Source organism: Vibrio hepatarius (assembly GCF_011806575.1).
In the GTDB taxonomy this organism is placed as follows: Bacteria; Pseudomonadota; Gammaproteobacteria; order Enterobacterales; family Vibrionaceae; genus Vibrio; species Vibrio hepatarius_A.
Window position 1 is genome coordinate 1 of the sequence record NZ_JAATOO010000022.1, and the last position, 57,671, is coordinate 57,671.

A 57,671-nucleotide genomic window follows, 5' to 3' on the forward strand; every position below is an offset into this window, starting at 1 on the left:
CGTCACGTTGGCAAGCCCTTTTTGCAGTTTTTTTTGATTTTTTTGCCTTTTGGGTATTTTCTATCCAAAAGCATCTGTTTTAGGTACTCTTCTATCACTTGTCAGCCCTAAACTAGCATATATAAGGATAAAAAATGAGCGCTTTACGCAGTTACAAAGGAATCACTCCGCAGATCGGCCAACGAGTTTATATCGATAGTAGCTCAGTCTTGGTGGGCGACATTCAAATTGGCGACGATTCGAGTATTTGGCCACTCGTTGCTGCCCGTGGTGATGTAAACCATATCCATATCGGCGAGCGCAGCAATGTTCAGGACGGTAGCGTATTGCACGTCACTCATAAGAATGCTGAAAATCCTAACGGTTACCCTCTTATTATTGGTAACGATGTCACCATCGGCCACAAAGTAATGCTGCACGGCTGCACTATTCACGACCGAGTACTCGTTGGAATGGGCACGATTGTATTGGATGGTGTCGTGGTTGAAGAAGAAGTGATGATTGGCGCAGGTAGCTTAGTGCCACCAGGAAAGACTTTGGAGAGTGGTTTCTTGTACGTAGGAAGCCCGGTTAAGCAAGCTCGCCCTTTAAGCGATAAAGAACGAGCCTTTTTGCAAAAGTCTGCCGACAACTATGTACAGAATAAAGAAGACTACTTACATCAAGTCGAAGAAATCAGCTAACGACTTCTATCTGACCAGACGCGTCAAACTCTTCCTCTTCTATTAGTTCTTCAGCAAGCTCTTCCAGTTCAAAACGGCACTGGGTAAACACATCAAGAGCTTGCTGCTTATCTTCTATTTTCTGCCCAGAGATTTTTTCCAGTTCGGCTTGACGGATAAAGCACTCAATCAAGGCTCCAGATTGCTGAGCTGGGAACGTCACGGCTTGTTGTTCTTCATCCCAGCTTTGGATATCGGGGAATAGAATCGATTGATTCATTATGCGCCTTCTAAGTTTCTTCTAAGTTCACGTAAGATCTGTTTGGTACCCGGTCTTAAACCACGCCACAACATAAAGCTTTCTGCCGCTTGGCCCACCAACATACCGAGTCCATCGTACGCCGCCGCGACACCATGCTCCATTGCCCATTGATTAAACGCAGTTTTCCCCGTGCCATACATCATGTCATACGCGTAAGTATGTCGGGTAAAGATAATGGGAGATATCGCAGGCAGTTCGCCTGATAAGCTCGCAGACGTGGAGTTAATAACCACGTCGAATGCATGATCGATTTCGTTCATAGCCAGCGCTTTAATCTCGCCATAGGGTGAGAATAGCTCAGCCAGTTGCTCTGCTTTTGATAAGGTGCGGTTGGTAATGATGATTTCTGCTGGTTGCTGGTCGAGCAAGGGTTTAATAACACCACGCGCCGCGCCACCCGCGCCAATTAATAAAATACGAGCCCCCGCTAGCGGGACTTGATATTGCAACAAGTCTTGCACTAGCCCTTCACCGTCAGTGTTATCACCAATGATATCGCCGTCATCCAGCTTTTTCAGCGTATTCACCGCTCCAGCCAATTTGGCGCGTTCGGTCAATCGAGTGGCAAATTGATACGCCTCTTCTTTAAAAGGTACGGTGATGTTACACCCCTTACCGCCCGTAGCGAAAAACTCTTTCGCCGCTGGGACAAAACCATCAACAGGCGCGAGTTCTGCGGTATAGGTTAATGACTGATTCGTCTGGCGAGCAAATAACGTATGAATGAAGGGGGATTTACTGTGTCCAATGGGGTTACCAAAAACGGCGTAACGATCAGTTTGCTGTGTCATATCCTTACCTACAGAAAAAATAAAGGGTCAATGCCTAAACAATGACCCTATCACTATCTATATAAGGAGAAAAGCTTTACCACTCTCTCGGTTTGAGGAAGTGATCGTACAACTCGGCTTCTGGTGAACCCGGCTCAACTTGGTAGCTGTATTCCCAGCGAGCCAAAGGTGGCATCGACATTAAGATGGATTCTGTACGTCCACCACTTTGTAAGCCAAATAAGGTGCCACGGTCAAAGACGAGGTTGAACTCAACATAACGACCACGTCGGTATAGCTGGAACTGACGTTCGCGCTCACCATACTCGGTATCTTTGCGACGCTCTACTATCGGAATATACGCTTGGGTATACCCTTTACCAACCGCTTTGATGTAATCTAAACACTTATCAAACTCCCATTGGTTGAGGTCATCAAAGAATAAACCACCGACACCACGCGTTTCATCGCGATGGGGTAAATAGAAGTATTTGTCACACCAAGCTTTGTGTTCTGCATAAACCTCTTCACCAAACGGTGCACACACTTCTTTGGCTACGTCGTGCCAGTACTGCGCATCCTGTTCGAACGGGTAAAATGGAGTTAAGTCAAAGCCACCACCAAACCACCAGATCGGCTCTTCGCCTTCTTTCTCAGCGATAAAGAAACGGACATTCGCGTGCGAAGTCGGTACATACGGGTTATTCGGGTGCATCACTAATGAAACTCCCATCGCCTCAAAGTGACGCCCTGCCAGTTCCGGACGGTGCGCCGTCGCTGATGCGGGCATCTGTTTGCCCTGAACGTGCGAGAAGTTCACCCCGCCTTGTTCAAAGACCGCACCGTCTTTCATTACGCGCGTGCGGCCACCGCCACCGAGTCGCTCTCCCGGCTCGCGGTGCCAAGCGTCTTCGACAAACGTCGCTTGGCCGTCAACTTGCTCTAGTTGCTGACAAATTGAATCTTGTAGATCCATTAAGAACTGTTTAACCGCTTGTTTATTTATGGCTGACATTCTGTTTCCTGTTAACCCTGTCTTAATACGTGTGAGGTTTTTGCATCGCGAATTTCGCTGGGCTTATCTCGACCCCCTGTTGCACCGACTAAAATCGCCACCAGTTGGTCACCCAACTGTTGCTGTACTTGCTCAGTGGTCATACACGGTGGTTGGCCGGTCAAATTTGCGCTGGTAGAGGTTAACGGCTTTCCAAAGGCATTACACATCTTTTGTACCAAAGGATGATCGCTAACACGCACCGCAATAGAGTTGTGTTCGCCTGAGACCCATTTCGACACTCGCTCGCTCGACGGCATAATCCAAGTCACAGGCCCCGGCCAAGTCTGCTTTACGTCATTGAGCTGCGTTTGAGATAACTGGCTTTCATCGATATAAGGCTGCAACTGTTGATAACTGGCGGCAATCAAGATCAGTCCCTTTTCGACTGGTCGCTGTTTCAGCGCTAACAATTTTTGAATCGCTTCTGGATTGTCGGGATCGCAGCCGACACCAAACACGCCTTCGGTCGGGTAGGCGATCACTTCGCCGTCTTGCAACGCTTTAAGTACCTGGTCAAAGTTGTCCACCATCGATTCCTATTCAATCTCGCTTATTTCTCGCTGTCAGTTTACAAACAATCACCGAGTGAGACTAAAGCTATTTATTTTTAATTTTCATCATCCTATTTCAAACCCTGCGCAAACGTTTGCTTCAAGTAAAAATCCCCGTATAATGCGCACAAACTGATCCTCACCTATATTAGTGCAGCGTTTAAGGAGTTTGAGATGAAAGTCGGTATCATCATGGGTTCAAAATCAGATTGGCCAACCATGAAGCTCGCAGCAGAAATGCTCGACAAGTTCGGTGTTGAGTACGAAACCAAAGTTGTTTCCGCTCACCGTACACCTCAACTACTTGCCGATTACGCGAACAGTGCAAAAGAACGCGGACTCAAAGTAATTATTGCTGGCGCTGGCGGTGCGGCTCACCTACCAGGAATGGCGGCAGCCTTTACCAGCTTGCCTGTTTTGGGCGTACCGGTTCAATCTCGCGCTCTAAAAGGCATGGACTCACTGCTATCCATTGTTCAAATGCCAAAAGGTATCGCAGTAGGCACCTTAGCAATTGGCGAAGCTGGTGCAGCGAACGCAGGCATTCTTGCGGCGCAAATCATAGGCACTCACGATGAAAGCGTGATGGCAAAAGTGGAAGCATTCCGCAATGAACAGACGGAAACCGTTCTAGCTAACCCAAACCCAGCAGAGGACTAATCTGATGCACGTTTTAGTGTTAGGCGCAGGGCAACTGGCTCGCATGATGTCACTCGCAGGTGCGCCGCTAAACATTGAGATTTCCGCGTATGACGTTGGTAGTGAAACTATCGTTCACCCGCTCACTCAAACCGTGCTAGGGAAAGGGTTAGAAAATGCCATCGCTAAAGCCGATGTTATTACTGCCGAGTTTGAACACATTCCTCACGATATCTTGGCGATCTGCGAACAAAGCGGAAAATTCTTACCCTCGGCGCAAGCGATCAAAGCTGGTGGTGACCGCCGCATCGAAAAGGCCTTACTCGACGATGCCGGCGTACGTAACGCGAAATACTACGTGATTCAAACGAGAGAAGACCTTGACCTCGCGATTGAACACGTTGGTATTCCAATGGTACTAAAAAGCGCTTTGGGAGGTTATGACGGCAAAGGCCAATGGCGCCTGAAGCAACTCGACCAAGTTGAGGCGATTTGGGCTGAAATGGCAGCTTGTATTGCAGAAACCGAGACTCAAGCGATTGTCGCCGAAGAGTTTGTTCCGTTTAGCCGTGAAGTGTCCTTGGTCGGCGCGCGTGGCAAAGACGGCTCGGTTGCGGTTTACCCATTGGCAGAAAACGTACACACCGACGGTGTACTCAGCCTATCGACCGCGATCTCAGACTTAGAGTTGCAGCAACAAGCCAACGAAATGTTCACCGCCGTGGCAGAAACACTCAATTATGTCGGCGTACTTGCACTGGAGTTTTTTGACGTAGATGGCGCACTGCTGGTTAACGAGATTGCACCGCGTGTACACAACTCAGGGCACTGGACGCAACAAGGCGCAGAGACGTGTCAGTTTGAAAACCACCTGCGTGCAGTGTGTGGTTTACCGCTAGGCAGCACTAAACTGATTCGTGAAACCTCGATGATTAATATCTTGGGTGAAGACAGCGTACCTAACACCGTATTGGAAATGGCAGGCTGTCACGTTCACTGGTACGGCAAAGAGAAACGTCCTGGACGTAAGATGGGGCATATCAACGTCTGTGGTGACTACTCTGGTGAACTACAGCGCAATCTCTGTGCGCTCGCGGATGTACTGGATAAACAAGCGTTTCCCGCCGTGCATCAATTCGCAGCCAGTGTATTGGCAGACTAATAAACAAAAACGGCGCTCAATGCGCCGTTTTTTATTTCTCTTCTTGAACGTGATGACATTTCCTATCCGCACATTGGTATTTGCTGCCGCTGGCTGACTTCTTTTCTATCAGCAGAGGATAACCACATTTCTCGCACTTTCCTGCGACGGGTGGCTGATTGACAGCAAACTTGCACTTCGGATAGTTATCGCACGCATAAAACAATTTACCAAAGCGGGTCTTTCGCTCCACCAGCTGACCTTTTGCACATTCCGGGCAAGAAATGGACGGCGCTTCTTTGTCGTCTTCGGGTTGGTCAAGCGATTCTATATGATGGCATTGAGGATAGTTGCTACAACCGATAAACATGCCATAGCGACCTTGGCGCAACACCAACTCACTCGCACATTCCGGACAAGGAATGCCAAGCTCTTTGATGATATGGCCATCGTTTTGGTGTAGGGGTTTGATAAAGTCACAAACTGGGTATTGGTCACAGCCCAAAAATGGACCATGCTTGCCATGGCGAAGGTGTAGTTCACCATGGCGTTGTTCTGATTGACACTTAGGGCAGGTTTGGTGCTCTAGTGCATGTTCATGAGCTGAAAACAGCTGATGGTCGATCTTACTGCTCATAACTTATCGCGGTAATTAATGAAGAACACCTTGTTCTTTGGTGTACAACAACTCTTCCATAAGCGTGTAAGCATTTTCGTTGCCTGGTACGTTAAACAGCACCATCAGCACGATCCATTTCAGGTCATCCAGTTCAAACTCATCGGTTTCCAGCCCCATGATACGGTCAATGACCATTTCACGAGTTTCTGTCGTCAGAACATTGATTTGTTCTAAGAACATCAAAAAACCACGACACTCAACGCTTAACCGTTCGCACTCTTTAGGCGTGTAAATACGAGTAGAACCCGAGGTGCTACACACGGAGATAGACGAATGGGCTTCACTTTGTTGGAGTGCCGCCAAATCTTCCAGCCAAACAAGGGCTTTGTAGATATCTTTTTGATGAAAACCAGCGCGAATAAGCTCTTCTTCCAGCTCATCTTGATTGACCTGTAACTCTGCATCGCTATGGATGTAGGTTTCGAACAGATACATTAAAATATCCATCATCATAGCTAGCCCCTCCCCTTTCGAATATAGCCACCAGAAACTGCAACAACGTGCCCTTCGAGCTCAAGCTCCAAAAGCTGCATCATGACGTCTTGTACAGGTATATTGGTCCTGCTTGCAAGAATATCAACGGGTGTAGCCTCACTTCCTACGTTAGCTAACAGCTGAGGAAATGGCAATCGTTCTTTTGTTTCTATTTGCTCAAATAGCTCGGTTTGTACAGGTGGCTTATTTAGATCAGACCAGCGAACGAGGGTATCAATTTCATCCAGAATGTCTGAGACGTTTTGCACCAGACACGCACCCTGTTTAATCAATACGTTACAGCCGCGCCCTTGCGGATGATGGATAGAACTGGGAATCGCAAACACATCTCGACCTTGCTCAGCCGCGTAGCGGGCGGTAATCAAAGAACCGCTCTTTTCTGCCGCTTCCACCACCAATACGCCAGTGGATAAACCGCTGATGATGCGATTGCGACGTGGAAAATGATCGGCTTTCGGTTTAGCCGTCGGATGAAACTCAGAAACCAGCGCGCCACTATCAACAATACGTGAGGCCAAACCTCGGTGACGAGCCGGATAAATTGTGTTCAGTCCACAGCCGAGCACCGCGACCGTCTGCCCTCCACCTTTGAGTGCACCGTCATGGGCATACCCATCAACCCCCAATGCCAGACCACTGGTGATCACCAGTTGATGCTCGACCAATTCCTGAGCGAAGCTGCGCGCGGTATTTAATCCATCAATACTCGCGTTGCGACTTCCTACCATTGCAAGTTGAGGCTTAGCCAAACAAGAAACCTCCCCTTCAACAAACAGCACCGCTGGCGCAGAAAGCGTTTGTTTCAATAGTAGAGGGTAACGGCAATCATTGAGTAACAAGATATGGCGTTGATTGGAGGCGTTTGCCCATTCTAGGCACGCGTCCACATCTCGAGAAGACTGATTTTTGAGGTAATCGACTTGGGCTTGGGAGAACCCCATCGTCAATAGATCAGAAGGAGCTGACTCGACGAAAGTGGCAGGCTCATCGATCGCAGTCAGCTTATGAAACGTTTTAGGGCCAACTCTCGGCGTAAAGTAGAGCGCCAGCCACGCCGATAGCTCGACTTCGCTCATTGAGACTCGTGAGTGAGCGGCGATTTAAGAATAGTTTCTTTCCCTACCGGTTCAGTACTTTCGGTGACGAGCGCCAAGCTAAAGTAAGGGTACGGACGAATGACCATCAAGTTACCAATACGGGTATCCGGCAAACGCGACTCATCGTTGTCATCACTTTCAATCGAGACTTCAACCCCCTGACTGTAAAGTTCAAACATCGAGCCTTGACGCAATTGGTCTTTTTCACCGCGGTCCAAAATCACCACTTGGTTTTGGCCAACGTACTGACTGCCTTCGAGTGAACCAAGGATATTAGCAAAGCTCTCTTTTGGCGTAGGGATTGGGTAGAATGTGGTTGAGAGAGAATGCATCTCCACGTCCACATCTGGTAGGGCAATGTCATCCACCATCACTTCTTGAGACTGAGTGACCACATTCAAGCCGCTAAACTGAGGTTGGGTTTCTTGCAACTCGGCAGTGGCGATTTTCTTCAATGCAATCACGGTACGATCGTCTCTTTGATACTCTTTTAGTGGGCGGTAGATCGTCCAAGTTTTCACTTGGTGCTCGCCAGTGATGTACAACAAGCCTTGATTGGATAGATACTTTTTGCCATCGCTCGCACCGAGCACTCTCGGGCTGGCGTCCAGTTCCGATGCGCTGAGTAAGCGATCCGATTCAATATAAGGCAGCACTAAACCCGCATTCACGGTCGATACCGCCTCTTTTTCTAATACGCGCACTTTCGGGCTGAGTTTTACCATCGGTTTGAGGCTTAACACCGGATGACCGTCACGCCAAATCAGACTCAGGCGATCTCCTGGGTAAATCAGATGGGGGTTGTCGATATCAGGGTTAACTTGCCACAGCCGCGGCCACAACCAAGGGCTATCAAGATACATCGCCGAGATATCCCAAAGCGTATCCCCTTTCACAACCGTGTAAGTCGTTGGTGCGTCTTGTTTTACACTCAACGGTTTTTGCTCGGCAAAGGTGGGAAACGCGAGACTTAATGACAACAAAGCACTTACTGAAACCCCTAATCGACGTGGCATAACAATCATCCTGATACCCAATAAAACAATACAATCTCAGTTCAGCTAAACTGATTAGAAAAGAGTCAAAAACGCAATGATGCTGTCATTTAGGTTATAAAATGTCTAGAATTGAGCCAACAAGGTTTATCCTGATTCGGCACAGTTCAACATTTCGAGTGTATATGTCTGTATTACAAGTATTAACATTCCCAGATGATCGTCTTCGCACCGTGGCAAAACCCGTGGAAGAGGTGACTCCTGAGATTCAAAAATTCGTTGATGACATGATTGAAACCATGTACGACGAAGAAGGTATTGGCCTGGCAGCAACCCAGGTAGATTTCCATCAGCGTATCGTCGTGATCGACATTTCAGATACGCGCGATCAGCCAATGGTTCTGATCAACCCGGAAATCCTTGAGAAACGTGGTGAAGACGGTATCGAAGAAGGCTGTCTTTCTGTTCCTGGCGCACGCGCGTTGGTTCCTCGTGCGGCTGAAGTCACTGTTAAAGCGCTTAACCGCGACGGTGAAGAGTTCACATTCGAAGCAGACGATCTGCTGGCGATTTGTGTACAGCACGAACTTGACCACTTAGAAGGCAAACTTTTTGTTGATTACCTATCGCCTCTAAAACGTAAGCGTATTCAAGAGAAGCTGGCAAAGATTAAGCGTTTCAACGAGAAACAAGCCAACCAAGCCTAATGCCAATAAATTGAAGGAACGTACCTTGAGCAAACCATTAAAAATTGTTTTCGCAGGTACTCCGGACTTCGCCGCCCGTCACTTGGCGGCGTTGTTGTCTTCGGAGCACGATGTTATTGCGGTTTACACCAACCCAGACCGCCCAGCGGGTCGTGGTAAAAAGCTCACAGCGAGTGCAGTAAAGAACGTTGCCCTTGAGCACAATATTCCTGTCTACCAGCCAGAAAACTTTAAGTCAGATGAAGCCAAACAAGAGCTTGCCGACTTAAACGCCGATATCATGGTCGTGGTGGCTTACGGTATGCTATTACCGCAAGCGGTTCTCGACACCCCTAAACTGGGTTGTATCAACGTACACGGCTCGATTCTTCCTCGTTGGCGTGGTGCCGCACCGATTCAGCGCTCTATTTGGGCGGGCGATAAAGAGACTGGCGTGACCATCATGCAGATGGATATTGGTCTAGATACCGGTGACATGCTGAAAGTCGCAACACTCCCTATCGAAGCAAGCGACACCAGTGCATCGATGTATGAAAAACTTGCAGAGCTTGGCCCACAAGCATTAGTCGAATGCCTTGCGGATATCGCATCTGGTCGTGCTGTCGCTGTCAAACAAGACGACGAATTAGCCAACTACGCGAAGAAGTTAAGCAAAGAAGAAGCCCTGATCAACTGGAGCGACGATGCGGAACACATCGAACGCTGCGTTCGTGCTTTCAACCCTTGGCCAATGAGCCACTTTGTTGCTGCAGATAACAGCATCAAGGTATGGCAAAGCCGAGTAGAAAAACAAACCACCGATCAACCTGCGGGCACAATTCTCCAAGCAGACAAAACCGGCATTTATATTGCGACTGGTAATGGTGTATTGGTATTGGAGCAACTTCAGGTTCCGGGTAAAAAGGCGATGCACGTTCAGGATATTCTCAACTCTCGCGCCGACTGGTTTGCGGTGGGAACCCAACTGGTTTAATGATTATCTCTTAACAGAGAAACGTACATTTTGAGGGTGGAGACACCCTCCCTTAATTTAAGGTATTGATAATGAATGTTCGCGCTGCTGCAGCCAACGTCCTATTCCAAGTGGTCGATAAAGGTCACTCTCTTTCCAACGCTCTGCCTGCGGCTCAACAACAGGTAAAACCACGCGACCAAGCGCTACTGCAAGAGATTTGCTACGGTGCACTCCGCTACTTACCTCGTCTGGAATCCATTGCCAATGAACTGATGGATAAACCGCTGAAAGGCAAACAACGCGTATTCCATCACCTGATTTTGGTTGGTATTTACCAACTGAGCTTTATGCGTATTCCCGCGCATGCAGCGGTGGGTGAAACCGTGGAAGGCACCAAAACCCTTAAAGGTCCTCGCTTACGTGGGCTGATCAACGCGGTATTGCGTAACTACCAGCGTAATCAGGAAGAGTTGGACGCGATGGCGATCAGCCACAACGCAGGGAAATACGGCCACCCAAGCTGGTTGCTAAAGCTGTTGCAAGAAAGCTACCCGCAACAATGGGAAAGCATTGTTGAAGCGAACAACAACAAAGCGCCGATGTGGCTGCGCGTAAACCATAAGCACCACACTCGCGATCAATATCTTGAGTTACTCAAAAGTGAAAACATTGATAGCACTGCGCACAGTGAAGCTAAAGACGCTCTAAAATTGGCTTCGCCTTGCGACGTGACTAAATTGCCAGGCTTTGACAAAGGTTGGGTATCAGTACAAGACGCAGCGGCTCAGTTGTCACTCAACTACCTGACACCGAAAGATGGCGAACTGATTCTCGATTGCTGCGCCGCACCAGGTGGTAAAACTGCGCATATCCTTGAGCGTACTCAAGGCAGCCAAGTGGTAGCAATCGACTGTGATGAATCGCGTCTGAAACGCGTGCACGACAACTTACAGCGTCTAAATCTCAAAGCGGAAGTTATTTGCGGTGACGCACGTAATCCACAAGATTGGTGGCAAGGCGAGCAGTTTGATCGCATTCTTCTAGATGCACCTTGTTCTGCAACAGGTGTTATACGTCGACATCCTGATATAAAGTGGTTACGACGTGGCGAAGATATCGCGGCATTGGCTGAGCTTCAAAGTGAAATCCTTGACGCGATGTGGCAACAATTGAAGCCAGGCGGCACGCTCGTCTACGCAACTTGTTCTATCACTCCTCAAGAGAACAAAGAGCAAGTAAAAGCATTCTTAGCCCGTACTCAGGATGCGCAACTTGAAGGCTCCGATGCTAAAAATCCAGGTCGCCAAATTCTACCTGGCGAAGAGGATATGGATGGCTTCTACTACGCCATTCTGCACAAAAACGCGTAATTTAGACGGGCGGTGAAAGCAATTTCATCGCCCTGTTTATACCTACTCCGGCGAGCTGTTCGAGGGCTGGATAGGAACCAATAGTTGAACGAGAATACAGTATGAAAATCATCATTCTTGGTGCTGGTCAGGTTGGCGGCACGCTGGCGGAAAACCTTGTGGGTGAGAACAACGATATTACTATTGTTGACCAAAACAATGACCGCTTGAGAGAGCTGCAGGATAAATACGACTTGCGAGTCGTTCACGGCCACGCCAGCCATCCCGATGCGCTGCGTGAAGCTGGCGCTCAAGACGCAGACATGCTCGTCGCGGTGACCAATACGGACGAAACCAACATGGCAGCTTGTCAGGTGGCCTTTTCTCTGTTCAACACGCCTAACCGCATTGCGCGAATCCGTGCGCCAGAATATCTGGCAGAAAAAGAAGCCCTATTCCAATCGGGGGCGGTTCCGGTCGATCACTTGATCGCGCCGGAAGAATTGGTGACGAGCTACATCGAACGCCTGATCCAATATCCGGGTGCGCTACAGGTAGTGAGCTTTGCCGATCAGAAAGTCAGCTTAGTGGCGGTAAAAGCCTACTATGGCGGTCCACTGGTTGGTAACGCGCTATCAACCTTGCGTGAGCATATGCCGCACATCGATACCCGCGTTGCGGCGATTTTCCGTCAAGGGCGTCCGATTCGTCCACAAGGCACCACGATTATTGAAGCGGACGATGAAGTGTTCTTCGTTGCGGCGAGTAACCATATCCGCTCAGTAATGAGTGAGTTACAACGCCTAGAGAAACCGTATCGCCGCATTATGATCGTTGGTGGTGGTAACATCGGCGCGAGCTTAGCTAAACGCTTAGAGCAAACCTACAGCGTTAAACTGATTGAGCGCGGCTACCAACGTGCAGAAAAGCTCTCCGAAGAGTTAGAAAACACCATTGTATTCTGTGGTGACGCCGCAGACCAAGAACTACTGAGCGAAGAGAACATCGACCAAGTCGATGTGTTTATCGCCCTGACCAACGAAGACGAAACCAACATCATGTCGGCGATGCTCGCCAAGCGCATGGGTGCGAAGAAAGTGATGGTGCTGATCCAGCGCGGTGCTTACGTCGACCTAGTACAAGGCGGCGTGATTGACGTGGCGATCTCACCTCAGCAAGCGACCATTTCCGCGCTACTGACCCACGTGCGTCGTGCAGATATTGTCAACGTATCGTCACTACGCCGAGGCGCGGCTGAAGCGATCGAGGCGATTGCTCACGGCGACGAAACCACGTCTAAAGTGGTCGGCCGCGCAATTGGTGATATCAAACTGCCGCCAGGTACAACCATCGGCGCGATTGTGCGCGGTGAAGAAGTCCTAATTGCCCACGATAGAACCGTGATTGAGCAAGACGACCACGTGGTGATGTTCTTGGTCGACAAGAAATACGTGCCAGACGTCGAAGCCTTGTTCCAACCGAGTCCGTTCTTCCTATAAGGCGAGGTTATGGTCAACTTCCGTCCGGTACTGTTTGTTATAGGGTTGGTGCTGTCAAAGATCGCCCTGTTTATGTATGTCCCAACCCTAGTGGCGTTTTTTAGCGGCACTGCGGGCTTTTTGGAATTCGGACAAGCGGTTCTTATCACCCATATGGTGGCGTTTATTTGCTTAAGCGTCGGTCGAACGACGCGCTTCAAGCTCAGCGTACGGGACATGTTCCTGATCACCAGCTTAGTATGGACCATCGCCAGTGCCTTTGCGGCGCTGCCGTTCGTGTTTATCAACCACATCAGCTTTACTGACGCCTATTTCGAAACCATGTCGGGTATCACCACCACAGGTTCGACGGTATTGAGCGGCTTGGACGGGATGGCGCCGAGTATCCTGCTATGGCGTTCGATATTGCAGTGGCTCGGCGGGATTGGCTTCATCGTCATGGCCGTGGCGGTACTGCCGATGCTCAACGTCGGTGGTATGAAGCTGTTCCACACCGAATCCTCAGACTGGTCAGATAAAAGCAGCCCGCGCGCCAAAACGGTCGCCAAGAACATCGTACTGGTGTATTTGACGTTAACCGGGTTGTGTTTGATTGGCTATATGCTGACGGGGATGAATCTGTTCGAAGCGATCAACCACTCGTTCACGACGCTTTCGACGGGAGGCTACTCAACTTCGGACGGTTCAATGAACCACTTCTCCAATGGCGCACACTGGGTTGCGACCCTATTTATGTTCTTGGGTGGTCTGCCGTTTCTATTGTTTGTCTCGGCACTGCGTAAGCGCCGGCTGGATGAATTATTTAAAGACGCGCAAGTTCGAGGCTTCACCATCTTATTTCTCGCAAGTAGCGTGGTGATCTCGAGCTGGCTGGTGATTCGCGACGGCTACAGCGTGCTAGACGCCATGCGGGTATCGATGTTCAACATCGTCTCAGTAGTGACGACCACCGGATTTGGTCTTGAAGACTTTACCGCTTGGGGCGCACTACCGACAACGCTGTTTGCGTTTTTAATGATGGCTGGAGCCTGTTCTGGCTCGACGTCAGGCGGGATCAAAGTGTTCCGCTTCCAAATCGCGATGACACTGCTGAATAAGCAGATGATGAAGCTTATTCATCCTTCAGGAGTGTTCGTTCAACGCTATAACAACCGTCCGGTCAACGATGACATCGTTCGCTCAATCATCGCATTTGGTCTTACTTTCTTTATCACTATCATCGTGATTGCTGGCGCGCTCAGTGCAATGGGCTTAGACCCTATCACCAGCATTTCTGGCGCGATTACGGCTGTGGCTAACGTAGGCCCGGGGATGGGTGCAGTGATCGGTCCAACCGGAAACTTTGCCCCTCTGCCAGACGCGGCAAAATGGATCTTGAGCCTTGGCATGCTGATGGGGCGCCTAGAGATTTTGACCTTACTGGTGCTATTCTTCCCGGCGTTCTGGCGTCGCTAGATAGGCTCAACGTAGAGATAGATGGCGAAAAAGTGGCAAGCGCAACCCGCTAAAACAAAACCGTGCCAAATGGCATGATTGAAAGGGATGCGTTTCGCCACGTAGAAAATCACCCCAAGCGTGTAAATCACTCCACCAACCGCTAGCAAAGTTAATCCACCGATATCTAGGTTCAGCGCCAATTGATAAATCACCACCAGCGATAACCACCCCATCAACAAATACGTCACCAATGACAAGCGTTTAAAGCGGTAGACGAACGCCAGCTTCATAATGATACCGATCAGCGCGATACTCCAGATCACGATCATCAGACCAATCGCCAAAGGCGTGCGCAGACTGACCAACAAAAACGGCGTATAGCTGCCCGCGATCAGCAAGTAGATCGCGCAGTGGTCGAAGGTTTTTAGGGCTTTCTTAGCTTTTTGGTGCGGTATCGCGTGGTAGAGCGTCGATGCAAGAAACAGCACAATCATGCTGCCACCGTAGACACTCATACTAGTGATGGTTAACGCATCAGCATTGCGGTCAATCGCTTTAACCAAGAGTAAAATCAAGCCAACGATACCCATCACCATACCCAAAGCATGAGTCACTGTGTTGGCGATTTCTTCTTTAACGCTGTATTCGTGTTGTTTGCTAGTAGACATGGATGCGCACACTCCAGAGTCGATCAATCATTCCGGAGTATGGCACATTGAGCTTACACTTGTAAGCTTAAATAATTAAGGTTCGGTTAAGAATGTTCGTCGAGGTACTGCAACACCTGCTGTCCGGCTTCGGCTGGCGAACTATTTAACGGGATTGAGAGCTGGCGTTTCAGCTCACTTCGACCAAGCAGGCTGGCCAACATGCCTCTTGCCCCTTCGCGGTGTCTATCGATTTCGAACCACATTTTCAGCTCGTCTTCACTGCGATAAGCGACGATTTCTAACTCACGCCAGCGACCATGAAACGGCCCGGTCGTCGGCACAAATTCAAACTCTTGGACAAACGGCATCTCGAAACCTTTGACGGCTTCGCACTCAACCTGTCGAATTCGCAATCCCTGGTCTTCTAACGCGGTAAAAATCGCGTCGAGCAACGGGTCTGGTCGCACGGTCAAAATATCTTTATCGCTTGGATCTTTCGCCTTGGCGATATCCAATCCGGTTTCCAGCCATACTTTGGAATCACCGATAGTGACTGGTGTATTCCAAGGCACATCCAACTCCACATCGAAATCACGCTCTTCACCCGGTTGAATAGTAAAGGCATACGGCAGAGTCCACTTCGCTAAAACATAGCTGGTTGGTACACGACGCATACTGCCACCATCATGATGACTTCTTTCATTATTGGCCGGTACTTCCTTGATATAACGGCAATACAGCTTCAAATCGATGTTATCGATCTCTTGCGCCGTCGCGCCGCCATAAACGTGAATGGTGATATTCACTTTCTGGCCGGGATAAAGCACCTCTTGCTTGAGGACAGAGTCCACTTTTGCTGAACCAATCCCAAAGCTAGCAAGGGTTTTCTTGAATAACGACATTCACTCCTCCTTAGCACATTCAATACCAGACGATATGCTTAAAGTAACATACTAATCTGCGATACTGTCTTACTGCTAGTACGTTTCTCACATAATTGTAGCGTGCAACACAATGCAAATACGATTAGATATCGATCAATTGAAATCTTGGTGCTAATCTAGTTATTGATGTGCTTGCATATCGTTATTCCTAGTTAATTATTTGGATTGGCGAAGGCCAAAAAGAGCGAACCTTCAGCAATGAAGCTCAACTCATAATTATCTAGGCCATTACATTGGCAATGGATGTGCCTGGCAGTTAGGTAATTCGATGCGACCAACGACCGTCAGGTTTTCGCACACAAACACAAGTGCGATGCGTCGTCGTAGTGGCTTTGTTGCTGCTCCAACGGCAAAAAAAGCAGCTCCTACAATGACTTTGGTAGAAAAGACAGCGCTGTTAATGTCTTCTCGTGCGAAAGTTGTTCAAGCAGCTTAATTAAAAAGCGCAGATCACTCTGCGCTTTTTTCTTATATTCAATCCGTCAATTTGATACCTTTAATGGCAAATCATTACAAAAACTATGGAGAAAGCGATGAAATGCCATCGAATTGAAGAGTTACTCGAGCTACTCGAGCCAGAGTGGCAACAAGACCAACAGCTAAACCTGTTACAGTTCATCGTGAAGCTAGCCGACGAAGCTGGCTACCAAGGTAAACTGGAAGATCTCACCGACGACGTGTTGATCTATCACCTGAAGATGCGTAATAGCGAAAAAGACGAAATGATCCCGGGTTTGAAAAAAGACCAAGAAGACGACTTTAAAACCGCACTCTTAAGAGCACGTGGCATCATAGACTGAGCGAATCCTGTCGAATGGGCGGCCTGATGGTCGCCCTTTTTATACCCAATTCATATACCAACATCGTACTGTTAGGTCATTTATTTATATAACTGTACTGACCTTTGTTGTTAAAGGTTGATAGCCTTAAAGAAATAGAATTGTTATAGCGTATATAATCGCCGTCTATAAGAATTTACTAAAGTATCGACAAGCAATGTCAAACAAGAGTGTGAACACCATAAATCACACCGCACAGCCTAAGAAGGAAGCGTAATGAGTCAGGATAAAATCGATATCAAAGATGTGACTCCCAAAACATTCAACCCAAAAACTCACAAAACCAACGGTGACCGATTTAACCCGAGTAACCGTATTTACGTACGTGAAAGTAAAGGGACTTTTCAAAAGCTGCGTCGCTACGGTGGCTGGTTCTTGTTGGTCTTATTTGCCGCGATACCTTGGATTCCTTACGGTGACCGCCAAGCGATCCTGCTCGACATTGGTCAGCAACAGTTCAACTTTTTTGGCACCACTCTTTACCCACAAGACTTAACGCTGCTGGCACTGCTGTTTATGATCTCAGCGTTTGGTTTGTTCTTCCTGACGACCTTTTTAGGCCGAGTTTGGTGTGGCTATCTCTGTCCGCAAACCGTCTGGACCTTCATGTACATCTGGTTTGAAGAGAAACTGGAAGGCAGCGCCAACAAACGTCGCAAGCAAGATTCCAACAAACTGACCGCCAACTTGGCGATGCGCAAAGGCTTGAAACATCTGGCTTGGTGGGCAATCGCATTGGCAACAGGCTTTACCTTTGCGGGTTATTTTGTGCCAATTCGCGACCTAGTGGTCGACTTCTTTACCTTTAACGCTGACTTCTGGCCGGTTTTCTGGGTGTTGTTCTTTGCTGCATGTACTTATGGCAACGCGGGCTGGATGCGCTCAATCATGTGTATTCACATGTGCCCATACGCGCGTTTCCAATCGGCAATGTTCGACAAAGACACATTTATCGTCGGTTACGACACCAAACGTGGCGAAACCCGTGGCCCACGCTCACGCAAAGCAGACCCGAAAGCACTTGGCTTAGGTGACTGTATTGACTGTGATTTGTGTGTTCAGGTTTGTCCAACCGGGATCGATATTCGTGACGGCTTGCAGTACGAATGTATCAACTGTGGTGCGTGTATCGACGCGTGTGACAACACTATGGAGCGCATGGGCTATGAAAAAGGCCTGATCAGCTACACCACCGAACACCGCTTGTCCGGTAAACACACTAAGGTGATGCGTCCGAAATTACTCGGCTATGGCGCAGTGTTGCTGGTGATGATTGGCTTATTCTTCGCACAGGTTGCCGCGGTTGACCCTGCTGGCCTGAGCGTCATTCGTGACCGTAGCCAACTGTTCCGCGTCAATACGTCTGGTGAAGTAGAAAACACCTATACGCTGAAGATCATCAACAAAACCCAGCAGACTCAAACTTACAATTTGGGTGTTGAAGGTCTCAGTGATGTGTCTTGGTACGGTAAGCAAACCGTTCAGGTCGCACCGGGTGAGGTACTCAACTTACCAATGAGCTTAGGCGTCAACCCAGACAATCTCACTTCGTCCGTGGCGACTATTCAGTTTATACTGTCGGATAGCGAAGACTTTACTATTGAAGTAGAAAGCCGCTTCATTAAGAAGCTCTGACGATTTCTACCCCATCATGGAAAAAGGCTCAGCAATGAGCCTTTTTTATTTTATGACCCAACAAGCTTTTAACTTTGATGCCTTAACGCCCGATTTTATGTGGTATGCCCTAGAGAGTGTTGGCATTCGTGCTGAGTCTGGGTTCTTGGCGCTCAATAGCTACGAAAACCGCGTCTATCAGTTCACCGACGAAGAGCGTCAACGCTACGTGGTGAAATTTTATCGACCTGAACGCTGGAGTCAGGCGCAAATTCAAGAAGAGCATGACTTTACCCACGAGCTGATTGAAGCCGATATTCCGGTTGCTCCGCCAGTCAAACTCAACGGACAAACCTTGCATCACTACCAAGGTTATCTGTTTGCTCTGTTTGCCAGTGTTGGTGGGCGTCAGTTTGAAGTGGATAATCTCGATCAGCTAGAAGGTGTTGGTCGTTTTCTTGGCCGTATCCACAAGGTGGGTGCGCGCGCACCATTTAAGCACCGCCCGACGATTGGCTTAGAAGAGTATCTCTATCAACCACGAAAGTTACTGCAAAATTCGTCATTTATTCCGATGCATCTGGAAAACGCATTTTTTAACGACCTCGATCTGCTGATCACATCACTGGAGACCCATTGGAATTCATCGACCAATATCATTCGCGTCCACGGCGACTGCCACCCAGGCAATATTTTGTGGCGTGACGGGCCGATGTTTGTCGATCTGGATGATTCGCGTAACGGTCCAGCGGTACAAGATCTCTGGATGATGCTCAGTGGTGAGCGCGCTGAGAAAGTGATGCAATTGGACACCATTCTGGAGGCGTATCAAGAGTTTAACGATTTTAATCTTAACGAATTGAAACTTATTGAACCTTTACGTGGTCTACGTATGGTCCACTATATGGCATGGTTAGCAAAAAGATGGCAGGATCCTGCTTTTCCGATCGCTTTTCCTTGGTTCGATGATCCAAAATACTGGGAAAGCCAAGTACTTGCTTTCAAAGAGCAGATTTCGGCTCTCAACGAGCCACCACTCTCTCTGATGCCACAGTGGTAACAAACGAAATAACGAGAAAATGGAGTCACCAATGAAAAAGCTGTTTGCCCTAGTCGCAACACTTATGCTGAGCCTTTCTGCTCATGCAGCGCAATTTAAAGAAGGTCAGCACTACAAGGTTCTTGATCTAGAAGCTTCATCAAAACCAACTGTTACTGAGTTCTTCTCTTTTTACTGCCCTCACTGTAATTCATTTGAACCAATCATCCAGCAACTGAAAGCGAAGCTGCCAGAAAACGCGAAATTCCAGAAAAACCACGTGTCGTTCATGGGTGGCAACATGGGTGAGTCAATGAGCAAAGCTTACGCGACCATGGTAGTGCTAAAAGCAGAAGACAAAATGGTACCTGTGATGTTTAACCGCATCCACAACATGCGTAAAGCGCCGAAGAACAATGACGAGCTACGTCAGATGTTCGTCGACGAAGGTATCGACGGCAAGAAGTTTGACGCGGCATTTAACGGCTTTGCGGTAGATTCCATGGTTCGCCGCTTCGACAAGCAGTTTAAAGACAGCGGCTTGTCTGGCGTTCCAGCGGTAGTGGTGAACAACAAGTACCTAGTTCAAGCACAAAGCATCAAAACGATGGATGAGTACTTCGACTTGGTCAACTACTTACTAACCAAATAACACCATCAGCGATAGACGAGAAAGGGAGCATTACGCTCCCTTTTTTATTTGCTTTGGTAAATCTTCTGCAATAGCACATCTTTATCTTGCCAAATCGACGTCAGCCATTGCTGGAACTGACGCTTAAATGGCTTATCGTTAAAGTAATCGCCACGCACGTGCTCATTAACAGGCAGCACTTTGGTGCGTACGACAATCTTCGTCATTCGTCCCATCAACATATCTTTAAATGGCTTTTCTGTGTTTTCAGGGTACGCCAAAGTAACATCAATAATGTTCTCAAACTGATCCCCCATCGCCGCTAGCGTATAAGCGATACCGCCCGTTTTGGGTGGAAGTAGGTGTTGGTAGCCCACTTTACTGCTACGCTGCTTTTCACTGGTAAAGCGCGTGCCTTCGACGTAGTTCACCACTGTTGTCGGCGCGTATTTGAATTTCTCGCACGAGCGGCGTGTCGTCAGCAGGTCTTGGCCCCGTTTCTCCGGATGACGGATGAGATATTCGCGAGAATAGCGACGCATAAATGGCATGTCTAACGCCCAACACGCCATCCCCAGAAACGGGATATACATCAGTTGCTGTTTAAGGAAAAACTTTGGCATCGGGATACGGTCTTTAAACACGCAACAAAGCACGACGATATCAGTCCAACTCAAATGGTTACTGATCAGCAAATACCATCCGTCTTTCTTGAGTTGCTCACCACCTTCAATATCCCACTCTACACGATTGGTGATCGCCAACACTTTGGCATTAATCGTCGCCCACAACCACATCACTTGATTGGCAACAGACGTTGCTTTCGCCTTTTGCTTTGGGTTCGGTAATAACACCTTAAAGAGTGCAATGACGCATATCGCAACAGAGCAAACTACCGAGTTTAGGGTGACGATAAAAATATTAAAAATAAAAACTAAAAAGGGCAGCATAACTCTCAAGAGTGAGACCTCTACAAAATTGATAAATATTCAGCTCCCGGTGAACTACGTTGTATTTATGGGAATTATTTCATTAACAACGACATTCACATTTATTTACTTCATTAGAAATAAAACAGTGTGTAATTATACGAATCCCAAATGACTTTGGAATCATTACGCAGATGGTCTGATTAGTTTCATGTCCTTATCGTAGTGTTCAACTATTATAAAAAATCCCTAAGGGAAGCAACGATGAAAGCTCAACACACACTGTTCATTTTCGCGCTGGCGGCGTCGCCCTGTATGGCGAAATTAGCTCAAAATCCCGGAATAAGTGGCGAAGTGGCGCTAAGTACTGGCTACGTGTCGTCCAAATCCAACTTTGATACCGAAGCAGACAAACGCATAGACAGTCTAAATCAAGACGCGTCGACGGATTCTCGCGGTATCGTTATTCCGCTCGGTAATCTCGCCTACACCTTTGGCTCAGAGTTAGATAAGCAAGTTTACATCGGGACATCACGTGAAGATATTGCCGTCGGTGCACTCGCGCTAGAGATCGGGTACATGCAAGAACTTAACTCTGGAACTATCGTCGATGTTTCAGTGCTACCCAGCGTGATGTCACGAGAGGTCTGGGAAGACCCGTTTTTGGAAGGTCAAAGACGTCATAAAACAGACGAAGATGGTATGGCGTATCGACTCAAGCTCAGCAATATTAATGGCTCGAACTTTAGTCTAGATACCGCATATGGCACCCGAGACGTGGATGATGAACTGTCGGGTACAACCCAGCTTTCTCAAGCAGAAGCGAAATTGTTGGATCGCGACTTAGATTGGTATCTAATCAGAGCGAGTTATCGTTTCTCGTTAAGCGAATCAAACTATCTGACCCCAACACTCACTTATACTTCAACCGATGCGGATGGCGATGCAAATTCCAGTGACTCGGTCAGAGCCGAAGCTATGTATGCAGCTTTGTTCGACCACCATAAGCTAGCGATTACCGCGGCCTACACGAACCGTTCATTTGATGAGAAAAACCCGTTGTTTGATAAAAAACGCGACGAGAATATCTATAGCTTATTTGCCGCGTATGAATATCGTCTGAGCGGTGATTGGCAAGATTGGTCTTTCATTTCTTTGGCGGGCTACAAAAATACTGATTCTGATATCGAGTTCTACGACAAGAGCCAGTTTTTAACCACGGTAGGGATGAGTTACCACTTCTAAACCGATAAAAAAAACCACCTTCAATAAGGTGGTTTTTAACTCACTCAGCAGACTATCGCTAACGATAAGTAAGTAACTGGACGTCTTCAAACCATTTCATCAGTTCAGATTTTGACATGTGCGCGGTTTCTTCGATCACCGAGCGGGTCAAATGCGGTGCGAACTTCTCGATAAAGTCGTACATATAGCGCTGTAAGTAAATGTTTTTACTATAACAAAGCCATGCATAACAATCAGGGACTAGCCCTTCTAGCGAACGCACTGCGATCGAACTGCTCATCGAGTGAGTCGCAACCGAAGCAATAATGCCGATGCCTACACCCATGCTGACGTATTCTTTGATCACATCCACATCCATCGCCGTAACGATATATTGTGGGTCTAAACCGCGCTGAGCAAAGGCGTTATCAATCGCGATACGCCCGGTTGATTTGAGCTCGTAACTGATCAGTTTTTCTTGAGCGATCTGCTCAAGCGTGACCGTTTCCGCCGTCGCCAACGGGTGGTCAGATGGCACAATCAAACTCAATGACCATTTGTAAGCTGGCAGCATCGCCAGATCCATTTGCTCATCAACGTCTTGAGCCACAATCGAGAAATCGTATGGACCAGTTGGTAATGTATTACCACGAGTGTCAGGTTCAATCGTCCCCATGTGCAGCGATACTTTGGGGTAGCGGTTCATAAAGTAGCGGACGCTTTCTGGTAACAAGAACTTGGCAATCGCGTTGGTAGTGTAAATATTGAGGCGACCTTGCTCCGGAGAGGAAACACTGGCTGAAATTGCTTTGATACGGTCTTCAATTTCCAGCATTTGGCTGGCTTCATGGATGATCTGTTTACCGATTTCGGTCGGGCCGGATAAATGTTTACCGTGTCGCTCAAAAATCTGTACGCCGAGTTCATCTTCCAGCAGCGCAACCTGCTTACTGATCCCTGGTTGAGAAGTGAATAACTTCTGCGAAGTTAATGAAATATTGTATCCGTTTCGCTGAATTTCGCGAATATAGCGAAGTTGTTGCAGCTTCATTGTCTATCCCTCGTCGCGTACTCGATTACACAACCACCACTTATGAATGAGTTACTGGTTATAACAATATATCCCTAACAATAGCAAGTAGATAGCTATGTTAAGGCCCGTAAACTGGTGTGATACGACTAACGAGGCTGCGTCGCGTTAAACGCACTCATGCAGTTGATGATACACGACTTCATCTCTTTGATTGAACTGCTCTGCAATCGCCCCTTACGCATCACCAAGTCAACGGACGTATCTAGAGTATGCATGCCCTCGACAGGAATCGCGACAAAACAGTGATTTTGCAACTCTTTCGCCACGCACACTTTCGGTAGCAAGGCTCCGCCGAGTCCGACTTCAACAAAGTTTTTCAGTGCTTCGAAGGAGTTGCACTCCATGATCGATTTCAAGCGAATTTGTTGGCGAGCTTCATAAAGATTCACCGCACGGCGGATACTGAACGATTCGGTCAATAACGCCAGCGGGATCTCGGACAGTTGGGAAGGAGAACAAATCTCGAGTGAAGCCCAAGGGCTATGGTTTGGCACCAATAAGCTCAGCTCTTGGAAAGCGCAGGAATAGAGTACGTCGACTTTTGGGTCGTGCTTGGCATTGAGCAGTAAACCGATGTCCGATTCTTCGTTCTTGATGCTATCGATGACATCATCGCCACCACCTACTTGCAACACCAGCTTGACCCCTGGGTGCAAACGCGAAAACTGTGTAATCGCGTTATTGAGTAAGTCAGGGATAAAGCCGCCACCGATCGAGATACGCAGAGTCCCCGATTGCAGAAGCTCGATTTCTGACAGTTGCGAGATAAAGTCATTTTTACGCTGATTGACGTCTTGAATGTACTCGGTCAAACGAAGACCCGATTCGGTCAGATTGACTCCGCGACCAATGCGGTCGAGTAGCTGCACATCGAGTTGTGACTCTAGCTGAGCCACTTTGCGGCTAATCGCCGACGGCGAAACGTGCAGAATCTCCGACGCTGCACGAATACTTTTGGTTTTAGCGACCACCTCGAAATATCTTAAGGCTCTATCATCCATCGGTCTTGTACTGCTACTCCGTTATTTAGCCAGCAAATGTTGCACGAGCCTTACCCAGAAGTTAGCGCCAATCGGCAGCACATCATCATTGAAGTCGTAGTTCGGGCTATGCAGGTTATGGGTATGTTGTTGGCTACCGTTACCTAGCCAGATATACGCGCCAGGGCGCTGCTCCAACATAAATGCAAAGTCTTCACCGCCCATACTTGCTGGTGGGTTAAGGTGTAAGCGCGAGATCTCCGGCATTTGTTCCAACACGGCGCGACACTTTGCCGCTTCCTCTGGCGTGTTGATCGTCGCGGGATAGCGTCGAGTATATACAATTTCCGCCTTGCACCCTTGTGCATGCGCAATATTTGTCACAACGTCTTTCATACGCGATTCGATCAAATCACGGACCTGAGGACAGAACGAGCGAGTTGTCCCGGCGAATACGACTTCTTCGGGAATCACGTTGTAAGCATGGCCAGCGTTGATTTGCGTTACGCTGATCACTCCAGACTTTTGTGGGTCAAGATTACGGCTAATCACGCTTTGTAACGCATTGATGATCAAACTGGCGGTATAGACTGGGTCGATGGTGTCGTGCGGCATTGCGCCGTGTCCACCAGCGCCGACAATTTTGATGTCAAAGGTGTCGAATGCGGCCATGACTGCGCCGTCATGCACCGCAGCTTCACCAGCAGGCAGTGCTGGCCAGTTGTGTAGACCATACACTTCTTTGACCGGAAAACGCTCAAACAGACCATCTTCAATCATCGCTTTTGCACCCGCTTCATTTTCTTCCGCGGGTTGGAAAATAAAGTGTACGGTCCCTTTAAAGTACGGATTTTTCGCCAGCATCACAGCGGCGCCGAGCAACATCGTGGTGTGGCCATCGTGACCACAAGCGTGCATTTTGCCTTGGTGGGTCGAGCAGTGCGCGAAGGTATTCAACTCATCGAGGTTGAGTGCGTCCATATCCGCGCGCAGGCCGATGCTTTCTCCCGCACCTAAACTGCCGCGCAAGGTGGCGACTACCCCAGTGCCACCTAGGCCACGATGTACTTCTAAACCTAAACTGGTGAGGATATCGGCAATAATTTCCGACGTCCTGAACTCTTCATAAGCGGTTTCAGGGTGGGCATGGATATCACGTCGCCATTGTACGAGCTGAGCATGCTCTTCGGAGTGATGTTTGATGTATTCAGTCATAACCTTTTTCTAGCTGTTTTATTGTTTTGATTAATCTTAGGTAGCATTGGTTGAACGCGCTTAAAGCAGCGCGTTCGCAACCAATACAGAACCAATGTACGTTCCGGTAAACACTAGGATAGCAATCAGTACGATCTTACCGCCGGCAGATTTAAAGGTCGTGACCTCGTGTTTGCTGATCGCCAAACCTGCATACGCCAACACCGGCGTCACCAAACTCAAAAAGTTAATGTCTTTTACGTAGCTAAGGATCGGCTCCGCAAGCGGTGAGGCCGGAATGGTCAGTAACACGCTGACCAGTGACAACCAAGCCACCGACGGCAAATAAAACGGCATGACTTTCGCGAGCACCAAGCCTGCCATCACCATGGCAAAGATGATCGCCATACCCGGCAGTGCCGAAAGCGGCGTCACACCGGTACCAGTCCAGTTACTGATCAGCGCGACAACACACACAATCGCCAACACCATCGCGTAATCGATCAGATTAATATCGGCATTTACATTCTTTTTCGTTGCTGCATTAGACATTTAGATCACTCCCTGGCTGTTGTGTTTGTTTCTCCGTCTTGTTCCCCACCAGTAAGCGGTAGAGTTTTTCGGTCAAAGGTAAAGCAATAAATAGCCCGACAAATAGACCTGTCGCATTAGTTAACAAGTTGCTTGCACCAGCTAAAGCAAGGATTTCCTCTTTCATCGCCGGAACACTTTCACCCAACGCAGCAGAACATGCCGCGGTCATACTGCCGCTACCCACACCACATGCCATCGCCAATGCGCGCACATCAAACCATTCTGTTGACGCCAGTAAAGAAGCCAAAATCGCGAAATACAGCGTGCCGAACATAGTGCCCATGACATAAACCCCCATAACACCGATCCCTTCCGGACTCTTCAAGCCATATTTATCAGAGATCAGTGCGATATTCGGCTCACGCGCGATAGAGAAACACGCACCAATCGACTCACGTCCCATCTTCAGCAACAATATCGCGACAGGCATTGCGACTAAGATAGTACCGAGGTTACCGAGTTCCTGAAAAATCATCGCCGGACCAACCGCCAAGATTTTGTTTAGAGAAGGACCGATAAGCGTGCCGAATTTCGCCAAGAAAGGAAGAACGGAAATAATGATGATTGGCGTGGCTTTTTCAGCCTGTTTTGAACTCAGTACCCGTTTCGCGGCGCCGACGACATTCGGATTAAAGAGCAAACCGATGATAAATGCGTAAAAGAGGGGGAGCAGTACCACACTGCTGCTGCCTAGCGGCACTTTAACCACGCCGACGAGCTCGGCAATGACCGCTATTGCAATCACCAAGAGGTGAAGTCGCCAGTTGCCCAACTGGCCTTTTAAGCTGTTCATATTTTGCTTCCTTGTTGGTTATATATCATTCCATTTTCTTATGTATCCAATTGATTAAATCATAATCACCACACTGGAACTAATGCTATATAACCAACGTTTTGTTCTAAAAAAAGCAACATGAAACATAATATCGTTGCATTAAATGAACACGGAAACGTTTACGCTCAAGCAAAAGTAGAATCAGACGATTCAACCATACTAAGAGCAAACAATAAGAACTTTGTTCTGTTACACCGCTTGCGCTGTCAATTGCTTCAATAGGCGATCCATGGCTCGATAACCTAACGCTTCCGCAAGATGAGCACGTTCAATATCGACCTGTCCCTCTAAATCCGCGATAGTTCGCGCGACTTTGATGATGCGATGATAAGCGCGAATCGATAACCCTAACCGATGCAAAGCACTTTCCAGAAACTGCGCATCTGGCTTATTTAACGGGCAATATTTCTCGATCTCTCGACTGCCAAGCAACGCATTGGATTTGTTGGCTCGGTGTTGCATCCTTGCTCGCGCTTCCAACACACGCTCTCTGACCACGACCGTCGGCTCACCACGATCTCCCCCTTCGGCTAAAGTGCCTTTCGGTAGAGACGGTATTTCAATCGACATATCAAAGCGGTCAAGTAACGGGCCTGATAATCGGCTGAGATAACGTAAAATCGACTGTGGGTTAACGCGTGATTGGTTGCCTTCATAGTAACCCGTTGGGCTTGGATTCAGCGCGCCCACCAGTTGAAATCGGGCGGGAAAACGAGTTTTACCTTGCGCACGCGAAATGATGATCTCACCAGACTCTAGGGGTTCACGCAGTGAATCGAGCACTTTTCTTTCAAATTCGGGCATTTCATCAAGAAACAACAAACCATTATGAGCCAGCGAAATCTCGCCCGGCCTTGGAATGGTGCCCCCACCCACCAACGCCGCCATGGAACTGGAGTGGTGCGGAGATCGAAACGGGCGCTGCTTCCAGTTGTGGACATTGATTTCTTGCTGAGTGAGCGAGGCAACCGATGCGGTTTCCATTGCCTCTTCGTCATCCATCTCAGGTAACAGGTCACACAGGCGAGAAGCCAGCATGGTTTTTCCCGTTCCGGGAGGACCGAGAAACAGTAGGTTGTGGTTACCCGCTGCGGCAATTTCCAACGCGCGCTTCCCTTGTTGTTGGCCTATAATATCTTGCAGATCGCGTTGATTAGACGCCAACTTGGCACGTTTTTGCGTCTGATGGAGCGTTAATGACTGCTGACCACACAAGTCAGCACACACTTCCAATAAGCTTTGCGCCGATTTATGCAGATGTTGGCCGACCAAGGCAGCTTGGTCACCATTTTGCTGTGGCACCACCAGGCAACGCTCGGCTCGATTCGCCGCAAGCGCAGCAGGCAACACACCTTTTACCGAGCGTAATTCTCCCGATAGTGCTAATTCACCGATAAACTCCTTACTATCTAAGTCCGTCATCGGGATCTGCTGCGAAGCCGCCAAAATGCCGAGTGCAATTGGTAAATCAAACCGACCGCCCTCTTTGGGAAGATCGGCCGGTGCCAAGTTGACCGTGATCCGTTTGGCGGGGAACTCAAACCGTGAATTAATGATCGCACTGCGCACCCGATCGCGCGATTCTTTGACGGTGGTTTCTGGTAAACCGACTAACGTAAATCCCGGCATACCGTTGCTGATGTGCACTTCCACCGTCACATTGGGCGCTTCTACTCCGACCGAAGCTCGACTATGAATTACCGCTAATCCCATAAACTCATCACTTTTTCGCCATTCACTATTTATCTCCTTGATAAATTGTCTAAATCACAATCAAGCTTGTTATATAGCTTGATCAGTTGCTGATGGAATGTGAAAAAAGTATGAGTTTTTGCTTGTCATTTAACGGATATGTGTGATACCACTAGAGACGCAAACAATTTCGTACCATATTGCATAGACACAACATTAGAAAACGAAGATGAACTTTACCGCCCGCACTAACGCACTGATTGCCCTGATTATCGTGGTCATTATTGATTCCGCGCGGGGGCTGGTGGGCGAAAAATAACCACAAATTCTTAAAAACCCCCGCACTGAGAAGTCCGGGGGTTTTTTTACAATTAACAGTTCAAAAAATTAAATTAAAACAAAGTTCATCCTGACCAAAGTCGTTCAAAGGTCAGTTATGACAGGAAGAATGGGAGCGCACATGCAGTGCACAAGAAAAAATAATCGCCAATGCGATACACAGGGAGGCTTACGATGACAGGTGCAGAGTTAGTCGTAGCCGCATTGCAGCAGCAAGGGATTAAGACCGTATTTGGTTACCCTGGTGGTGCAATCATGCCAATCTACGACGCATTATACGATGGCGGTGTTGAGCATATACTTTGTCGTCACGAGCAAGGCGCAGCAATGGCTGCCATCGGCATGGCTCGTTCTACTCAAGATGTTGCCGTGTGTATGGCCACATCCGGACCAGGAGCCACCAACCTAGTGACCGGTTTAGCCGATGCCTTTATGGATTCCATCCCACTGGTTGCTATCACAGGTCAGGTTGCCAGTTCCCATATCGGTACCGATGCATTTCAGGAAATGGACGTGATCGGCATGTCACTCTCCTGTACCAAACACAGCTACTTAGTTACCGATATCAACGAACTCGCGCCAACCATGGCCGAAGCCTTCGAAGTAGCAAAAACTGGCCGCCCTGGCCCTGTTATCGTTGATATCGCTAAAGATGTACAGCTAGCACAAGCTCCTGTTGAACTCCTTCCTCCTTTTACTCCACCTCCTATGCCCGCCGCGACGTCTGCGGCCATTGCGAAAGCACAAGAGCTGCTATCACAAAGCTCTCGTCCGGTACTTTATGTTGGTGGTGGTGTGCAGTTGGGCCACGCGACAGACGCGGTACGCGAATTTCTACGCTTAAATCCAATGCCGTCGGTGAGTACACTAAAAGGCTTGGGTACGGTAGAGCGCCACGACCAACATTACTTGGGCATGCTGGGTATGCATGGCACCAAAGCAGCCAACTTAGTTGTACAAGAATGTGACCTGCTGATTGCCGTTGGTGCACGTTTTGATGACCGAGTAACAGGTAAGCTGGATACCTTTGCGCCAAACGCGAAAGTCATCCATATCGATATCGATGCGGCAGAAATCCACAAACTTCGTCAAGCCAATGCACCAGTTCGTGGTGAAATTCCACAGGTTTTGTCTCAGCTGGAACTAGTGAAAGACATCACACCTTGGGTTAAGCACAGTGAAAGCCTACGCACCGCGTTCAAATGGCGTTACGACCACCCGGGCGAGCTTATCTACGCACCAGGCCTGTTAAAACAGCTATCAGACATGATGCCGGACAGCGCGATCGTTTCGACCGACGTCGGCCAACACCAAATGTGGTCAGCGCAGCATATTCAGCCGCGAGAGCCACAAAACTTCATCACCTCTGCGGGGCTTGGCACCATGGGCTTTGGTCTTCCTGCAGCAATGGGGGCAGCGGTCGCTCGTCCTGATGACCAGTCAATCCTTATTACCGGTGACGGTTCATTTATGATGAACGTGCAGGAACTGGGCACGCTAAAACGCCGCCAGATTCCGGTCAAAATCGTTCTACTCAACAACCAGCGTTTAGGCATGGTTCGTCAATGGCAATCGCTGTTCTTTGACGGTCGCCACAGTGAAACGATTCTAGATGACAACCCGGATTTCGTTATGCTGGCAAAAGCGTTCGATATCCCGGGTAAAACCATCACCAAAAAGGAAGAAGTAGAACCGGCGCTAAAAGAGATGCTTGAGAGCAAAACGTCATACATGCTTCACGTACTGATCGACGAAGAAGAAAATGTATGGCCGCTAGTACCGCCAGGTGCTTCAAACAATGACATGCTGGAGAACACGTAACATGGAAAGATATCTATTAGACATCAAAGCGGATGACAAACCGGTACTTTTAGAGCGTGTTCTGCGAGTGATTCGCCACCGTGGCTTCATCATCAAACAGGTAGCCGCGACACAAAATCACGAAAGCAAAGTAGCGAGCGTGGAAATTATCGTAGATAGTGATCGTCCAATCTCTTTCATTACCAATCAGATTGAGAAACTCTGGGATGTTCGCACCGTCGAGGTGACACAAATCGCGAACGACGAACTACCAAATAACAACTTACAACAAAAGATTTGTGCATAAGGAAGGCAATAATGGCTACAAAAACTGCAGATTACATTTGGTTCAACGGTGAAATGGTTCCATGGGCAGACGCTAACGTTCACGTTCTGACTCACGCGATGCATTACGGTACGTCGGTATTCGAAGGCGTACGCTGCTACAACACACCAAAAGGTCCAATTGTCTTCCGTCACCGCGAGCACGCACAGCGTCTTAAAGATTCTGCGAAGATCTACCGTTTCCCGATCCCGTACTCAATCGATGAGATCATGGAAGCAACGCGCGAAACACTGCGCCAAAACAAACTGGATAACGCTTACATTCGCCCGCTAGGGTTTGTTGGCAACGTGGGTCTGGGTGTTTGCCCGCCAGCAGGTACCGAGATGGACCTAATTATCGCCGCGTTCCCTTGGGGTTCTTACCTTGGTGAAGAAGCACTAGAAAACGGCGTTAGCGCGATGGTTTCAAGCTGGAACCGTGCGGCGCCAAACACCATCCCAACCGCAGCAAAAGCAGGCGGTAACTACTTATCTTCTCTACTAGTTGGCGGTGAAGCTCGCCGCCACGGTTACGACGAAGGTATCGCACTGAGCGTAGACGGTTACCTATCAGAAGGCGCTGGCGAGAATATTTTCGTAGTGAAAAACGGTGTCATTACCACGCCACCAGCAACCAGTGCAATTCTACCGGGCATCACCCGAGATTCGATCATGACACTGGCGCGCGACATGGGTTACGAAGTTCGCGAAGCGAATATTGCCCGTGAAGCCCTCTACCTAGCGGACGAAGTGTTTATGACTGGTACCGCAGCAGAAGTCGTACCGGTTGCGACTATCGACAAAATTGAAGTTGGCAGCGGTAAACGTGGCCCTATCACTAAAGCGCTACAAGAAGCGTACTTTGGCCTGTTCAACGGCACCACTGAAGATAAGTGGGGTTGGTTGGATTACGTTTACCCGCAAGATGCAAAATAAGGAAGTAGCACAATGCCTAAATACAGATCAGCCACCACCACACACGGACGCAACATGGCGGGTGCTCGTGCCTTGTGGCGCGCAACCGGCGTAAAAGATGAAGACTTTGGTAAACCAATCATCGCGGTGGTGAACTCATTTACTCAGTTTGTTCCTGGTCACGTTCACTTAAAAGACTTAGGGCAGCTCGTCGCGCAAGAAATCGAAGCGGCAGGCGGTATCGCCAAAGAATTCAACACCATCGCGGTCGACGATGGCATCGCGATGGGTCACGGCGGCATGCTTTACTCACTACCGTCACGTGAACTGATCGCGGACTCGGTGGAATACATGGTTAACGCGCACTGTGCGGACGCAATGGTGTGTATCTCTAACTGTGACAAAATCACTCCGGGGATGCTAATGGCGTCGATGCGCCTGAATATCCCAGTCATTTTTGTCTCTGGTGGCCCGATGGAAGCAGGAAAAACCAAGCTTTCAGACCAACTCATCAAGCTCGACCTTGTTGACGCGATGATCCAAGGAGCAGACCCGAAAGTCTCAGATGAGCAGAGCGAACAGATCGAGCGTTCGGCGTGTCCGACTTGTGGTTCATGTTCGGGCATGTTCACCGCGAACTCGATGAACTGTCTGACCGAAGCACTTGGCCTATCTCAGCCGGGTAACGGTTCTTTACTTGCCACTCACGCAGACCGTAGAGAGCTGTTTGTTAATGCGGGTAAACGCATCGTTGAACTAACAAAACGTTACTACCTGCAAGACGATGAAACCGCACTACCACGCAATATCGCAACCAAAGCGGCATTCGAAAATGCGATGGCGCTGGATATCGCGATGGGTGGTTCAACCAACACCGTTTTACACCTACTCGCCGCAGCGCAAGAAGGTGAAGTCGATTTCGACATGACCGATATCGACCGCATGTCTCGCCAGGTACCGCACCTATGTAAAGTGGCGCCGTCCACGCAGAAATACCATATGGAAGATGTGCACCGCGCTGGTGGCGTGGTCGGTATTCTTGGTGAACTAGACCGCGCTGGCTTGTTGCACAACCAATCGAAAACCGTATTAGGTTTGACTTGGGAAGAGCAATTGGCGCAATACGACATCATGCTGACTGAATCTGAACAGGTAAAAGAGTTCTACCGTGCTGGACCTGCTGGTATCCGCACTACCCAAGCCTTCTCACAAGACTGCCGTTGGGACACACTGGATGATGACCGTGCTGAAGGTTGTATCCGCACTAAAGAAAACGCATTTAGCCAGGATGGCGGCCTTGCGGTGCTCAGAGGCAATATCGCGCTCGACGGTTGTATCGTCAAAACTGCTGGTGTTGACGAAAGTATCCTGAAATTCACCGGTCCTGCAGTGGTATTTGAAAGCCAAGAAGATGCGGTAGAAGGTATCCTTGGCGGTAAAGTGAAAGCGGGCGACGTCGTGGTGATTCGTTACGAAGGACCAAAAGGTGGACCGGGCATGCAAGAAATGCTCTACCCAACCACTTACCTTAAGTCGATGGGCTTAGGCAAAGAGTGTGCGCTGTTAACCGACGGTCGCTTCTCTGGTGGTACGTCAGGCCTGTCGATCGGTCACGCGTCTCCAGAGGCAGCAAACGGTGGTGCGATTGGCTTGGTTAAAGATGGCGACATGATTGCGATTGATATTCCAAACCGCAGCATTGCTCTAGAAATTTCTGAGCAAGAGCTTGCAGAGCGCCGTGCGAAACAAGACGAGCTAGGCTGGAAACCCGTTGCCCGTGAACGTGAAGTTTCTTTTGCACTGAAAGCATACGCAAGCATGGCAACCAGTGCTGACAAAGGTGCAGTACGAGATAAATCTAAGCTAGAGGGCTAGCTTATGAGCGATTCTTCAGCCCTCAAACCACAATCTGGCGCAGAGTACCTGCGCCAAATCTTGCGCGCACCTGTGTACGAAGTGGCGACCGTTACCCCACTGCAAGATATGCCGCGCTTATCGGCGCGTCTGAAAAACCAAGTGCAAATCAAACGAGAAGACCGCCAGCCAGTGCACTCGTTTAAACTGCGCGGCGCCTACAACATGGTGGCGAGCTTATCTGAGCAGCAAAAAGCGGCAGGTGTCATTGCTGCATCGGCAGGCAACCACGCTCAAGGCATGGCGCTGTCAGGCACTAAGCTTGGCATCAAAACCACGATTGTGATGCCAAGAACCACACCCGACATCAAGGTCGATGCGGTACGCAGTTTTGGTGGCAATGTGGTGCTGCATGGCAGCAACTTTGACGAAGCCAAAGCGGAAGCCGAACGTTTATCTGAAGTCAACGGCTATACCTTTGTGCCCCCATTCGACCACCCATTGGTGATCGCTGGGCAAGGCACGATCGGGATGGAGATGCTGCAGCAAAACGGTCATCTTGATTACATCTTCGTCCCTGTCGGTGGCGGTGGCTTGGCTGCGGGTGTCGCGGTTTTAGTCAAACAACTGATGCCAGAAATCAAAGTCATAGCGGTGGAACCGGAAGATTCAGCGTGCCTAAAAGCAGCACTCGATGCCGGTGAACCTGTGGTGCTTGACCAAGTCAGTATGTTTGCCGACGGTGTTGCGGTAAAACGCATCGGCGAAGAAACATTCCGCCTGTGTCAGAAGTACATCGACGGACACATTACAGTATCGAGCGATGAAATTTGTTCTGCGGTCAAAGATATCTTTGAAGATACCCGTGCGATCGCCGAACCATCAGGTGCATTAGCCCTAGCGGGTCTGAAAAAGTTTGCCGAAAAGAACCAGCTGGAAGGCAAAAAATTGGGGACGGTTCTCTCTGGCGCCAACACCAACTTCCATGGATTACGCTATGTTTCCGAACGTTGTGAACTGGGTGAAAAACGTGAAGGGTTACTCGCAGTAACGATTCCCGAGCGCCAAGGAGCATTCTTTGAGTTCTGCAACCTGATCGGTGGGCGCGCAGTAACGGAATTTAACTACCGTTACAGTGACGACAGCCTAGCGAATATCTTCGTCGGTGTCCGCTTGCAAGGTGGCCAAGAGGAACTCGAGCATATCATTCACGATTTGCGTGACGGCGGCTATCCGGTAGTTGACCTTTCTGACGATGAAATGGCGAAACTGCACGTGCGCTATATGATTGGTGGCAAACCATCCAAACCGCTCAAAGAACGCCTATACAGCTTTGAGTTCCCGGAATACCCGGGCGCCCTGCTGAAGTTCTTAAGTACACTTGGCACACATTGGAATATTAGCCTGTTTAACTACCGCAACCACGGCGCAGACTACGGTCGGGTTTTATGTGGTTTTGAATTGGATGAAGGTGATTTGTCACAATTTTCAGCTCACTTACGTGAACTGGGTTATCAGTGCAAAGACGAAACAGAAAATCCTGCGTATAAGTTTTTCCTTTCCTAGGCCACTTTTTCCAGTCACCAAAGCCAGTCTCCCGACTGGCTTTTTTATCGCCATAATACCCTTAGTAATAATGCGTGATATGCATAGATATAATGCTAAAGTTTCATTTCAGTCATAGTCGTTTTGAGACTACACTCAACAACAGTTTTTAAATTTTGCTGCTCACAGTGGAGACCACTTATGTTTAACGCTCTGATTCTAAACCAAGAAGAAAAACGCACTATCGCGAGTATCGAACAAATCGATGAAGCCCAGTTACCGGAAGGAGACGTGCTTATCGAAGTTGATTACTCATCACTGAACTACAAAGATGGTTTGGCGATCACTGGTAAAGGGAAAATCATCCGCAACTTCCCGATGGTTCCGGGTATCGACCTAGCAGGCACAGTGCTGGACTCACAAGACGCACGCTACCAAACCGGTGATAAAGTGGTCTTGACTGGTTGGGGTGTGGGTGAAAACCATTGGGGTGGCATGGCGCAACGTGCGCGTCTAAAAGCGGATTGGCTGGTACCACTACCACAAGGGCTAGACAGCAAAAAAGCAATGATGGTTGGCACCGCAGGTTTTACTGCAATGCTATGTGTTCAAGCGCTGCTTGATGCGGGCATCAAACCGGAAGACGGTGAGGTTCTAGTGACTGGTGCGAGCGGTGGTGTAGGTTCAGTCGCAGTAACATTGCTGGCTCAACTAGGCTACAAAGTCGCAGCCGTTACTGGTCGTGTTGAACAAAACGGTCCTCTTTTAGAAAAGCTTGGCGCAAGCCGCATCATCGACCGTGTTGAGTTTGAAGAGCCAGCACGCCCACTTGAGAAGCAAGTCTGGGCTGGTGCCGTCGATACCGTTGGCAGCAAAGTTCTAACAAAAGTACTGGCACAGATGGATTACAACGGTGCGGTAGCAGCGTGTGGTTTGGCAGGTGGTTTTGACCTACCAACAACTGTGATGCCATTTATCCTGCGCAACGTGCGTCTGCAAGGCGTGGACTCAGTGATGTGTCCTACCGAAAAACGTATCGCCGCATGGGAAAAGCTGGTTGAGCTACTACCAGAGAGCTACTTTGATCAAGCATGTACCGAAGTTGAATTAGCAGAAGCGCCTAAATACGCCGAAGACATTACCAACGGTCAAGTGACTGGTCGTGTTGTCATTAAGCTTTAAACACAGACCAAACATAAAAAGAGCCAGCAATGCTGGCTCTTTTGTTATCCATTCAATCCCATGTCTTCTATCCGTTTGGCAATCAAACGACCACATTCTTCCTTAACAATGCTTCGCAACCATTCTTGTGCAGGAGAATGCTCACAGCGCGGATGCCAAATCATCGAGTAGTCAAACGGCGTAAAGTGGAACGGCAACGGTTTCACCACCAAGTCATACCGCTCAGCAACCAAGTAAGCGAGATCTGCTGGCACGGTGATAATCAACGGCATGGTATCGACAATCGTCAGCGCCGCTTCAAGATGATATGCGCGTAGGACCATTCTTCGCTCGGGATACTCAACCAACGCTTGCTCAATCAGAGCTTTCACCCCATCACTGATGGCGATCATCGCATGTGGACACGTGAGGTAGTCTTGCAAGCTCATTTCAGTATCAGCCAAAGGATGCTGTTTGGACAATAAACACAGCACCCCCACCCGGCCAAGAATTTCACTGCGCAGCGGTTCAACCGGACCAATCGGACGACAGATCGCCAAATCGGCGCCTTCATACGTCAATTGGTCATCTAACCGGTCGTACTGCAGCGGAAGAAAGTTAAACGACACCTTGGGCGCTTCTTGATAAATACGCGGTAAAGCAAACGGCAAAATGGTCTGCATCGCATAATCGGTGGTCGCAATGGTGAACGTCTGTTCGCAACTACTGGGTTCAAACTCGATCGGCGAAAGAATTTGTCGCAACGATTCCAACGGTTCACCCAACGCCCTATCAATTTCAAGCGCTTTCTCGGTCGGAATTAGATGCTGGCCTTGGCGGGTAAAAAGTGGGTCGCCAAGCATGTCACGCAGTCGCCCAAGCACTCGACTCATCGCCGACTGGCTTAAATTGAGCCGATGCGCCGCCTTGCTCACGCTGGATTCTTCAATCAGTACTCGCAAAGCCACAAACAGGTTTAAGTCGCGTCGGTAGATCTCTTCTAATTCCACAAGTAGCCACTTCTTTTTACAAGGTATTAGTCAGATTCTACTCTTTAGGCAAAAAAAATCCCGCCTTTCAGCGGGGAAGCCCAAGAAAAATGGGGATAGTGTCGGAATGTATTTGAGTGTAGTTACAAATGTTGAAGGATGTTGGAAGGTCATCCATCAATGTTCTTGCTCTTCTGATGCGCTCGGCCAACGATGCATCTCGAGCCAAATCCCTACGACCGTCGCAACCATGCCAAGTAATGGCATAAACGACGGTTCAGTTGGTGAACGTAAAACAAGGGCGCAGAAGGAGATAAAACACAACACAGAATAGATTGTGAGACGATCTAATGCTGTCATAATCGCTGCTCCTTGGTTTAATTGTTACCAACTTGTTAACTAAGTTAAAACAAATTGATCTGTTTGCCAAGTGCTTATTGAATATTTTTTCTTCAGCAGTATTATCTACGCCCAGATCAGAGCAAAAAAGATATGACCATGACATTCAATCCAGAGCAGGCAACACATACTCTCGAAGCGGAAGGACTACGCTGCCCAGAGCCAGTTATGATGGTCAGGAAGACAATTCGAACCATGAACGATGGGGATGTGTTGTTGGTGAAAGCCGACGACCCATCAACAACTCGCGATATTCCGAGCTTCTGTCGCTTTATGGATCATCAGTTGATTGCAGCCCAAACCGATGAGCTGCCATACCAATACCTTATCAAGAAGGGTGTTGAGTAACGCATGTGCGTCAAACAAAATAAAACGGCAGCCTGAGGCTGCCGTTTTTTATTCTTCATACTCTAGGGTTCGTACTTCTGACTGGAGTTTATTGATCTGCTTTTTCATCGCACGCATTTCTTCATGCATCGGGATAATATGCGCAACCCGAATCCATGCCTCTACCGTCAAGCCAGTGAGAATAAACGCACCTGCTACGATCGGGATCCACATATCCGTGAGCACCATCGCTAACAAACACAGCGCCAAACCAAAGGTGAACAAATAGCTCTGACTTTTTGGGGACATCCCCATATAACGTGTAAGCATAAACTTGCCCTCTCGCTACACTCTTCATACTTAAAACCACCGCCAACATACGAAGTTTCAACTAATCCGAGTAATATCATTCACATGATTAAAGTAGCATGACAACGATGACACAAATATGTCAGACGTCACCCTTTGACCAATTTATCGCCAAAGTGATATCCAGTTGAGACTTTGTGACTTATTGATATTTAAAAGATTATCAATAAGTCACGTCGATTTACGTTACGAGTAGAAGTAAGCACCGACGGCTAATGCCGCAAACAGAGCTGCGGTGATTTTTCGGATCAGCGCCAATGGCATCTTATCTGCTGACAGCTTACCAATCACAACCACAGGAACGTTCGCCAGCAACATACCAATTGTGGTCCCCAGTACCACCAGACTCAGCGCATCAGCGTATTGCGCGCCCAAAATTGAGGTCGCAATCTGGGTTTTATCGCCGATTTCGGCCACAAAGAAGACAATAAAACTGGCGACAAATGGACCGCGATTAGAGATCTCTTCATCGTCATCCAGTTTGTCAGGGATCAGTACCCACGCCGCCATCGCAGCGAAACTGACCACCAGCACCCACTTTAACACTTCAGGAGATAAGTAATCGGCGACCACCACACCCAACCATGCTGCTAAAGCGTGATTAGCAATAGTAGCGAAAAAGATCGCAGCAATAATTGGAATCGGTTTACGGTAACGACTGGCAAGAAGTAGAGATAGCAATTGGGTCTTATCACCAATTTCTGCTAAGGCTACGGTTGTAATTGAAATAGCTAAAACGCTCACGACATGCTCATTGGGGCAGGGATAATTATTTAAACCATAGACAAACCTCGTGCCCCACCCCGGTTCACGATGTTTATCTAAGGTCTTGCTAAACCCATCAAGCGATGAGTCTCGAGCGCCATGGTGATTTTGCACCAATTATGTTGACGAACGAACTAAGTGGACAAGGATATCGACTTAGTAAGCTACTCCCCAAAGATGGGCGCTATTTTAGCCACCACTCTGCGTTAGAACAAGTAGCAAAGCGCGCAAAAACTCCCTTTTAAGAAAATTTAGGCGAATAAGCCGTTAAATTTCCATTAAAGGAGAAATATGCCTAGGAATTAATCAAGATTAACCCTACTCCCATAACCAATATCTGGGTATACTTGATTGTTATTTTATTCAACCGTAATTACTCTTTATCGCCCCTGTTTGAGTGCAAAACTCGACAGAAAAAACGAATTAATGAGTAACTAGAGAATCGCGCGAACCTGACTTATGCAAAAATACGATATCAAAACCTTCCAGGGAATGATCCTCGCGCTGCAGGATTATTGGGCTCAAAATGGTTGTACCATTGTTCAACCGCTAGATATGGAAGTAGGTGCGGGTACCTCTCACCCAATGACCTGTCTACGAGCGCTTGGCCCAGAGCCAATGTCTACAGCTTACGTACAACCTTCACGTCGTCCGACCGATGGCCGTTACGGTGAAAACCCTAACCGTCTTCAGCACTACTATCAATTCCAAGTAGCGCTAAAACCGTCTCCAGACAATATTCAAGAGTTGTACCTTGGCTCCCTTGAAGTTCTTGGTATTGACCCACTTGTACACGACATCCGTTTCGTAGAAGACAACTGGGAAAACCCAACGCTTGGCGCATGGGGTCTAGGCTGGGAAGTGTGGCTAAACGGCATGGAAGTGACTCAGTTTACTTACTTCCAACAAGTTGGTGGTCTTGAGTGTAAACCGGTAACGGGTGAAATCACTTACGGTATCGAACGTCTAGCTATGTACATCCAAGAAGTAGACTCGGTTTACGACCTAACTTGGAACATCGCACCAGACGGCAGCAAAGTGACTTATGGTGATATTTTCCACCAAAACGAAGTGGAACAATCGACTTACAACTTCGAGCACGCAGACGTAGATTTCCTATTTAGCTTCTTCGAGCAGTGCGAGAAAGAGTGTAAAGAGCTATTAGAGCTTGAAAAACCACTTCCTTTACCAGCTTACGAGCGCATCCTGAAAGCGGGTCACGCATTCAACCTACTAGACGCACGCAAAGCGATCTCAGTAACTGAACGTCAACGTTACATCCTGCGCATCCGCAATCTGACTAAAGCAGTAGCAGAAGCATACTACGCATCGCGTGAAGCTCTTGGCTTCCCAATGTGTAAGAAAGAACAAGCGTAAGGGGTAGAGTAACATGGCAAAAGAATTTCTAATCGAGCTAGGCACAGAAGAGCTACCACCAACGCAACTTCGCACTCTAGCTGAAGCATTCGCAGCAAACTTCGAAGCAGAACTAAAAAACGCTGAGCTTGCTCACGAAGGCGTAAAATGGTTCGCGGCACCTCGTCGTCTTGCACTTAAAGTGGCTGCACTGGCAGAAAGCCAATCAGACAAAGTGGTTGAAAAACGTGGTCCTGCGGTTTCTGCCGCATTTGACGCAGAAGGCAATCCGACTAAAGCCGCTCAAGGCTGGGCTCGTGGTTGTGGCATCACCGTTGACCAAGCGGATCGCATGGTAACCGACAAAGGCGAATGGCTACTGTTCAAGCAAGAAGTCAAAGGTAAGCCGGCTTCTGAGATCGTGGTTGAACTCGCAGCAAAAGCGCTGGCAAACCTACCGATCGCAAAACCAATGCGTTGGGGTAACAAAACCACGCAATTTATCCGTCCAGTTAAAACGCTAACCATGCTAATGGGTAGCGACCTAATCGAAGGCGAAATCTTAGGTGTCGCTTCTGACCGCACTATCCGTGGTCACCGCTTTATGGGTGAGCAAGAATTTACTATCGATTCTGCTGAGCAATACCCTGCGATCCTAGAAGAACGCGGTAAAGTGATGGCAGATTACGAAGCGCGTAAAGCCATCATCCTAGCCGACGCTCAAAAAGCGGCAGCCGCCGTTGGTGGTATTGCTGACCTTGAAGATGACCTAGTAGAAGAAGTGACTTCTCTGGTTGAATGGCCAGTCGTGCTTACCGCGAAGTTTGAAGAAGAATTCCTAAAAGTTCCTTCTGAAGCCTTGGTTTACACCATGAAAGGCGACCAAAAGTACTTCCCTGTCTACACAGAAGACAAGCAATTGCTGCCTAATTTCATCTTCGTATCCAATATCGAATCGAAAGAACCTCGCTACGTTATCGAAGGTAATGAGAAAGTGGTTCGCCCTCGTCTTGCTGACGCTGAGTTCTTCTTCAACACAGACCGTAAGCGTCCGCTTATCGACCGTCTTCCTGAACTAGAAACAGCAATCTTCCAAAAGCAACTGGGTACGATCAAAGACAAAACAGACCGCATCACAGAACTTGCTGGCTACATCGCTGAGCAAATTGGTGCTGACGTAGAGAAATCGAAGCGTGCAGGCCTGCTAGCGAAATGTGACCTAATGACCTCAATGGTATTCGAATTTACGGATACTCAAGGTGTAATGGGTATGCACTACGCGCGCCACGACGGTGAAGCAGAAGAAGTGGCAGTGGCACTGAACGAGCAATACATGCCTCGTTTCGCAGGTGATGAACTGCCATCTAACGGCGTTTCAACCGCAGTTGCTATGGCTGACAAGCTAGACACGATCGTAGGTATCTTCGGTATCGGTCAAGCGCCGAAAGGCAGCGACCCATTCGCACTGCGCCGCGCGTCGCTAGGTGTACTACGTATCATCGTTGAATACGGTTACAACCTAGATCTCGTTGACCTAGTTGCAAAAGCGAAGTCTCTATTTGGTGACCGTTTAACTAACGACAACGTTGAACAAGACGTGATTGAATTTATGCTTGGTCGTTTCCGTGCTTGGTACCAAGACGAAGGCTTCAGCGTAGACATCATTCAAGCAGTACTGGCTCGTCGTCCGACTAAACCAGCAGACTTCGACCAACGTGTTAAAGCGGTATCTCACTTCCGTGAGTTGGAAGCGGCAGAGTCTCTAGCAGCAGCGAACAAACGTGTCGGTAACATCCTTGCGAAATTCGACGGCGAACTAGCAGCAGAGATTGACCTAGCATTGCTACAAGAAGACGCAGAGAAAGCACTAGCAGAAAGCGTTGAAGTCATGACAGAAGCGCTAGAACCTGCATTTGCAACCGGTAACTACCAAGAAGCGCTAAACAAGCTAGCTGACCTACGTGAGCCAGTGGATGCGTTCTTCGATAACGTCATGGTAATGGCAGACGACGAAGCACTGAAGAAGAACCGTCTGACTCTACTGAACAATCTACGTAATCTATTCCTGCAAATTGCGGATATTTCACTACTGCAGAAGTAATTCTCAGCTGAAATCATTATGTATGCGCAAGCCCGGCTCTTTGAGTCGGGCTTTATTTTTATCTAAAGCCAAATATTGTGCTTTGCGTCGTAAAAACATTAGGGTAAGGTCAAGTATTACACTATTAGCTGATCTCCATCAGCGTATTACATATAAAGCAAACACAATGAATTAGGTAAAAGTAGCAATGCAGTTTTCTAAGTTTGGTGACAAGTTTAATCAGTATTCCGGTATCACGCAGTTAATGGACGACCTTAATGATGGTCTGCGCACTCCAGGCGCCATCATGCTCGGTGGAGGTAACCCAGCCGCCATACCTGCCATGCTCGAGTACTTTCATCAAACCAGTGAAGAACTGCTCGCCAACGGTGACCTCGTCGCTGCGCTGACCAACTACGATGGCCCTCAAGGCAAAGACGTCTTTGTCAAAGCACTGGCGAAGCTATTTAGAGAGACGTACGGCTGGAATATTAGCGAGAAAAACATCAGCCTGACGAACGGCAGCCAAAGCGGCTTCTTTTACCTGTTTAACCTGCTCGCAGGCCAACAAGCCGACGGTTCACACAAGAAGATCTTATTGCCTATCGCCCCTGAATACATTGGTTATGGGGACGCGGGCATTGATGAGAACATCTTTGTTTCTTATCACCCAGAAATTGAATTGCTCGACAACGGCCTGTTCAAATACCACGTTGATTTTGAAGAGTTGAAAGTTGATGAATCAGTGGCGGCGATCTGCGCCTCTCGCCCGACTAACCCAACCGGAAACGTTCTAACCGACGAAGAAATCCACAAATTGGATAAGCTGGCGCGTGAAAACAACATTCCACTGATCATCGACAATGCCTACGGTTTGCCGTTTCCAAATATCATTTTCGAGGACGTCGAACCATTCTGGAATGAAAACACCATCTTGTGCATGAGCCTATCGAAGTTGGGCCTGCCAGGCGTGCGCTGTGGGATTGTGATTGCCAGTGAAGAAATCACTCAGGCGATGACCAATATGAACGGAATCATCAGCCTTGCGCCGGGTAGCGTTGGACCTACCTTTGCCAACCACATGATCGCAAAAGACGACCTGCTCAAACTCAGTACTAACGTCATTAAGCCGTTTTACCAACACAAGTCGCAACGTGCGGTGCAACTGCTACAAGACGCCATCACTGACCCAAGGTTCCGTATCCATAAGCCGGAAGGTGCGATTTTCCTATGGCTATGGTTCGATGAACTACCGATCACGACCATGGAACTCTACAAGCGTCTTAAAGCGCGAGGCGTTTTGATTGTACCGGGAGAATACTTCTTTATCGGTCAAGAAGATGACTGGGAACACGCGCATCAATGTCTGCGTATGAACTACGTACAAGATGATGAAGCGATGCAAAAAGGCATTGCGGTGATCGCAGAAGAAGTCGCCAAAGCCTACCAACAAGGCTAAATGGAATTAAAAAAGAGCGCCAATCGGCGCTCTTTCACTCTTTATATCTTTACCTCAACTAACGGCTATTAACCTTCAATCAGTTTCTTGCCGTTGATGGCAATTTTACGCGGTTGCATCGCTTCTGGAATTTCACGTTCTAGATCGATGTGTAGCAAGCCATTTTCCATGCTTGCACCGACCACTTTTACGTAGTCTGCCAATTGGAACTTACGTTCAAAGTCGCGTTCTGCGATACCTTGGTAGACGTAATTTTTCTCGCCTTCTTCTTTGCGTTCACCCTTAACGATCAACATATTGTCTTTTTGCATTAGGTCGAGTTGATCCTCTGCAAAACCCGCTACAGCCATAGTGATGCGGTAGTTGTTCTCGTCTTTTTGTTCAATGTTGTATGGAGGGTAACCGCCAGAGCTGCTTTTCGCTGCGTTCGCTTCCATCATGTTGAGAAGACGGTCGAAGCCGATTGCGTTGCGGTATAAAGGAGTGAAATCTACAGTTCTCATAATACTATCCTCTTAATAAGCAATAGTCTTAGCCGTGAGTGTCCAAAGCCAGCTTTGGTGGCTAAGCGATTCATTACCATTCCTCAGGCAAACGAGCGCAGGGACATGGGGCAGAATCTTGGGTTTCAGATTGTGTGCTGGGAAAGTCGTCCTCACTTGAGCGACGCTTGTTACAGCGATGACAGAGGCCCAAATCGCTTGGCACCTCTTCACAACTAGATATATGGATAGGGCAAAATACTTTCAAGGGATTATTTTGAAAAATTTTTTAATTTATTATTTTTCAATTATTTAAAAACAAAAAAGCACCACCCAACGGGCAGTGCTTTCAATTTCTTTAGAGTTTTGAGACGAATCGATTTCGTTTCAGTTCAAGGAAGAGGCGCGGAACATACGAAGGTATGTGAGCACCTCTGACACCGAAATGGAGCGAAAGAGCGAAGTATCAAGGCTCTAAACGTCTAGGTTTGATACCTTAAGTGCATTCTCTTCGATGAAGTTACGACGCGGCTCAACTTGGTCACCCATTAGCGTGGTGAACAGTTGGTCTGCACCAACGGCATCTTCAATCGTTACTTGCATCATGCGACGAGACTCTGGGTCCATGGTGGTTTCCCAAAGCTGGTCAGGGTTCATCTCACCTAGACCTTTGTAACGCTGACGGCTTAGGCCACGTTGCGACTCTTTGATCAGCCAGTTCAGTGCTTCAACAAAGCTATCCACAGGCTGAGTACGCTCACCACGTTTGATGTAAGCGCCCTCTTCCAGCAAACCGTTTAGCGCTTCAGACAGATCCGCTAGCTTGCCGTACTCTTTCGAGTTGATAAGGTCGATACTCAGCGCGTATTCGTGCGTCACGCCGTGAGTACGAACGACAATCTTAGGTAGGTTCAGACCTAGCTCAGCGTGTTGCTCAACTTCAAAGCTGTACTGGCTCGCACCCACTTCTTTCGCATTTAGTTGTTCAACAAGCTGCTTGGTCCACGCTTCCACTGCCGCGGCGTCGTGGCATTGCTCTGCCGTTAGACGTGGTGTGTAAAGCAACTCGTGTAGCATCGCGTATGGGTAACGACGACTCATGCGCTCCACCAGCTTAATACCAGCGTTGTATTGTTGCACCAGTTTCTCTAGCGCTTCGCCCGCCAATGCTGGTGCATCCGCGTTAACGTGTAGAGCCGCGTTATCCAGAGCCAACGCAACCTGGTACTGGTTCATCGCTTCTTCATCTTTGATGTACTGCTCTTGCTTACCTTTCTTCACTTTGTAAAGCGGTGGCTGAGCGATGTACACGTAACCACGCTCAATAAGCTCAGGCATTTGACGGTAGAAGAACGTCAGCAGCAGAGTACGAATGTGAGAACCATCGACGTCCGCATCGGTCATGATGATGATGTTGTGGTAACGCAGTTTATCTGGGTTGTACTCGTCACGACCGATACCACAGCCAAGCGCAGTGATCAGTGTTGCCACTTCCTGTGAAGACAGCATTTTGTCGAAACGTGCTTTTTCTACGTTAAGAATCTTACCTTTCAGCGGCAGGATTGCTTGGTTTTTACGGTTACGACCTTGCTTAGCTGAACCACCCGCAGAGTCACCCTCCACTATGTATAGTTCAGATAGCGCTGGGTCTTTTTCCTGACAGTCCGCTAATTTACCTGGCAGACCCGCTAGGTCTAGTGCGCCTTTACGACGTGTCATTTCGCGCGCTTTACGTGCCGCTTCACGAGCACGAGCCGCGTCGATGATTTTACTACAAACGGTTTTCGCTTCGTTCGGGTGCTCAACTAGGTACTCAGAAAGCTTCTCACCCATCGCCGATTCAACCGCTGACTTCACTTCAGAAGAAACCAGTTTGTCTTTAGTTTGGCTTGAGAATTTTGGATCTGGCACTTTTACCGAGATAACCGCTGTCAGACCTTCACGAGCATCGTCGCCCGACGTCGCCGCTTTGGCTTTCTTCGAGTAGCCTTCTTTGTCCATGAAAGTGTTCAGGGTACGAGTCAGTGCCGAACGGAAACCCGCAAGGTGAGTACCACCATCGCGCTGAGGAATGTTGTTGGTAAAGCAGTAGATGTTCTCTTGGAAACCATCGTTCCACTGCATCGCCACTTCCACAGAAATGCCATCTTCGCGCTCAGAGTTGAAGTGGAATACTTTCTCGTGGATTGGCGTTTTGTTGGTGTTCAAGTGCTCAACAAACGCCTGGATACCACCTTCGTACATGAAGTGGTCATTTTTGTCTTCTTCGCGTTCGTCGCTTAGCTTGATCGACACACCTGAGTTTAGGAACGAAAGCTCACGCAGACGTTTTGCTAGGATATCGTAGTGGAACTCGGTGTTTGAGAAGGTTTCAGCGCTCGGCCAAAAACGGATCATAGTACCAGTTTTATCGGTATCGCCCACAATCGCAAGTGGCGCTTGAGGCTCACCATGACGGTAAGTTTGAGTATGGGTATGACCACCACGGTGGATAGTCAGTTCCACTTTCTCAGACAGAGCGTTTACTACAGAAACACCTACGCCGTGCAGACCACCAGAGACCTTGTATGAGTTGTCGTCAAACTTACCACCAGCGTGAAGTACCGTCATGATAACTTCCGCTGCCGAGACTTGCTCTTCTTCGTGTAACTCTGTTGGAATACCACGACCATCATCGCTCACAGAGACAGAGTTGTCTTCGTGGATAGTTACAATGATGTCTTTACAGTGACCTGCCAACGCTTCATCAATTGAGTTATCCACCACCTCAAAAACCATGTGGTGTAGACCGGTACCGTCATCCGTGTCGCCGATGTACATTCCCGGACGCTTACGTACCGCATCCAGACCCTTTAGTACTTTAATACTCGATGAATCGTAATTTTCAGACATGAGTTATCTTCCACTATATATTTTGTTCTATTGTGCCATGTTCCACATGGAACATCCTGCCATTTTCATCCAACATGTCGGTGATTTGACTTTCGGTAATAGAACTTACAAAAACTTGTGCCCCCGTCTCTTTTAAGCAGTCTGCAAGACGCTTACGACGTTGGCTATCTAATTCAGAAGCAAAGTCATCAATTAAATAGATACATTGCTTGCCAGTCATTTCCGTTAGATGTTGGCCTTGCGCAACACGCAGCGCACACACCATCAGTTTTAACTGGCCACGTGACAGCACATCCTCTACCGGCGTACCGTTCACTTTGATTCTCAAATCGGCTTTATTGGGTCCACTAAACGTGTAACCCAGCGACTGATCCCGTTCGAAGTTCTTTTCCAGAATTTCCTGATAAGGGGTATCTTTATCCCAGCCACGGTAATACTTTAATTGAATGTCGAATTCGGGCAGAAAAGCCTGACAAATCTCTTCAGCTTTGGACTTGAGTTGCTCGACATACAGTGCGCGCCACTGGCTGATATTTTCAGCCAACCGTGCCATTTCTTGATCCCAATAACTGAGTTCTCGATAGCTGGTCGCGGTTTTCAATAACGCATTACGTTGCTTGTTCAGTCGCTTAAAACGTCCCCATGCGTCATAAAAAGCTGACTCGGTATGAAACACGCCCCAATCAATAAATGCGCGGCGATGTTTCGGTCCATCGGTCAACAAATCGAACCCTTCCGGGTGGATTAACTGCAAGGGTAACACTTGTGCCAGCTGAGCTAACTTTTGCCCAGACTGACCGCCTATTTTAACCTCTGTTGAGCCATCGCGCTGCTTATTAATGCCGATCGGTAGCTCAAATTGATCCGAGTTCAAAAAACGACCATGGACAAACAGTTCTTCACAGTCGTTTTGAATCACTCGTCCGGTTAACGAGCTCTTAAATGAACGGCCATGACCCAACAAATAGATCGCTTCAAGCACGCTGGTTTTGCCACTGCCATTCGGGCCAATAAGAAAGTTAAAGCCTGATGATAGGTCGATATCACAGGCTTTAATATTCCGAAATTGCTGAATAATAAGACGAGAGAGCGGCATGCTAGAGTCGAATCGGCATTACCACGTACAGAGCACTGTCATCGTCGGCATTTTCAATCAAGGCACTCGCGTTAGCGTCCGACATCGAAATACGCACTTTCTCACAGCGCAGCGTATTTAATACGTCCAATACGTAGCTAACGTTGAAGCCGATTTCGATCGCCTCGCCTTCAAATGTCACATCGAGCATCTCTTCCGCTTCTTCTTGTTCAGGGTTGTTCGCGGTAATACGCATTTCGCTACCGGCTAAGTTAACCCGAACACCACGGAACTTTTCATTCGATAGAATCGCAGCACGAGAAAATGCCTGACGTAATTCGTCACAACCCGCTTCCAGCGTTTTGGTTGTTTGTTGCGGCATTACGCGGCGATAATCCGGGAAACGGCCGTCAACGAGCTTCGAAGTGAAGACAAAGTTGTTCACTTCCGCGCGAACGTTTGAACTGCCGATTTGCAGCGTCACGGGCTGCTCTGGCGCGTCCATCAGTTTCACCAATTCGAGTACGCCTTTACGCGGTACGATGATTTGGTTTTGCGCAAAATCTGCACCCAGTTGGGTTTGCGATACCGCCATACGGTGACCGTCGGTCGCCACACTGCGTAACGTGCTGCCGTCAATTTCAAACAGCATACCGTTGAGGTAATAACGCACGTCTTGGTTGGCCATCGAGAATTGCGTTTTTTCGATCACGCCGCGCAATTCTGCCTGAGTCAGCGTAATTTCAACTTCACTCTGCCAATCTTCAATATTTGGAAAATCACTCGCAGGTAAGGTTGATAGCGAGAAACGGCTACGGCCTGAACGCACTTGAACGCGGTCACCTTCCAAAACAAAGGTAATGATTGAATCATCCGGTAAGCCACGGCAAATATCGAGGAACTTACGTGACGGTACCGTCACACTGCCCGCTTCAAAATCGCCTTCTAACGTCACTCGGCTGATCAGTTCCACTTCCAAATCCGTTGCCGTCATCGACAATACGTTGTCTTCGACTTTGAGTAGCAAGTTACCCAGGATTGGTAAAGTTGGACGACCACCTAAAGCACCGGATACTTGTTGTAGAGGTTTTAGTAAGTGGCTACGCTCAATGGAAAATTTCATAGGACGCTCTTATCAGATTTCTTTTTTGCTTAGACAAACAGAGTAGTGACCAGGTACTTATACCCTGATCGCCAAGGTATAAGGATACTGTGAATTAAGAAGAAAGGGTACGAATCAAGTTCGAGTAATCTTCTTTGATATCGTGACTCTCTTCACGCAGTTGCTCTATTTTGCGGCAAGCGTGCAGTACGGTGGTATGGTCACGACCACCAAAGGCGTCGCCGATTTCTGGCAAACTGTGGTTGGTCAACTCTTTGGCTAGCGCCATAGCCAGCTGACGTGGTCGCGCGACAGAACGTGAACGACGTTTTGACAGCAAGTCGGCCACTTTAATTTTGTAGTACTCAGCAACCGTCTTTTGAATATTATCGATCGTCACCAATTTCTCTTGCAACGCCAGTAAGTCGCGCAGAGCTTCACGTACGAAGTCAATGGTAATCGGACGACCAGTAAAGTTCGCGTTGGCGATCACGCGGTTCAGCGCACCTTCCAGCTCACGAACATTAGAACGTAGTCGCTTAGCAATAAAGAATGCCACTTCATCAGCCAGATGAATTTGGTGATCTTCTGCTTTCTTCATCAAGATCGCCACACGCGTTTCTAACTCTGGTGGCTCGATCGCAACCGTCAAACCCCAACCAAAACGCGATTTAAGGCGATCTTCAACACCATTGATCTCTTTTGGATAACGGTCTGACGTCAAAATGATTTGTTGGTTACCTTCAAGCAATGCGTTGAAAGTATGGAAAAACTCTTCTTGAGAACGCTCTTTATTGGCGAAGAACTGAATGTCATCGATAAGCAGAGCATCGACACTGCGGTAGTAGCGCTTGAACTCTTCAATCGCGTTATTTTGCAGCGCTTTTACCATATCTTGCACAAAACGCTCAGAGTGCATGTACACCACTTTAGCGTCTGGCTTGTTATCGACAATCGCGTTACCTACCGCGTGCAGCAAGTGGGTTTTACCCAGACCCGTGCCACCGTATAGGAATAATGGGTTGTATGCAGCACCCGGGTTATCCGATACCTGACGAGCCGCGGCCAAACCGAGTTGGTTCGACTTACCTTCAACAAAGTTCTTGAACTTGTGTTTTGGGTTCACGTTTGAGCGGTGGTTGATGTTCGCGACGGCTTCAGCGTCATCATCCCAAGTCTTATGCACAGGTTTACGAGCTTGAAGCTGTGCGGGAGCTGATGACTCTGCGGCAACGTCCGCTGGAGTGCGAGTTGGCACAGGCTTAGGCGCAGAGACACGACGACTGCCGACTTCAAAGCGTAAGCTAGGGACATCGTTACCACAGAATTCACGCAACAGGCGGTTGATGTTGTTTAAGTACTTATCACGTACCCAGTCCAACACAAAACGGTTTGGTGCAAATAAAGTGAGAGTATTGTCATTGAGTTCCGCTTGTAACGGACGTACCCACATACTGAATTCTGTAGCTGGTAGCTCTTCTTGAAGCTGCTGCATACATTGCAACCATAGCGAAGATGACACGGTGCCCCCACTCAAAAGTCGTTATTCGGAAAGATTGGCAATTTTACCTGTTGATAACCAAGATCGCCAGCGATTGATCGATGATCCAGTGAATAAGATCTAAGTTATTCACATTATTTCCGGGATTATTCGGCGGATCCCCACATATTGCCCCATTTTTACTCACACTTTGATCCACAATTGTGCAAATTTGGCTCGATCCTGAGTCTGGTGATAACTCTGTGCATGAAGTTTTCTGCCAATAGATCTCAGTCTAGATTTATTCCTTTCTGCTATTGTTTACTTAGCTTATTACACTGCCATCTAGGTTATTTCTCTTGGTTATTTATCTAATTGATTAAAATGACAGTAGTATTTACAACCATAAATATATGGAGTTTTACTATGAAATACTGGATTAAAGCTGCTGTAGCAGCAATCGCGCTTTCTGCGGCAACGGTTCAAGCAGCTACTGACGTTAAAGTGGGGATGTCTGGTCGCTACTTCCCATTCACGTTCGTACAACAAGATAAACTGCAAGGTTTTGAAGTTGACCTATGGGATGAGATCGGTAAGCGTAACGACTACAACGTAGAATACGTAACCGCAAACTTTTCTGGTTTGTTTGGTCTGCTAGAAACGGGTCGTATCGATACGATTTCAAACCAGATCACGATGACTGAAGCGCGTAAAGCGAAGTACCTATTTGCTGACCCATATGTAGTTGATGGCGCGCAAATCACAGTGCGTAAAGGCAACGACGAAATCCAAGGTATCAATGACCTAGCAGGTAAAACTGTCGCAGTTAACCTAGGTTCGAACTTTGAGCAGCTACTACGTAACTACGACAAAGACGGCGAGATCAACATCAAGACTTACGAAACAGGTATTGAACACGATGTCGCGCTAGGTCGTGCTGACGCATTCGTGATGGACCGTCTATCTGCGCTTGAGCTGATCAAGAAAACCGGTCTTCCGCTACAACTTGCTGGCCAACCATTCGAAACAATCGAAAACGCGTGGCCATTCGTCAACAACGAAAACGGTCAAAAACTGCAAGCTGAAGTGAACAAAGCACTGGCTGCAATGCGCGCAGACGGCACACTAAAAGAAATCTCGCAGAAGTGGTTTGGTGCGGACATCACTACGAAGTAACCACTTACATTTCTTATCCGCATAAACTAGGATAAGTCTCCAAGCCCACTGCCTTGCTTCTTTGCAGTGGGCTTTGCATTTCTACCAAGTACGACTTTTTTAACTGGAATAGGTAATGGGATTCGATTTTAACTACATGCTAGACCTGATGCCGATATTGCTTAAATATCTCGGCACCACAATGGAAATGGCGACGTGGGGATTGGTGTTTTCACTGATTTTATCCGTCATTTTGGCCAATATTCGTGTTTTTCGAGTTCCCGTTCTTGACCAACTCAGCCAGCTTTATATCAGCTTCTTCCGTGGTACCCCGTTGTTGGTGCAATTGTTCCTGCTATATTACGGTTTACCGCAGGTATTTCCGTTTATGGTCGGTCTGGACGCGTTCAGCGCCGCGGTGATCGGTTTAACCCTCCATTTTGCCGCTTACATGGCGGAGAGCATCCGTGCGGCGATCATCGGTATTGACCGCAGCCAGATGGAAGCGAGCTTGTCAGTTGGTATGACGACCTCACAAGCCATGCGTCGAGTGATCTTGCCGCAAGCTACCCGCGTCGCACTGCCTTCGCTGATGAACTATTTCATCGACATGATTAAATCGACGTCGTTGGCATTTACTTTGGGTGTGGCAGAAATTATGGCCAAAGCGCAAATGGAAGCTTCTTCGAGTTTCCGCTTCTTTGAAGCGTTCTTAGCTGTGGCGTTAATTTACTGGGCGGTGGTTGTGCTCCTCACCCGTGTACAGATTTGGGCAGAAGCGAAGTTAAATAAGGCGTACGTACGATGATTAAATTAGCAAATATCCACAAGCGCTTTGGCGATAGCGAAGTGCTGAAAGGTATCGACATCGATATCAAGCAAGGTGAAATCATCGTGATTATCGGCTCGAGCGGTACGGGCAAGTCAACCTTACTACGTACGGTCAACTTTCTCGAAAACGCCGATAAAGGCGTGATTACCATCGATGACGTTAGCGTCGATACCGAGAACCACACCAAAGCAGAAGTGATCGCCCTACGCCGCAAGACGGGCTTTGTGTTCCAAAACTACGCGCTGTTTGCCCATATGACCGCGCGCCAAAATATTGCTGAAGGTCTGATCACGGTACGTGGTTGGAAGAAAATCGACGCGTTAAAGCGCGCGCAAGAGATTTTGGATGACATTGGTTTGGGTGACAAAGGCGATAGTTATCCAGCGGCACTGTCTGGTGGCCAACAACAGCGGGTTGGTATTGGTCGTGCGATGGCACTGCAGCCGGAACTGCTGTTATTTGATGAGCCAACTTCGGCACTTGACCCAGAATGGGTTGGCGAAGTTCTCCAATTAATGAAGGAGTTAGCGACCAAACATCAAACGATGCTGGTGGTAACTCATGAAATGCAATTTGCCAAAGAGGTCGCGGATCGCGTGATCTTTATGGCGGAAGGCAACATTGTTGAGCAGGGATCTCCACAGGATATCTTCGGTAATCCACAAGATCCGCGCTTGAAGAAGTTCCTTCGACAAGTCGGTGCTGAGTAAAGATCACTCGAGAAGATCGTTCGATCCTTGAGATTTTGTTCACACTACGTATAATCGCTCGGCCGGAATTTAGCAGTCGCTCAATGATTGACACTTTGTGTGACTGTGATTACAATTCCGCCTCTTTGTTGAGAGGCGTCGGTTTGTCCTCTTATTTTATATAAAGAAGATGCAATGCCCACGCCGGGTTAACATTGACCTAAAACTACTGATCAGTAAAGGTAATTATCATGAAACGCACTTTTCAACCTACAGTTCTAAAGCGCAAGCGTACTCACGGCTTCCGTGCTCGCATGGCAACTAAGAACGGTCGTAAAGTAATCAATGCACGTCGTGCTAAAGGCCGTGCGCGCCTGTCAAAATAATCGCTAGTTTATTTTGAATACGTACGCGTTCAATCGGGAGTTACGTTTGTTAACTCCCGAGCATTATCAAAACGTCTTCCAGCAAGCTCATAGAGCTGGCTCACCTCATTTCACTATTATTGCTCGCAACAACAACCTATCACATCCAAGATTGGGTTTAGCCGTTCCGAAAAAACAGATAAAAACTGCTGTTGGTCGAAATCGCTTTAAACGTCTCGCTCGTGAAAGCTTTCGTAATAAACAACACCAGCTTCCTAACAAAGATTTTGTTGTTATTGCCAAGAAAAGCGCGCAAGATTTGAGCAATGAAGAAATGTTCAAATTGTTTGATAAGTTATGGCAGCGTCTGTCTCGCCCCTCTCGTGGGTAGCAATCGGCTTCGTCCGACTTTACCAAGGCCTCATTAGTCCGCTCATCGGACCGCGTTGTCGTTTTACTCCAACCTGTTCTACTTATGCCATAGAAGCGTTGAAAGCTCACGGTTTTGTAAAAGGGTGTTGGTTATCAAGCAAACGTCTATTAAAATGCCACCCTTTGAATGAAGGCGGGTTTGACCCCGTTCCACCAGTCCAAAAACAAGACAGAGATAAATAACGATGGATTCTCAACGTAATATCCTGTTAATCGCGCTAGCACTGGTTTCTTTTCTATTGTTCCAGCAATGGCAAGTTGCAAAGAATCCGACGCCTCAGCCGGTTGAGCAGGCTCAATCAAGCAGTACTCTACCTGCACCATCATTTGCTGATGAGCTAGATCCAGCTCCGACACAGCAAGCTTCTGCTAAAACGATTACCGTGACAACTGATGTATTGACTCTGTCGATTGATGCGGTTGGTGGTGATGTTGTCCACGCAGACCTAAACCAATACTCAGCAGAACTCGATTCTTCAGACCCATTCGTTCTTCTTAAAAACGAACCAGGTCACCAGTTTATTGCCCAAAGTGGCTTAGTTGGTCCTCAAGGTATCGACCTAAGCAGTTCTAACCGCCCTCATTACGCGGTAAGCGCAGACAGCTTTGTGCTTGCAGACGGTCAGGATGAACTTCGTATCCCAATGACTTACTCTGCAAACGGTCTAGAGTACACTAAGACTTTCATCGTAAAACGTGGCAGCTACGCCTTAGATGTTGAATACAACGTAGTCAACAACTCGGGTAACAACGCAACATTTGGTATGTACGCGCACCTACGTCAGAACGTAATGGACGATGGCGGCAGCATCACAATGCCAACTTACCGTGGCGGTGCTTACTCGACTGAAGAAACACGTTACAAGAAGTACAGCTTCGACGACATGCAAGATCGTAACTTGTCTCTACCTCTGCCAGATGGTCAAGGTTGGGCAGCAATGATCCAGCACTACTTCGCGTCAGCGTGGATTCCACGTAACGAAGCAGGTACTAACCTATACACTCGCGTTATCGGCAACCTTGGCGATATCGGCGTTCGTATGCCAAACAAAACCATCGCTAACGGTGACAGCGCGCAATTTACTGCAACACTATGGGTAGGTCCAAAACTTCAAGACCAAATGTCAGAAGTCGCGCCTAACCTAGACCTCGTAGTCGATTACGGCTGGCTATGGTTCATCGCGAAACCACTTCACATGTTGCTATCGTTCATCCAGAGCTTTGTTGGCAACTGGGGTGTGGCAATCATCTGTCTGACCTTTATTGTTCGTGGTGCAATGTACCCACTAACAAAAGCGCAATACACCTCTATGGCGAAAATGCGCATGCTACAGCCTAAGCTGCAAGCAATGCGTGAGCGTATCGGCGACGACCGTCAGCGCATGAGCCAAGAGATGATGGAACTGTACAAGAAAGAGAAAGTAAACCCACTGGGTGGCTGTCTTCCTTTGGTTCTACAAATGCCAATCTTCATCGCACTATACTGGGCACTGATGGAGTCGGTTGAACTACGTCATTCTCCGTTCTTCGGTTGGATTCACGACCTTTCAGCGCAAGACCCTTACTACATCTTGCCGCTACTGATGGGTGCGTCAATGTTCCTAATCCAGAAGATGAGCCCGACAACAGTCACTGACCCAATGCAGCAGAAGATCATGACCTTTATGCCGGTTATGTTTACCTTCTTCTTCCTGTTCTTCCCGTCAGGTCTGGTTCTATACTGGTTGGTATCGAACATCGTGACGCTTATCCAGCAAACTCTGATCTACAAGTCACTGGAAAAGAAAGGCTTACACTCTAAGTAACAGCCAATAATGAATCAAAGGCGGCCAAAAGGTCGCCTTTTTTATTTGAGCTGATTACAATTCAACTCATTATTTATTTGCCAAGCTATGGCACTCAATATCGACAGGCACAACTATGACAACTGATACCATTGTTGCTCAGGCGACCGCTCCGGGACGTGGTGGTGTAGGCATTATCCGCGTCTCAGGACCACTGGCGTCTAAAGTCGCGCGAGAAGTGACAGGCAAAGAGCTACGTCCTCGCTACGCAGAGTACCTGCCTTTTACCGCGCAAGACGGCACCCAACTAGACCAAGGCATTGCACTGTACTTCCCTAACCCGCATTCATTTACCGGTGAAGACGTACTCGAGCTGCAAGGCCACGGTGGTCCAGTTGTAATGGATATGCTGATTAAGCGCATCGTCCAGATTCCAGGTATCCGCACCGCAAGACCGGGTGAATTCTCAGAACGCGCGTTCTTAAACGATAAACTCGACCTCGCGCAAGCGGAAGCGATTGCAGACTTGATTGATGCCAGCTCAGAAGAAGCGGCCAAATCAGCGCTTAAGTCGCTACAAGGCGCGTTCTCTCAACGCATTCATACGCTGGTGGAATCTCTGATCCATCTGCGAATCTATGTTGAAGCTGCGATTGACTTCCCTGAGGAAGAGATCGACTTTTTGGCCGACGGCAAAGTGTCTGCCGACCTGCAAGCGATCATCGACAACCTCGCAGCGGTACGCCGTGAAGCCAACCAAGGCGCAATCATGCGTGAAGGGATGAAAGTCGTGATTGCAGGTCGTCCAAACGCGGGCAAATCGAGCTTGCTGAATGCCTTGTCTGGTAAAGAGTCTGCCATCGTAACCGATATCGCCGGTACCACCCGTGACGTGCTACGCGAGCATATTCACATCGACGGTATGCCACTGCACATCATTGACACTGCGGGCCTGCGTGACGCGTCAGACGAAGTCGAAAAGATTGGTATCGAACGCGCGTGGGACGAGATAGCCCAAGCCGACCGAGTGCTGTTTATGGTTGATGGCACCACGACTGACGCCACGGATCCTAAAGAAATTTGGCCAG

The 57,671-nt window shown here is 48.3% G+C and carries 57 protein-coding genes (1 of these 57 running past the window's edge); 31 read left to right on the forward strand and 26 right to left on the reverse strand.

The features are described from left to right. Positions 1 to 134 precede the first annotated feature (134 nt). Entirely contained in the window at positions 135 to 683 is a 549-nt protein-coding gene (locus HCZ42_RS16180; protein WP_167421745.1) for a gamma carbonic anhydrase family protein, read from the forward strand. On the opposite strand, the gene HCZ42_RS16185 is transcribed toward HCZ42_RS16180, so the two are convergent. The 4 genes from HCZ42_RS16185 to HCZ42_RS16200 all read right to left on the reverse strand — a co-directional run bounded on the left by HCZ42_RS16185 (position 676) and on the right by HCZ42_RS16200 (position 3,338). Then, positions 676 to 942, reverse strand: coding sequence for a DUF1488 domain-containing protein (locus tag HCZ42_RS16185; RefSeq protein WP_167421747.1), 267 nt, complete (start codon positions 940 to 942; stop codon positions 676 to 678). The two genes, HCZ42_RS16180 and HCZ42_RS16185, sit on opposite strands and share 8 nt — an antisense overlap. Next, positions 942 to 1,775 carry a shikimate dehydrogenase gene (aroE, locus tag HCZ42_RS16190; RefSeq protein ID WP_167421749.1) on the reverse strand — a complete coding sequence of 278 codons (834 nt, stop codon included), beginning with the start codon at positions 1,773 to 1,775 and terminating at the stop codon, positions 942 to 944. The genes HCZ42_RS16185 and aroE overlap by 1 nt, the downstream gene beginning before the upstream one ends. A gap of 76 nt (positions 1,776 to 1,851) precedes the next feature. After that, complete coding sequence (hemF, locus tag HCZ42_RS16195) at positions 1,852 to 2,769, reverse strand: oxygen-dependent coproporphyrinogen oxidase (protein ID WP_167421751.1); 918 nt, start codon at positions 2,767 to 2,769, stop codon at positions 1,852 to 1,854. An 11-nt stretch (positions 2,770 to 2,780) separates the two neighbouring features. Next, positions 2,781 to 3,338 carry an L-threonylcarbamoyladenylate synthase gene (locus HCZ42_RS16200; RefSeq protein ID WP_167421753.1) on the reverse strand — a complete coding sequence of 186 codons (558 nt, stop codon included), beginning with the start codon at positions 3,336 to 3,338 and terminating at the stop codon, positions 2,781 to 2,783. A 198-nt stretch (positions 3,339 to 3,536) separates the two neighbouring features. On the opposite strand from HCZ42_RS16200, the gene purE reads away from it, so the two are divergent. After that, positions 3,537 to 4,022 carry a 5-(carboxyamino)imidazole ribonucleotide mutase gene (gene purE / locus HCZ42_RS16205; protein WP_053408069.1) on the forward strand — a complete coding sequence of 162 codons (486 nt, stop codon included), beginning with the start codon at positions 3,537 to 3,539 and terminating at the stop codon, positions 4,020 to 4,022. 4 nt (positions 4,023 to 4,026) lie between these two features. After that, the gene (locus HCZ42_RS16210) at positions 4,027 to 5,163 is read left to right on the forward strand and encodes a 5-(carboxyamino)imidazole ribonucleotide synthase (protein ID WP_167421754.1); all 1,137 of its coding nucleotides are present in this window, start codon (positions 4,027 to 4,029) and stop codon (positions 5,161 to 5,163) included. 31 nt (positions 5,164 to 5,194) lie between these two features. Here the strand turns inward: HCZ42_RS16210 and HCZ42_RS16215 are convergent, their stop codons facing one another. Genes HCZ42_RS16215 through HCZ42_RS16230 form a run of 4 tightly spaced genes read right to left on the reverse strand, consistent with a single transcriptional unit; the run spans position 5,195 to position 8,429 of the window. Beyond that, positions 5,195 to 5,779 (reverse strand): DNA topoisomerase family protein, encoded by a 585-nt coding sequence (locus tag HCZ42_RS16215; protein ID WP_167421756.1) that lies wholly within the window; start codon positions 5,777 to 5,779, stop codon positions 5,195 to 5,197. A gap of 15 nt (positions 5,780 to 5,794) precedes the next feature. Beyond that, entirely contained in the window at positions 5,795 to 6,274 is a 480-nt protein-coding gene (locus tag HCZ42_RS16220; protein ID WP_167421757.1) for a DUF494 family protein, read from the reverse strand. A gap of 2 nt (positions 6,275 to 6,276) precedes the next feature. Beyond that, a complete protein-coding gene (gene dprA / locus HCZ42_RS16225) occupies positions 6,277 to 7,392 on the reverse strand; it encodes a DNA-processing protein DprA (protein ID WP_167421759.1) in 1,116 nt (371 codons plus the stop codon). Further along, positions 7,389 to 8,429: a LysM peptidoglycan-binding domain-containing protein gene (locus tag HCZ42_RS16230; RefSeq protein WP_167421760.1), complete on the reverse strand. Its 1,041-nt coding sequence runs from the start codon at positions 8,427 to 8,429 to the stop codon at positions 7,389 to 7,391. Before HCZ42_RS16230 ends, dprA begins: the two co-directional genes overlap by 4 nt. A gap of 164 nt (positions 8,430 to 8,593) precedes the next feature. Here HCZ42_RS16230 and def point away from each other — a divergent pair, with 164 nt between their 5' ends. The 5 genes from def to HCZ42_RS16255 all read left to right on the forward strand — a co-directional run bounded on the left by def (position 8,594) and on the right by HCZ42_RS16255 (position 14,373). Next, complete coding sequence (gene def / locus HCZ42_RS16235) at positions 8,594 to 9,115, forward strand: peptide deformylase (RefSeq protein WP_216599447.1); 522 nt, start codon at positions 8,594 to 8,596, stop codon at positions 9,113 to 9,115. A gap of 25 nt (positions 9,116 to 9,140) precedes the next feature. Next, on the forward strand, positions 9,141 to 10,088 hold the full coding sequence (gene fmt, locus HCZ42_RS16240) for a methionyl-tRNA formyltransferase (RefSeq protein ID WP_167421762.1): 948 nt from the start codon (positions 9,141 to 9,143) through the stop codon (positions 10,086 to 10,088). Between the two features lie 71 nt (positions 10,089 to 10,159). Further along, a complete protein-coding gene (rsmB, locus tag HCZ42_RS16245) occupies positions 10,160 to 11,440 on the forward strand; it encodes a 16S rRNA (cytosine(967)-C(5))-methyltransferase RsmB (protein WP_167421764.1) in 1,281 nt (426 codons plus the stop codon). A gap of 101 nt (positions 11,441 to 11,541) precedes the next feature. Then, positions 11,542 to 12,918, forward strand: a complete 1,377-nt coding sequence (gene trkA / locus HCZ42_RS16250) for a Trk system potassium transporter TrkA (RefSeq protein ID WP_167421766.1) — start codon at positions 11,542 to 11,544, stop codon at positions 12,916 to 12,918. Between the two features lie 9 nt (positions 12,919 to 12,927). Continuing rightward, positions 12,928 to 14,373, forward strand: coding sequence for a TrkH family potassium uptake protein (locus HCZ42_RS16255; protein ID WP_167421768.1), 1,446 nt, complete (start codon positions 12,928 to 12,930; stop codon positions 14,371 to 14,373). Here the strand turns inward: HCZ42_RS16255 and trhA are convergent. Beyond that, entirely contained in the window at positions 14,370 to 15,023 is a 654-nt protein-coding gene (gene trhA, locus HCZ42_RS16260) for a PAQR family membrane homeostasis protein TrhA (RefSeq protein WP_167421770.1), read from the reverse strand. The two genes, HCZ42_RS16255 and trhA, sit on opposite strands and share 4 nt — an antisense overlap. 86 nt (positions 15,024 to 15,109) lie before the next feature. Continuing rightward, positions 15,110 to 15,907: a sporulation protein gene (locus tag HCZ42_RS16265; RefSeq protein ID WP_167421772.1), complete on the reverse strand. Its 798-nt coding sequence runs from the start codon at positions 15,905 to 15,907 to the stop codon at positions 15,110 to 15,112. Positions 15,908 to 16,482: 575 nt separating this feature from the next. Here HCZ42_RS16265 and HCZ42_RS16270 point away from each other — a divergent pair. The 4 genes from HCZ42_RS16270 (at position 16,483) to HCZ42_RS16285 (ending at position 20,093) form a co-directional block, all read left to right on the forward strand. Then, positions 16,483 to 16,749, forward strand: a complete 267-nt coding sequence (locus HCZ42_RS16270) for a YihD family protein (protein WP_167421773.1) — start codon at positions 16,483 to 16,485, stop codon at positions 16,747 to 16,749. 255 nt (positions 16,750 to 17,004) lie between these two features. Beyond that, on the forward strand, positions 17,005 to 18,423 hold the full coding sequence (ccoG, locus tag HCZ42_RS16275) for a cytochrome c oxidase accessory protein CcoG (protein WP_167421775.1): 1,419 nt from the start codon (positions 17,005 to 17,007) through the stop codon (positions 18,421 to 18,423). A gap of 52 nt (positions 18,424 to 18,475) precedes the next feature. Further along, on the forward strand, positions 18,476 to 19,462 hold the full coding sequence (locus HCZ42_RS16280; RefSeq protein WP_167421867.1) for a serine/threonine protein kinase: 987 nt from the start codon (positions 18,476 to 18,478) through the stop codon (positions 19,460 to 19,462). 31 nt (positions 19,463 to 19,493) lie between these two features. Next, the gene (locus HCZ42_RS16285) at positions 19,494 to 20,093 is read left to right on the forward strand and encodes a thiol:disulfide interchange protein DsbA/DsbL (protein WP_053408054.1); all 600 of its coding nucleotides are present in this window, start codon (positions 19,494 to 19,496) and stop codon (positions 20,091 to 20,093) included. Positions 20,094 to 20,137: 44 nt separating this feature from the next. Here HCZ42_RS16285 and HCZ42_RS16290 read toward each other — a convergent pair whose 3' ends face one another. Then, the gene (locus tag HCZ42_RS16290; protein WP_167421777.1) at positions 20,138 to 21,022 is read right to left on the reverse strand and encodes an acyltransferase; all 885 of its coding nucleotides are present in this window, start codon (positions 21,020 to 21,022) and stop codon (positions 20,138 to 20,140) included. A gap of 243 nt (positions 21,023 to 21,265) precedes the next feature. Here HCZ42_RS16290 and HCZ42_RS16295 point away from each other — a divergent pair, with 243 nt between their 5' ends. Continuing rightward, positions 21,266 to 22,246, forward strand: coding sequence for a DUF2860 domain-containing protein (locus HCZ42_RS16295; protein ID WP_167421779.1), 981 nt, complete (start codon positions 21,266 to 21,268; stop codon positions 22,244 to 22,246). Positions 22,247 to 22,304: 58 nt separating this feature from the next. On the opposite strand, the gene HCZ42_RS16300 is transcribed toward HCZ42_RS16295, so the two are convergent. From HCZ42_RS16300 to HCZ42_RS16325, 6 genes are all read right to left on the reverse strand, one after another. After that, positions 22,305 to 23,276: a LysR substrate-binding domain-containing protein gene (locus tag HCZ42_RS16300; protein WP_167421780.1), complete on the reverse strand. Its 972-nt coding sequence runs from the start codon at positions 23,274 to 23,276 to the stop codon at positions 22,305 to 22,307. A gap of 128 nt (positions 23,277 to 23,404) precedes the next feature. Next, on the reverse strand, positions 23,405 to 24,319 hold the full coding sequence (locus tag HCZ42_RS16305) for a LysR family transcriptional regulator (protein ID WP_167421782.1): 915 nt from the start codon (positions 24,317 to 24,319) through the stop codon (positions 23,405 to 23,407). 21 nt (positions 24,320 to 24,340) lie between these two features. Further along, a complete protein-coding gene (locus HCZ42_RS16310; protein ID WP_167421784.1) occupies positions 24,341 to 25,513 on the reverse strand; it encodes a M20 aminoacylase family protein in 1,173 nt (390 codons plus the stop codon). Positions 25,514 to 25,573: 60 nt separating this feature from the next. Further along, positions 25,574 to 26,044, reverse strand: a complete 471-nt coding sequence (locus HCZ42_RS16315) for a hypothetical protein (protein WP_053408048.1) — start codon at positions 26,042 to 26,044, stop codon at positions 25,574 to 25,576. Next, the gene (locus tag HCZ42_RS16320; protein ID WP_167421786.1) at positions 26,037 to 26,879 is read right to left on the reverse strand and encodes a DUF3100 domain-containing protein; all 843 of its coding nucleotides are present in this window, start codon (positions 26,877 to 26,879) and stop codon (positions 26,037 to 26,039) included. The genes HCZ42_RS16315 and HCZ42_RS16320 overlap by 8 nt, the downstream gene beginning before the upstream one ends. 231 nt (positions 26,880 to 27,110) lie before the next feature. Continuing rightward, positions 27,111 to 28,634, reverse strand: a complete 1,524-nt coding sequence (locus HCZ42_RS16325) for a YifB family Mg chelatase-like AAA ATPase (RefSeq protein ID WP_167421788.1) — start codon at positions 28,632 to 28,634, stop codon at positions 27,111 to 27,113. Between the two features lie 492 nt (positions 28,635 to 29,126). On the opposite strand from HCZ42_RS16325, the gene ilvG reads away from it, so the two are divergent. The 6 genes from ilvG (at position 29,127) to acuI (ending at position 36,572) form a co-directional block, all read left to right on the forward strand. Continuing rightward, entirely contained in the window at positions 29,127 to 30,773 is a 1,647-nt protein-coding gene (gene ilvG / locus HCZ42_RS16330; RefSeq protein WP_167421790.1) for an acetolactate synthase 2 catalytic subunit, read from the forward strand. A 1-nt stretch (position 30,774) separates the two neighbouring features. Further along, positions 30,775 to 31,059, forward strand: a complete 285-nt coding sequence (gene ilvM / locus HCZ42_RS16335; RefSeq protein ID WP_053408042.1) for an acetolactate synthase 2 small subunit — start codon at positions 30,775 to 30,777, stop codon at positions 31,057 to 31,059. Between the two features lie 11 nt (positions 31,060 to 31,070). Then, positions 31,071 to 32,012 carry a branched-chain-amino-acid transaminase gene (gene ilvE, locus HCZ42_RS16340; RefSeq protein ID WP_167421791.1) on the forward strand — a complete coding sequence of 314 codons (942 nt, stop codon included), beginning with the start codon at positions 31,071 to 31,073 and terminating at the stop codon, positions 32,010 to 32,012. A 12-nt stretch (positions 32,013 to 32,024) separates the two neighbouring features. Next, positions 32,025 to 33,866: a dihydroxy-acid dehydratase gene (gene ilvD / locus HCZ42_RS16345; RefSeq protein ID WP_167421793.1), complete on the forward strand. Its 1,842-nt coding sequence runs from the start codon at positions 32,025 to 32,027 to the stop codon at positions 33,864 to 33,866. Between the two features lie 3 nt (positions 33,867 to 33,869). Next, positions 33,870 to 35,411: a threonine ammonia-lyase, biosynthetic gene (gene ilvA / locus HCZ42_RS16350; RefSeq protein ID WP_167421795.1), complete on the forward strand. Its 1,542-nt coding sequence runs from the start codon at positions 33,870 to 33,872 to the stop codon at positions 35,409 to 35,411. A 180-nt stretch (positions 35,412 to 35,591) separates the two neighbouring features. After that, a complete protein-coding gene (gene acuI / locus HCZ42_RS16355) occupies positions 35,592 to 36,572 on the forward strand; it encodes an acrylyl-CoA reductase (NADPH) (protein ID WP_167421797.1) in 981 nt (326 codons plus the stop codon). A 44-nt stretch (positions 36,573 to 36,616) separates the two neighbouring features. Here the strand turns inward: acuI and HCZ42_RS16360 are convergent, their stop codons facing one another. Both HCZ42_RS16360 and HCZ42_RS16365 read right to left on the reverse strand, forming a co-directional pair. Then, on the reverse strand, positions 36,617 to 37,561 hold the full coding sequence (locus HCZ42_RS16360) for a LysR family transcriptional regulator (protein WP_167421799.1): 945 nt from the start codon (positions 37,559 to 37,561) through the stop codon (positions 36,617 to 36,619). 156 nt (positions 37,562 to 37,717) lie between these two features. Beyond that, entirely contained in the window at positions 37,718 to 37,903 is a 186-nt protein-coding gene (locus HCZ42_RS16365) for a hypothetical protein (protein WP_167421869.1), read from the reverse strand. Between the two features lie 135 nt (positions 37,904 to 38,038). On the opposite strand from HCZ42_RS16365, the gene tusA reads away from it, so the two are divergent. Continuing rightward, entirely contained in the window at positions 38,039 to 38,287 is a 249-nt protein-coding gene (gene tusA, locus HCZ42_RS16370) for a sulfurtransferase TusA (protein WP_053408035.1), read from the forward strand. Positions 38,288 to 38,335: 48 nt separating this feature from the next. Here tusA and HCZ42_RS16375 read toward each other — a convergent pair whose 3' ends face one another. Both HCZ42_RS16375 and HCZ42_RS16380 read right to left on the reverse strand, forming a co-directional pair. Then, positions 38,336 to 38,596, reverse strand: a complete 261-nt coding sequence (locus HCZ42_RS16375) for a hypothetical protein (protein WP_167421800.1) — start codon at positions 38,594 to 38,596, stop codon at positions 38,336 to 38,338. Between the two features lie 225 nt (positions 38,597 to 38,821). After that, positions 38,822 to 39,379, reverse strand: a complete 558-nt coding sequence (locus tag HCZ42_RS16380; protein ID WP_167421801.1) for a TMEM165/GDT1 family protein — start codon at positions 39,377 to 39,379, stop codon at positions 38,822 to 38,824. 480 nt (positions 39,380 to 39,859) lie between these two features. On the opposite strand from HCZ42_RS16380, the gene glyQ reads away from it, so the two are divergent. From glyQ to HCZ42_RS16395, 3 genes are all read left to right on the forward strand, one after another. Beyond that, positions 39,860 to 40,777 carry a glycine--tRNA ligase subunit alpha gene (glyQ, locus tag HCZ42_RS16385; RefSeq protein ID WP_053408032.1) on the forward strand — a complete coding sequence of 306 codons (918 nt, stop codon included), beginning with the start codon at positions 39,860 to 39,862 and terminating at the stop codon, positions 40,775 to 40,777. Positions 40,778 to 40,790: 13 nt separating this feature from the next. Next, a complete protein-coding gene (glyS, locus tag HCZ42_RS16390; protein WP_167421803.1) occupies positions 40,791 to 42,857 on the forward strand; it encodes a glycine--tRNA ligase subunit beta in 2,067 nt (688 codons plus the stop codon). Positions 42,858 to 43,044: 187 nt separating this feature from the next. Then, complete coding sequence (locus HCZ42_RS16395; RefSeq protein WP_167421805.1) at positions 43,045 to 44,295, forward strand: valine--pyruvate transaminase; 1,251 nt, start codon at positions 43,045 to 43,047, stop codon at positions 44,293 to 44,295. A 68-nt stretch (positions 44,296 to 44,363) separates the two neighbouring features. Here HCZ42_RS16395 and HCZ42_RS16400 read toward each other — a convergent pair whose 3' ends face one another. From HCZ42_RS16400 to dnaA, 5 genes are all read right to left on the reverse strand, one after another. After that, positions 44,364 to 44,798, reverse strand: coding sequence for an Hsp20 family protein (locus HCZ42_RS16400; RefSeq protein WP_167421807.1), 435 nt, complete (start codon positions 44,796 to 44,798; stop codon positions 44,364 to 44,366). A 453-nt stretch (positions 44,799 to 45,251) separates the two neighbouring features. Then, positions 45,252 to 47,669: a DNA topoisomerase (ATP-hydrolyzing) subunit B gene (gene gyrB, locus HCZ42_RS16405; RefSeq protein ID WP_167421808.1), complete on the reverse strand. Its 2,418-nt coding sequence runs from the start codon at positions 47,667 to 47,669 to the stop codon at positions 45,252 to 45,254. 13 nt (positions 47,670 to 47,682) lie between these two features. Beyond that, positions 47,683 to 48,765, reverse strand: a complete 1,083-nt coding sequence (recF, locus tag HCZ42_RS16410) for a DNA replication/repair protein RecF (RefSeq protein WP_167421810.1) — start codon at positions 48,763 to 48,765, stop codon at positions 47,683 to 47,685. Position 48,766: 1 nt separating this feature from the next. Further along, the gene (dnaN, locus tag HCZ42_RS16415) at positions 48,767 to 49,867 is read right to left on the reverse strand and encodes a DNA polymerase III subunit beta (protein WP_167421812.1); all 1,101 of its coding nucleotides are present in this window, start codon (positions 49,865 to 49,867) and stop codon (positions 48,767 to 48,769) included. A gap of 94 nt (positions 49,868 to 49,961) precedes the next feature. Beyond that, positions 49,962 to 51,368, reverse strand: coding sequence for a chromosomal replication initiator protein DnaA (dnaA, locus tag HCZ42_RS16420; protein WP_167421814.1), 1,407 nt, complete (start codon positions 51,366 to 51,368; stop codon positions 49,962 to 49,964). 384 nt (positions 51,369 to 51,752) lie between these two features. Between dnaA and HCZ42_RS16425 the strand changes: the two genes are divergently transcribed. From HCZ42_RS16425 to mnmE, 8 genes are all read left to right on the forward strand, one after another. Continuing rightward, a complete protein-coding gene (locus tag HCZ42_RS16425; RefSeq protein WP_167421816.1) occupies positions 51,753 to 52,502 on the forward strand; it encodes an amino acid ABC transporter substrate-binding protein in 750 nt (249 codons plus the stop codon). 115 nt (positions 52,503 to 52,617) lie between these two features. Further along, complete coding sequence (locus HCZ42_RS16430; RefSeq protein ID WP_167421818.1) at positions 52,618 to 53,289, forward strand: amino acid ABC transporter permease; 672 nt, start codon at positions 52,618 to 52,620, stop codon at positions 53,287 to 53,289. After that, complete coding sequence (locus HCZ42_RS16435) at positions 53,286 to 54,023, forward strand: amino acid ABC transporter ATP-binding protein (protein ID WP_167421820.1); 738 nt, start codon at positions 53,286 to 53,288, stop codon at positions 54,021 to 54,023. The genes HCZ42_RS16430 and HCZ42_RS16435 overlap by 4 nt, the downstream gene beginning before the upstream one ends. Before the next feature lie 230 nt (positions 54,024 to 54,253). After that, complete coding sequence (gene rpmH / locus HCZ42_RS16440) at positions 54,254 to 54,388, forward strand: 50S ribosomal protein L34 (protein WP_005378825.1); 135 nt, start codon at positions 54,254 to 54,256, stop codon at positions 54,386 to 54,388. 46 nt (positions 54,389 to 54,434) lie between these two features. Then, positions 54,435 to 54,758: a ribonuclease P protein component gene (rnpA, locus tag HCZ42_RS16445; protein ID WP_245639027.1), complete on the forward strand. Its 324-nt coding sequence runs from the start codon at positions 54,435 to 54,437 to the stop codon at positions 54,756 to 54,758. Then, positions 54,725 to 54,982: a membrane protein insertion efficiency factor YidD gene (gene yidD / locus HCZ42_RS16450; RefSeq protein WP_167421822.1), complete on the forward strand. Its 258-nt coding sequence runs from the start codon at positions 54,725 to 54,727 to the stop codon at positions 54,980 to 54,982. The genes rnpA and yidD overlap by 34 nt, the downstream gene beginning before the upstream one ends. 2 nt (positions 54,983 to 54,984) lie before the next feature. Next, entirely contained in the window at positions 54,985 to 56,604 is a 1,620-nt protein-coding gene (gene yidC / locus HCZ42_RS16455; RefSeq protein WP_167421824.1) for a membrane protein insertase YidC, read from the forward strand. Between the two features lie 115 nt (positions 56,605 to 56,719). Continuing rightward, positions 56,720 to 57,671: the 5' portion of a tRNA uridine-5-carboxymethylaminomethyl(34) synthesis GTPase MnmE gene (gene mnmE / locus HCZ42_RS16460; protein WP_167421826.1), read on the forward strand. The gene runs 410 nt beyond the window's last position; the window shows 952 of its 1,362 coding nt (coding positions 1-952); it begins with the start codon at positions 56,720 to 56,722; its stop codon lies off the right edge, out of view.

Bases quoted from the DNA above. Each gene is read 5' to 3' on its own strand.
- HCZ42_RS16180 (WP_167421745.1), top strand. From the start codon at position 135: ATGAGCGCTTTACGCAGTTACAAAGGAATCACTCCGCAGATCGGCCAA.
- HCZ42_RS16185 (WP_167421747.1), bottom strand. From the start codon at position 942: ATGAATCAATCGATTCTATTCCCCGATATCCAAAGCTGGGATGAAGAA.
- aroE (WP_167421749.1), bottom strand. From the start codon at position 1,775: ATGACACAGCAAACTGATCGTTACGCCGTTTTTGGTAACCCCATTGGA.
- hemF (WP_167421751.1), bottom strand. From the start codon at position 2,769: ATGTCAGCCATAAATAAACAAGCGGTTAAACAGTTCTTAATGGATCTA.
- purE (WP_053408069.1), top strand. From the start codon at position 3,537: ATGAAAGTCGGTATCATCATGGGTTCAAAATCAGATTGGCCAACCATG.
- HCZ42_RS16210 (WP_167421754.1), top strand. From the start codon at position 4,027: ATGCACGTTTTAGTGTTAGGCGCAGGGCAACTGGCTCGCATGATGTCA.
- HCZ42_RS16215 (WP_167421756.1), bottom strand. From the start codon at position 5,779: ATGAGCAGTAAGATCGACCATCAGCTGTTTTCAGCTCATGAACATGCA.
- HCZ42_RS16220 (WP_167421757.1), bottom strand. From the start codon at position 6,274: ATGATGATGGATATTTTAATGTATCTGTTCGAAACCTACATCCATAGC.
- dprA (WP_167421759.1), bottom strand. From the start codon at position 7,392: ATGAGCGAAGTCGAGCTATCGGCGTGGCTGGCGCTCTACTTTACGCCG.
- HCZ42_RS16230 (WP_167421760.1), bottom strand. From the start codon at position 8,429: ATGCCACGTCGATTAGGGGTTTCAGTAAGTGCTTTGTTGTCATTAAGT.
- def (WP_216599447.1), top strand. From the start codon at position 8,594: ATGTCTGTATTACAAGTATTAACATTCCCAGATGATCGTCTTCGCACC.
- rsmB (WP_167421764.1), top strand. From the start codon at position 10,160: ATGAATGTTCGCGCTGCTGCAGCCAACGTCCTATTCCAAGTGGTCGAT.
- trkA (WP_167421766.1), top strand. From the start codon at position 11,542: ATGAAAATCATCATTCTTGGTGCTGGTCAGGTTGGCGGCACGCTGGCG.
- HCZ42_RS16255 (WP_167421768.1), top strand. From the start codon at position 12,928: ATGGTCAACTTCCGTCCGGTACTGTTTGTTATAGGGTTGGTGCTGTCA.
- trhA (WP_167421770.1), bottom strand. From the start codon at position 15,023: ATGTCTACTAGCAAACAACACGAATACAGCGTTAAAGAAGAAATCGCC.
- HCZ42_RS16265 (WP_167421772.1), bottom strand. From the start codon at position 15,907: ATGTCGTTATTCAAGAAAACCCTTGCTAGCTTTGGGATTGGTTCAGCA.
- HCZ42_RS16270 (WP_167421773.1), top strand. From the start codon at position 16,483: ATGAAATGCCATCGAATTGAAGAGTTACTCGAGCTACTCGAGCCAGAG.
- ccoG (WP_167421775.1), top strand. From the start codon at position 17,005: ATGAGTCAGGATAAAATCGATATCAAAGATGTGACTCCCAAAACATTC.
- HCZ42_RS16280 (WP_167421867.1), top strand. From the start codon at position 18,476: ATGACCCAACAAGCTTTTAACTTTGATGCCTTAACGCCCGATTTTATG.
- HCZ42_RS16285 (WP_053408054.1), top strand. From the start codon at position 19,494: ATGAAAAAGCTGTTTGCCCTAGTCGCAACACTTATGCTGAGCCTTTCT.
- HCZ42_RS16290 (WP_167421777.1), bottom strand. From the start codon at position 21,022: ATGCTGCCCTTTTTAGTTTTTATTTTTAATATTTTTATCGTCACCCTA.
- HCZ42_RS16295 (WP_167421779.1), top strand. From the start codon at position 21,266: ATGAAAGCTCAACACACACTGTTCATTTTCGCGCTGGCGGCGTCGCCC.
- HCZ42_RS16300 (WP_167421780.1), bottom strand. From the start codon at position 23,276: ATGAAGCTGCAACAACTTCGCTATATTCGCGAAATTCAGCGAAACGGA.
- HCZ42_RS16305 (WP_167421782.1), bottom strand. From the start codon at position 24,319: ATGGATGATAGAGCCTTAAGATATTTCGAGGTGGTCGCTAAAACCAAA.
- HCZ42_RS16310 (WP_167421784.1), bottom strand. From the start codon at position 25,513: ATGACTGAATACATCAAACATCACTCCGAAGAGCATGCTCAGCTCGTA.
- HCZ42_RS16315 (WP_053408048.1), bottom strand. From the start codon at position 26,044: ATGTCTAATGCAGCAACGAAAAAGAATGTAAATGCCGATATTAATCTG.
- HCZ42_RS16320 (WP_167421786.1), bottom strand. From the start codon at position 26,879: ATGAACAGCTTAAAAGGCCAGTTGGGCAACTGGCGACTTCACCTCTTG.
- HCZ42_RS16325 (WP_167421788.1), bottom strand. From the start codon at position 28,634: ATGGGATTAGCGGTAATTCATAGTCGAGCTTCGGTCGGAGTAGAAGCG.
- ilvG (WP_167421790.1), top strand. From the start codon at position 29,127: ATGACAGGTGCAGAGTTAGTCGTAGCCGCATTGCAGCAGCAAGGGATT.
- ilvM (WP_053408042.1), top strand. From the start codon at position 30,775: ATGGAAAGATATCTATTAGACATCAAAGCGGATGACAAACCGGTACTT.
- ilvE (WP_167421791.1), top strand. From the start codon at position 31,071: ATGGCTACAAAAACTGCAGATTACATTTGGTTCAACGGTGAAATGGTT.
- ilvD (WP_167421793.1), top strand. From the start codon at position 32,025: ATGCCTAAATACAGATCAGCCACCACCACACACGGACGCAACATGGCG.
- ilvA (WP_167421795.1), top strand. From the start codon at position 33,870: ATGAGCGATTCTTCAGCCCTCAAACCACAATCTGGCGCAGAGTACCTG.
- acuI (WP_167421797.1), top strand. From the start codon at position 35,592: ATGTTTAACGCTCTGATTCTAAACCAAGAAGAAAAACGCACTATCGCG.
- tusA (WP_053408035.1), top strand. From the start codon at position 38,039: ATGACATTCAATCCAGAGCAGGCAACACATACTCTCGAAGCGGAAGGA.
- HCZ42_RS16375 (WP_167421800.1), bottom strand. From the start codon at position 38,596: ATGCTTACACGTTATATGGGGATGTCCCCAAAAAGTCAGAGCTATTTG.
- glyQ (WP_053408032.1), top strand. From the start codon at position 39,860: ATGCAAAAATACGATATCAAAACCTTCCAGGGAATGATCCTCGCGCTG.
- glyS (WP_167421803.1), top strand. From the start codon at position 40,791: ATGGCAAAAGAATTTCTAATCGAGCTAGGCACAGAAGAGCTACCACCA.
- HCZ42_RS16395 (WP_167421805.1), top strand. From the start codon at position 43,045: ATGCAGTTTTCTAAGTTTGGTGACAAGTTTAATCAGTATTCCGGTATC.
- HCZ42_RS16400 (WP_167421807.1), bottom strand. From the start codon at position 44,798: ATGAGAACTGTAGATTTCACTCCTTTATACCGCAACGCAATCGGCTTC.
- gyrB (WP_167421808.1), bottom strand. From the start codon at position 47,669: ATGTCTGAAAATTACGATTCATCGAGTATTAAAGTACTAAAGGGTCTG.
- recF (WP_167421810.1), bottom strand. From the start codon at position 48,765: ATGCCGCTCTCTCGTCTTATTATTCAGCAATTTCGGAATATTAAAGCC.
- dnaN (WP_167421812.1), bottom strand. From the start codon at position 49,867: ATGAAATTTTCCATTGAGCGTAGCCACTTACTAAAACCTCTACAACAA.
- HCZ42_RS16425 (WP_167421816.1), top strand. From the start codon at position 51,753: ATGAAATACTGGATTAAAGCTGCTGTAGCAGCAATCGCGCTTTCTGCG.
- HCZ42_RS16430 (WP_167421818.1), top strand. From the start codon at position 52,618: ATGGGATTCGATTTTAACTACATGCTAGACCTGATGCCGATATTGCTT.
- HCZ42_RS16435 (WP_167421820.1), top strand. From the start codon at position 53,286: ATGATTAAATTAGCAAATATCCACAAGCGCTTTGGCGATAGCGAAGTG.
- rpmH (WP_005378825.1), top strand. From the start codon at position 54,254: ATGAAACGCACTTTTCAACCTACAGTTCTAAAGCGCAAGCGTACTCAC.
- yidD (WP_167421822.1), top strand. From the start codon at position 54,725: ATGGCAGCGTCTGTCTCGCCCCTCTCGTGGGTAGCAATCGGCTTCGTC.
- yidC (WP_167421824.1), top strand. From the start codon at position 54,985: ATGGATTCTCAACGTAATATCCTGTTAATCGCGCTAGCACTGGTTTCT.